The organism is Streptomyces acidiscabies (assembly GCF_020010905.1).
GTDB lineage: Bacteria > Actinomycetota > Actinomycetes > Streptomycetales > Streptomycetaceae > Streptomyces > Streptomyces acidiscabies.
Genome location: NZ_JAGJBY010000001.1, coordinates 2138790 through 2196460, shown reverse-complemented (window position 1 = coordinate 2196460; position 57671 = coordinate 2138790). Strand labels below are relative to the sequence as shown.

The following is a 57671-nucleotide window of genomic DNA, read 5'->3' as shown; positions in this document are numbered from 1 at the left end:
ACCGGGACTTCGGCCGCTCCGGCTTCTCCTCGATGGAGCGGGCGCGGCCGTCCTCGTCGAAGTCGACGACGCCGTACGCGGTCGGGTCGGAGACGGCGTGCGCGAAGACGACGCCGCCCTCGGGCTCGGCGTAGCGCACGAGCTGCCGGTCGAGGCCGACGCCGTGGAAGATGTTGTCGCCGAGGATGAGCGCGACGGACTCGTCACCGATGAAGTCCTCGGCGATGAGGAACGCCTCGGCGATGCCGTTCGGCTTCTCCTGCGTGGCGAACTCGATGTTGAGGCCCCAGTCGGAGCCGTCGCCGAGGAGCCGCTCGAACTGGGGTCGTTCGTCGGGGCCGGTGATGATCAGGATGTCCCGCAGGCCGGCCAGCACGAGGGTGGTCAGCGGGTAGTAGATCATCGGCTTGTCGAAGACCGGCATGAGCTGTTTCGACACCGCACGGGTGATCGGCCACAGTCGGGAACCGGTACCACCGGCGAGCAGGATTCCACGCATGGACAAGCACCCTACGGCAGGTGGGGACCCCCGATTGTCCCGGCGGTGGCCTCATCGGGCACAGTGCGCACAACAAACACGATGCCAACAGCCGTGGAACAGCGCCCGACCCCCACGGCCTAGAATGCGGGTTCTTATGAGGATTCTTGTCACCGGCGGCGCCGGCTTCATCGGCTCGCAGTTCGTGCGGGCCCTGCTTTCCAACGAGCTGCCCTCAGGTGAGGGCGCGCAGGTCACGGTCCTGGACAACCTGACCTACTCCGGCAACCAGGAGAACCTGGCCCCGGTCGCGGACGAGGCGGGCTACACGTTCGTCCACGGCGACATCCGGGACTACGCCACGGTCGACGACGTGATGCGCGGCCAGGACGCGGTCGTGCACTTCGCGGCCGAGTCCCACGTGGACCGCTCGATCGCGGACGCCTCCCCGTTCGTCACGACGAACGTGCTGGGCACGCAGGTCCTGCTGGACGCCGCCAAGCGGCACGGCGTGGCCCGCTTCGTGCACGTCTCCACCGACGAGGTGTACGGCTCGATCAGCGAGGGCTCCTGGACCGAGGACTGGCCGCTGGCCCCGAACTCGCCGTACTCGGCGTCGAAGGCGGGCTCCGACCTGCTGGCCCTGTCCTACCACCGCACGCACGGCATGGACGTCGTCGTCACCCGGTGCTCGAACAACTACGGGCAGTACCACTTCCCGGAGAAGATGATCCCGCTGTTCACGACGAACCTGCTGGACGGCAAGAAGGTCCCGCTGTACGGCGAGGGCCTGAACATCCGGGACTGGCTGCACGTCTCCGACCACTGCCGGGGCATCGAGATGGTCCTGCGCGGCGGCCGGCCGGGTGAGGTCTACCACATCGGCGGCGGCACCGAGGTGACCAACAAGGAGCTGACCGGTCTCCTCCTGGACGCCTGCGGCGCGGGCTGGGACATGGTCGAGCACGTCGAGGACCGCAAGGGCCACGACCTGCGCTACTCCCTGTCGATCGAGAAGATCCGCAGCGAGCTGGGCTACGAGCCGCTGGTGACCTTCGAGCAGGGTCTCGCCTCGACCGTCCAGTGGTACCGCGACAACCGCGCCTGGTGGGAGCCGCTCAAGGCGAAGGCGGCGCTTCCGGCATGACGCGCTGGCTGATCACCGGCGCGGGCGGGATGCTCGGCCGGGACCTCGTCGCCACCCTGAAGGGCGAGGTCACCGCGCTGACCCGCGCGGACCTGGACATCACCGACCCGGCGGCGGTCCGCGCGGCCGTCGAGGGCCACGACGTGGTGGTCAACGCGGCGGCGTGGACGGACGTGGACGGCGCCGAGACGGACGAGGCCGCCGCGACCCGCGTGAACGGCGAAGCCGTACGCGTCCTGGCCGAGGCCTGCGTGCCCGGCCGCACCAGGCTCATCCAGGTCTCCACGGACTACGTCTTCCCCGGCGACGCCACCGAGCCCTACCGCCACGACTCCCCCACCGCCCCGCTCAACGCCTACGGGCGCGGCAAGCTGGTGGGTGAGGATGCCGTGAAGATGCTGCTGCCGGATTCCGGATACGTCGTGCGGACCGCGTGGCTGTACGGCGCCCACGGCCGCAACTTCGTCTCGACGATGCTGAAGCTCGCCGAGTCCCGGGACACGGTCGAGGTCGTGGACGACCAGCGCGGCCAGCCGACGTGGACGGTGGCCCTGGCCGAGCAGATCGCGGCGCTGGGCGAGAGCCAGGCTCCGGCCGGCGTCTACCACGGCACCGCGTCCGGCACGGCGACCTGGTTCGACCTGGCGCGTGCCGCGTACGAGCTGTCGGGCCTGGACCCGGAGCGCGTACGGTCGACGACGTCCGAGAAGTTCGTCCGGCCGGCCCGCAGGCCGTCGTACAGCGTCCTCGCGCACGACCGGTGGGACGCCGTCGGGATCGCCCGACAGCCGCACTGGAAGGACCAGTTGGCCCAGGCGCTGAAGGTGCTCGCGTGAGTCTGCTGGACCGGATCACCACCGCCCTGCCGACGGGAACGGCGTTCGTCGGGGCGGGGACGGCGCTGCTCGGCATCGCCAGCTACGTGCATCTCGCGGCGGCCGGGCACACGCTCGACGTCGACGACATGGCGAGTTTCTCCGTGCTGTGGACGGTCGTGTCGTCGATCGGGCTCGGCCTGTTCTTCCCGGTCGAGCAGGAGATCACCCGCCTCGTGGCGTCCCGTGTCGTGCACGGCGACGGCGTGGCACCGGTGCTGCGGCGCGGCGCCGCGCTGTCGCTGGGGCTGCTCGCCCTGGTGCTGGTGCCGCTCGCGGTGTTCTCGGCGAAGGTCGCGGACGTCTTCTTCCACGGCGACGAAGCTCTCGTCCTGGCGCTGGGCGGCGCGTTCGCGGCGCTCGCGATCGCGTACGTCACGCGCGGCGTCCTCGCGGGCCTGGGCCGCTTCCAGGCGTACGGCACCCAGCTCGGCCTGGACGGGGCGCTGCGGATCATCCTGCCGGGGATCCTCGCGGTGGCCGGTGTGAAGTCGGTGTTCGCGTTCGCGGCCGTCCTCACGGTCGCCCCGCTGATCGCCGTGCTGCTGACGATCAAGCCGGTGCTGAGCGGCAGCCACCACGGCACCCCGGCGCACTGGCGGGACCTGATCGAGCACCTGGGCCTGCTGGTCGGCTCGACGCTGCTGGCCCAACTCCTCGTGAACATCGCGGTGATCAGCACCAAGCTGATCTCCACGAACGACGACGCCCTGGTCGCGGCCCTGCTGTCGGCGCTGGTGGTGGCCCGCGTCCCGCTGTTCGTGTTCGGGGCGTTCCAGGTGTCGCTGCTGGCCGGGCTCTCCTCGGCGGCGGCGGAGCAGGACTGGGCGGGCTACCGGCGGCTCCTGCTGCGGGCGGCGACGATCACCGGCGGCCTCGGGGTCGCGGGCGGGATCGGCGCGACCGCGCTGGGCCCGGCGCTGCTGCCCGCGCTGTTCGGGGCGCCGGACGTGCTGACGGCCGTCGACTTCGCGTGGCTGTCGCTCGGGACGACCCTGTACATGCTCGCGATGGTGCTCGGCCAGGCCCTGCTGACGAGCGGGGGCGCGCGCAAGCAGCTGCTGGCGTGGGTGGTCGGCACGGCGGTGCTGCTGGCGGTCACGTTCAGCTCGCTGGAGCTGCGGACGCGGGTGGAGGTGGCTTATGCGGCGGGGTCTTTCGCCGTCGTCGCCTTCATGTCACTCGTTGTTCGAGCTCGTGTAGGCTACCGTTCGCCGCACTGACGAGAGTGACCATCTTCCCCTCACTCTGGGTAGTCACCGTGACGGGCAGTGGATCACAGTCCGACGGTCCCCTTCTGTGGCCGTCCACCTTCCGGAAGAGTAGACAGGCCCTCTAGCCATGCAACTGTGGATGCTGACGTCGGTCACCGGCGTCTTCCTGGTGCTCTGCATCGTGGAACTCCTGCGCCGCCGCAAGCTCAAGGAGAAGTACGCGTTCCTGTGGGTGTTCACCGGCATGGTGATCATCCCGCTCGGCTTCTTCCCCTCCGGTCTGGACTGGGTGGCGCGGAACGTCGGGGTCCGCTCGGGTGTGAGCCTGATCCTCTTCCTCAGCGTCGCCTTCCTCTTCATCGTCTGCCTCCAGCTCAGCTGGGAGGTCGGGCACCTCGAAGAAGAGGGGCGGACGCTCTCCGAGGAGGTCGCGCTGCTGCGCGTCGACGTCCAGGAACTGCGCCAACAACTGTCCGAGGGCGATGCGACCGTCGCCTCGGGGGACTCGGGGAGGCTCAAGTGATCGACGGCAAGCGCGTCTTGATCATCATGCCCGCGTGGAACGAATCCGAGGGCGTCGCCGACGTCGTCAAGGAGGTCTACGCGACGCTGCCGGGGGTCGACATCCTGGTGGTCGACGACGGCTCGGGCGACGAGACCGCGAAGGTGGCGGGCGCCGCCGGAGCGACGGTCATGAAGCTGCCGTACAACCTCGGCGTGGGCGGCGCGATGCGCGCCGGCTACAAGTTCGCGCACGACCGGGGCTACGACATCGCCATCCAGGTCGACGCGGACGGCCAGCACGACCCGCGCAACGTCCCGGAGCTGATCGCGCGCCTGGACGCGGGCGCCGACCTCGTGATGGGCGCCCGGTTCGCCGGGACCGGCGAGTACGAGGCGCGCGGGCCGCGCCGCTGGGCGATGCTCGTCCTCGCGTTCTGGCTGTCGCGGATGGCCCGCACCAAGCTGACCGACGTGACCTCGGGCTTCAGGGCCTGCGGGCCCGATCTGATCGACGCGTTCGCGCGCTGGTACCCCGTGGAGTACCTGGGCGACACCGTCGAGTCGACGATCGCCGTGGTGCGCGCCGGGTACAAGGTCGAGCAGGTGCCGGTCGCGATGCGGGCGCGCACCACCGGCACGCCGAGCCAGTCGCCGTGGAAGGCGACGATGTACCTGGGCCGGATCGGGATGATCCTGCTGCTGGCGTTCAGCCGCCGTTCCGCACTGGGCCCGGCGCGCAAGCGGTCCCAGCAGAAGGCACTGGAGAAGCAGGCCTCGTGACCATCGACATCATGCTGCCGCACTACGGCGACACCGCCCTGATGCAGGCGGCCGTGCAGAGTGTGCTGGACCAGACCGACAAGGACTGGCGGCTGACCGTCGTCGACGACGGCCGCGAGCCGGACGTCCCCGAGTGGTTCGCCGCCCTCGGCGACGAGCGGGTGCGCTATCTGCGCAACGAGGTCAACCTCGGCATCACCCGCAACTTCCAGAAGTGCGTGGACCTCGTGGAGGCCACGCATTTCACGATGCTCGGCAGCGACGACCTGATGATGCCGACGTACGTCGAGACGCTGCGCGCGGCGATCGAGGCCGAGCCCGGCGCCGCGATCTACCAGCCCGGCGTCGAGGTCATCGACGAGCACGGCAAGCCGGTGACGACGCTCGGCGACGAGGTGAAGCGGCGGTTGTACGCGCCGAAGACCAGTGACGGCAAGCGCCTGGTGCTGTCCGGCGAGCCGCTGGCCGCGAATCTGCTGGGCGGGAACTGGCTGTACTTCCCGTCGATCTGCTGGCGTGCGGACGCGGTGAAGGCGATCGGGTTCCGCGAGGAGCTCTCCGTCATCCAGGACCTGGCGCTGATCATCGAGCTGATCCGGCGCGGCGAGTCCCTCGTCGTCGACCCGGCCCCGGCGTTCCGCTACCGCCGTCACTCGGCGTCCCTGTCCTCCTCGGAGGCGGCGACCGGGTCGCGGTTCGGGGAGGCGGTGCGGTTCTTCAACGAGGTCGCCGACGATCTGGACGCGCACGGCTGGCACAAGGCCGCCAAGGCCGCGCGCCGTCACCTGTCGATGCGGCTGCACGCGCTGACGATGCTGCCGGGCGCCCTGCGCCAGCGCCGCTCGGACGCGGTGCGCAGGCTGCTGGGGTACGCGCTGACCCGGGCCGAGTAACGGCTCGGCCGAAGAACCGCAAAGAAGCACCCGATGTCCGGGGACTCGTGGAACCCCACTCCGCCGGGTCCCGTCCTCCAGTGCGAGGCTCGCCCCTCCCCCCGTCGCGAAAGCTACTGACCCCATATGACTGCCACTGGCTCCGAAGACCGGTCCCCCCGTTTCAGCATCGTCGTGCCCGCGTACGGCGTGGAGGCATACCTGCGTGACTGCCTCGACTCCGTGCTGGAGCAGGCGTACGGGGACTTCGAGGTCATCGCGGTCAATGACGCGTCGCCGGACTCGTGCGGCGAGATCATGTCCGAATACGCGGCGGCCGACTCGCGCGTGATCGCCGTACAGCTCGCCGAGAACGTCGGTCTGGGCCGGGCGCGCAACGCCGGGATGGAGCGGGCGCGGGGCGAGTACCTGATCTTCCTGGACAGCGACGACGTGATGCTGCCGGGGTCGCTCCAGGCCATAGCGGGACGGCTTGAGGACACCGGCGACCCCGAGTTGCTGGTCTACGACTACGACCGTACGTACTGGGACGGGCGGGTCACGCCGAACGCCAAGCGCAAGGCGCTCACCGACGCCCCGTCCGGCGCGTTCGCGCTCGACGACCACCCGGTGCTGCTCGAACTGCTCCAGGTCGCCTGGAACAAGGCGTACCGGCGGGACTTCATCGAGCGGTGGGGGTTCGTGTACCCGACCGGGTACTACGAGGACACCCCGTGGACGTACCCGGTGCTGGTCGCCGCCGAGACGATCGCCGTGCTGGACCGGGTGTGCGTGCACTACCGGCAGCGGCGGCAGGGGTCGATCCTGTCGTCGGCGAGCCGTAAGCACTTCGAGGTGTTCGACCAGTACGACCTGGTCTTCGGGTTCCTCGCCGCGCACCCCGAGTTCGACCGCTGGCGCGGGCCCCTGTTCGAGCGGATGGCGTTCCACCTCGGTGTCATCGAGCGGATGCCGGGCCGCCTCCCGGCGGGCGCCCGCGCCGAGTTCCGGGGCCGGCGCCTGGAGGCCGAGCGCCGGTACCGTCCGGCGGGTTACCGGGACCCCGCGAAGAAGCCGGCCAAGTCGGGCGTACGGCGGGTCGCGAACCGGCTGCCGAACCGGCTGCGCAGGCCCGCGCGCAGTGCGTACCGGGCGGCGGCCAAGCTGAAGAAGCCGGTGCGGACGGCCGTCCTGATGGCGTACTACCGGGCGCAGCGGATGCTGCCGGTGAAGAAGGACACGGCGGTGTTCGCCGCGTACTGGAACGCCGACTACTCCTGCAACCCGGCGGCGATCGACCAGAAGCTGCGCGAGCTGGCGCCGAACGTGAAGCCGACGTGGGTGCTGAAGCCGAGCCCGCGCAACCGGCCGCCGGCCGGGACGCCGACCGTGCACCCGGGGTCGTTCGGGTTCTGGCGGGCGATGGCGCGCTCGCAGTACTTCGTCAACAACGTCAACTTCCCGACGCGCGTGGTGAAGCGGCGCGGTCAGGTCTTCGTGCAGACCCACCACGGCACGCCGCTCAAGCGGATGGGTGTCGACCAGGTCGAATACCCGCTGGGCGCCGCCCAGTTGGACATGCGGCTGCTGATGGACCGGGTCGACCGCTGGGACTACAGCGTCTCCTCCAACAGCTTCACCACCGCCGTCTGGGACCGCGCCTACCCCTCCACGGCGTACACGTCCCTCGACTACGGCTACCCGCGCAACGACGTCCTCGCGAACGCGACCGCCGAGGACCGCGCGCAGGCCCGCGCGAAGCTCGGTCTGGAGCCGGACGAGAAGGTCGTCCTGTACGCGCCGACCCACCGCGACTACCAGTCGACGCCCCAGCCCCTGCTGGACGTCGAGCACTTCGCGCACAGCATCGGCGCCGAGTTCACGGTCCTGGTGCGCGCCCACTACTTCAACCTCGACACCGGGCACGGCAACAGCGAGGGCGTCATCGACGTCAGCGGCCACCCGAACGTCGAGGAGCTGTACCTCGCCGCGGACTGTCTCCTCACGGACTACTCGTCCCTGATGTTCGACTACGCGCTCCTCGACCGGCCGATCGTCCTGTTCGCGAGCGACTGGGACGTCTACCGCGCCACGCGCGGCACCTACTTCGACATCCACTCCGTGTCACCCGGTCCGGTGGTGGCCACCCGCGACGACCTCATCGACGTCTTCCGCTCCGGCCGCTGGTCCGACGACACGTCCGCGAAGGCCCGCGGCGAGTTCCGGCGCCGGTTCTGCGAGTACGACGACGGGCGGGCGGCGGAGCGTGTCGTGCGCCGCGTCTTCCTGGGGCAGGAACCGGAGCCTCCCGTGCGAGGCTAGTGCCACGGTGTCCGGCGAGTCCGGTCATGTCCGTCATCGCCAGCCGCAGTTCCGAGAAAGGCGCAGTACCCCGATGCCTCCCCGTCTGTCAGTAGTCGTTCCCGTCTACAACGTGGAACTCTTCCTCGACGAATGTCTCCAGTCGATCGCGGACCAGACGTTCACCGACTGGGAGGCCGTCGTCGTGGACGACGGCTCGACGGACGGCAGCCTCGCGATCGCGGAGAGATGGGCGGCGAAGGACGACCGCTTCCGGGTCGTCCCGCAGAAGAACCAGGGTCTCGGGCCGGCGCGGAACACGGGGGTCGCGAACCTCACCGAGGGGACGGAGTTCGTCGCGTTCGTCGACAGCGACGACATCGTCCTGGCGGACGCGTACGAGCGGTTCATCACCAGCCTCGACAAGACCGGGTCGGATTTCGCCAGCGGGAACGTCAACCTGCTGAAGGCCGGCGAGATCCTCACCTCCCCGCTGCACCAGAAGCGGCTGCGCACCGACCGCGAGCGCACCCACATCACCCGCGACAAGGACCTCGTCTACGACCGCACGGCGTGGAACAAGGTCTTCCGCCGCTCCTTCTGGGACCAGCACCACTTCGAGTTCCCCGGCATCCTCTACGAGGACGCCCCGGTGACCCTCCCCGCGCACTTCCTCGCCAAGGCGGTCGACGTGCTGGGCGAGCCGGTCTACCTGTGGCGCCAGCGCACCGGCGGCGCCCCCTCGATCACCCAGCGGCGCACCGAGCCCGTCAACGTCCGTGACCGCATCCGGTCCTGCGACTCGGTGAGCCGCTTCCTCGGCTCCCAGCCCGGCGAGAAGTACGCGGCGCACAAGCGCTGGTACGACGAGATCTTCATCACCGACGAACTCCCCCTGTTCATGGGCGTCCTGGACGAGGCGGGGGACGAGTTCCGCGATCTGTTCATGACGGGCGCCGCCGGCTTCCTGGGCCGCGTCGACCCGGCGGTCTTCCCCCGGCTGCCCGTCTCGTTGCGCCTGAAGTGCCACCTCATCCAGGAGAAGCGCCTGGACGAGCTGATGGACCTCCTCGCCTACGAGCGGGAGACCGGCCGCGCGGTCCCCGTGGTCCGGCAGGGCCTCAAGCACTTCGCCGACTACCCGGTGCTGTCCGGCAAGGGCGCGGTGCCGCGCTCGGTGCTGCGCGTCGACTCCGACTTCTCGGCGCGGGCCCGCGCCGAGGAGGTCGTCTGGGACGGCGGCAAGCTGCGCATCACCGGCCACGCCTACATCCGCAACCTGGCCGCCGAGCGCCCCCAGCCGACGGCGCTGCGCGTCCTGATGCTGCGCGAGAACGGCAGCCGCCGCACGGTCCTGGTCCGCCCGAACCGCGTCCAGGCGGCCCGTGCCACGCAGACGTCCGGTCAGTCGCTGCACAACTACGACTGGTCCGGGTTCTCCCTCGACCTCGACCCGCGCAAGTTCAAGGCGCGCGGCGGCTGGCGGGACGGCGTGTGGCGGCTGACCGTCGCCACCGTCCAGCAGGGCATCGTGCGCCGCACCCGCCTGAAGGCCGGCGAGAGCGGCAGCGCCGAGAGCCCCGTGCCGTACTGGGTCGAGAAGGACGTACGGGTCGTCCCGTTCGTCACCGACGACCACATCTACCTGCGCGTCGAGCGCGTCCGCGCCAAGCTCACCGGCCACCGGGTCACCGACGGCGTCCTGGAGCTGACCGGCGCGCTGGGCCACGAGGCGGTCGGCGGCAAGCTCGGCCTGCGCCTCACGCACGGCTCGACGCAGGCGACGCTGGCGTACGACGTCGAGCGCGACGGCGCGACGTTCACCGCGCGGGTCCCGCTGGCCGACCTCGCCGTCGACGGCCGCGACCTCGGCAACTGGGACCTCACCGACAAGTGGACGGCCGAGCTGTCGGTGGACGGCCGCTTCCACCCGGTCGCCGTCGCGCCGAAGGAGGGCGGCCTCACCGGCCAGTACCCCGTCGACGGCGAACCCGTCTGGGGCGGGCGCGCGGTCTGTGTCGCCGACGACGGCGTGGGCCGCCTCGCGCTGCGCACGCAGGCCGCGCAGCCCGCGGTCACCGAGCTGTCCGTGGACCCCGAGGGGCGGATCACGCTCGCCGGGGCGCTGCCGGTGACGGTGGACGAGCCCGTCGAGATCGTCATGCGGCACAGCCGCCACTCCGAGGAGCACTCCGCCCCGGCGACCCTCGTCGACGGCGTCTTCCGCGCCGAGTTCCTGCCCGTCCCGGACAGCCTCAGCGAGGTACCGCTCCGGCAGGGCCGCTGGTACCTGACGGCGCGCGCCGCCGAGAGCCGTACGGAGGTGCCGCTGCGCGTCGCCCCGGCCGCGCTCGGCACGCTCCCGCTGCGGTTCGCCGTACGCGGCCGGGACTACGCGCTCACCCACCGCTTCTTCGACCGCCTCCTCATCGAGGCGGCGCCCGACCTGCTGCCCGACGAGTTCGGCTGGTTCCGCCAGCGCGAGCTGCGCACGGGCGTGTACGCCGACGCGCGCACCGCGCCGCTGCGGGACACCGTGCTGTACGCGTCGTTCTCCGGCCGCCAGTACTCCGACTCGCCGCGCGCGGTGTACGAGGAACTCGTGCGCCGGGGTGACGAGTTGGAGCACATCTGGGTCGTCGAGGACAAGCGGGCGCAGATCCCCGAGGGGGTCCGGGTGATCCGCCGGTGGAGCCGCGAGTGGTACGAGGCGCTGGGCCGCTCCCGGTACATCGTCACCAACACGCACCTGCCGCACTGGATCCGGCGCCGCGAGGGCCAGGTCATCGTGCAGACCTGGCACGGCACCCCCCTCAAGCGCATCGGCCACGACATCGACAGCGTCCAGTTCGCCGACCGCAAGTACCTGACCAAGGTCGCCGAGGAGACGCCGAGCTGGAGCTTCCTCGTCTCCCCGAACCGCTTCTCGACGCCGATCATGAAGCGGGCCTTCCAGTACGACGGGGAGATCCTGGAGTCGGGCTACCCGCGCAACGACCTCCTGCTCGCGCCGAAGACCGAGGACACCGCGCGCAAGGTGCGGGAGCGGATCGGGCTGCCGGAGGGCAAGAAGGTCGTGCTGTACGCGCCGACCTGGCGCGACGACCAGTTCTACCGGGCCGGCAACTACAAGTTCGACCTGCGGGTCGACGTGAAGAAGGCCCGCGAGCAGCTCGGCGAGGACCACGTCCTGCTGGTGCGCAAGCACTCCAACATCGTCGACGCGGTGCCCGGCGCCGGGGACGGCTTCGTCTTCGACGTCTCCAGCTACCCGGACATCGCCGAGCTGTACCTGATCACGGACATCCTGGTCACGGACTACTCGTCCCTGATGTTCGACTTCGCGAACACCGGCCGTCCGATGCTGTTCTTCACGTACGACCTCGAGTACTACCGCGACCAACTGCGGGGCTTCTACTTCGACTTCGAGCGGCAGGCCCCCGGCCCGCTGCTGCAGACCTCCGACGGACTCATCGAGGCGCTCGGCGACATCGAGCGCATCCACGCCTCCTACGCCGACGCGTACACCGAGTTCAGGAAGATGTTCTGCGACCTCGACGACGGCCACGCCGCCGAGCGGGTCATCACCCGGATGCTGGAGCTCGCGCACCCCGACCGACCTGCCACGGAGCGTTGAGAGTGCCCACAGTCTCCTCGATGAGGACCAGCCTGCACGAACGCTGGGAGCGGATCCCGCCCAAGCGCCGCATGCCCCTGACGGTGTACGCCGTCACGCAGTTCGTCTTCCTGCTGTGGTGGGCGGCCTTCTATCCGGGCGGGATGAGCTACGACTCCATCTCGTACGTCTGGCACGTCACCACCGGACACTGGATGTCCAACCACTCGGTGGCGTACGACGGGCTGGTCTGGCTCTCCATCAAGCTCACCGGTGACCTGGCGCTGCTGACGTTCGGCCAGTCCGTCGGCATGGCCGCCGCGCTCGCCTATGTCGCCGTCACGCTGCGGCACTTCGGGGTCCCCGGCAAGTGGAGCGCGCTCGCGGCGATCGCCTGCGCGGTGCTGCCGTCCATCGGCACGTTCACCATCTTCGTGTGGAAGGACGTCCCGTTCGTCATCGGCGCGCTCCTCGCGTTCGGGGCGGCGGGGCGGCTCACCGTACGGCGGATGCGGGAGCGGCAGGCGGTGCACGACACGGTGTTCCGCAACCAGGTGATCGTGCTGTTCGCCGGGTTCCTGATGATGGGGCTGTTCCGCAACAACGGGCTCCTCGTCGCCGTCATCGCCTGCCCCGTGCTGCTGCTGGTGCTGCCGAGGATGCGGCGCGCGATACTCGTCGCGACCGTCGTCCCGACGGTCATCTCCGCCGCGCTCCAGCTCGTCATCTATCCCGCGCTCGGCGTCCAGACGCCGACCAAGGACCAGGTGTACGCCCTCAACTACGCCGACATCGCCGTCGTGTACGGCAAGGCGCCGTGGACGTTCACTGCCGCCGACAAGAAGCTCATGGCCGAGGTCGCGCCGCTCTCCCACTGGGGCGGGCGCGCGGCGAACTGCTGGAACGCCGACTGGGCCATGAAGAAGCCCATGAACCGCCAGAAGGCAGCCGAGCTCAACACCGAGCTGCTCGACCTGTGGGGCCGCGTCCTCAAGCGCACCCCGGACCAGATGATCGGCGCGCGCCTGTGCCGCTCGCAGATCGCCTGGGGCATCTTCCCCGGCCCCGCCGACCTGGACGGCGAGACCCTCATCTCCGTCCCGTCCGTCCCCAAGAACCTGTACGGCTGGGCCGACTGGAACCCGGAGATGGCGAACAGCCCCTACCGGGACGAGCTGAAGATCCGCCCCCTCAGCGACACCCTCCACGACGCCGCGTTCTTCACGTGGAAGGCCAGCAAGACCCCGCAGCTCCAGTGGATCCTCTTCCGGGGCGCGTTCTGGTGCTACGCCGCGTACGCGGTCTTCTACGTCTTCTCCCGCCGCAACCGCTCCTGGGCACCGATCGGCATCCTGTCCATCCCGCTGGCCCTCCAGCTGACGGTGGTCGCCGCCAACCCGGCACCGCTGGCCCGCTACATGTTCGCGCCGATGTTCCTGGGCATCATGACGATCCCGCTGCTGGCGGCCCGGCCGAAGTGGGGGCGGGTGCCGGAGGCGGTGACGGCGGAACCGTCGACGAAGGCTTCGGCAAGGCCGGAGGCGACGAAGCAGAAGGAGCCCGAGGCTTCACCGGAACCGGTCGCCTGAGGCTCAGCCTCGGGGCATCCCTTATGCCGAGGGCCCGCCCACCTTCCCTACGGGGACGGTGGGCGGGCCCTTTTCAGCTACGTCGGTGACCGGCCTGTCAGAAGGGCTCGAAGCCCTCGAACTCCTGGGTCGCCTCGTCGCGTTCCGCCTGCTTGTCGCGGCGGCGTTGCGTCGCGGGGCGGGGTTCGTCGAGGCGGTGGTCCTCGCCTCGGCGGCCCAGCATCTCCGCGCCGGCCATGACCGTCGGCTCCCAGTCGAAGACGACCGCGTTGTCCTCGGGCCCGATCGCGACGCCGTCGCCCGCGCGGGCGCCCTTCTTCATCAACGCGTCCTCGACGCCGAGGCGGTTGAGGCGGTCGGCGAGGTAGCCGACGGCCTCGTCGTTGCTGAAGTCGGTCTGCCGCACCCAGCGTTCGGGCTTCTCGCCCCGGACGCGGAAGAGACCGTCCTCCTCCTGGACGACGGTGAAGCCCGCATCGTCCACGGCCTTGGGCCGGATCACGATCCGGGTGGCCTCCTCGAGCGGCTTCGCGGCCCGCGCCTGACCCACCAACTCGGCCAGCGCGAAGGAGAGTTCACGCAGGCCCAGGTGCGCGACGGCGGACACCTCGAAGACCTGGTAACCACGCGCCTCCAGATCGGGCCGGACCATCTCCGCGAGGTCCTTGCCGTCGGGGATGTCGGTCTTGTTCAGGACGACGATGCGCGGACGGCCACCCAGACCGCCGTACTGCCGCAGCTCCTCCTCGATGATGTCGAGGTCGGAGATCGGGTCGCGCTCGGACTCCAGCGTCGCCGTGTCGAGGACGTGCACGAGGACACTGCACCGCTCGACGTGCCGCAGGAACTCCAGGCCGAGCCCCTTGCCCTGGCTGGCTCCCGGGATCAGACCGGGAACGTCCGCGATGGTGTAGACGGTCGAACCGGCCGTCACCACACCCAGGTTGGGGACCAGGGTCGTGAACGGGTAGTCGGCGATCTTCGGCTTCGCGGCCGACAGCACCGAGATCAGCGAGGACTTCCCCGCACTCGGGTACCCGACCAGCGCGACGTCCGCGACCGTCTTCAGCTCCAGGACGATGTCCCCGAGATCCCCCGGCACCCCCAGCAGCGCGAACCCGGGCGCCTTGCGGCGGGCCGACGCCAGCGCCGCGTTCCCGAGCCCGCCCCGGCCGCCCTGCGCGGCGACGTACGAGGTGCCGTGGCCGACGAGGTCCGCGAGGACGTTGCCGTGCTTGTCGAGGACGACCGTGCCGTCCGGGACCGGGAGGACCAGGTCCTGGCCGTCCTTGCCGGAGCGGTTGCCGCCCTCGCCCGGCTTGCCGTTCGTGGCCTTGCGGTGCGGGGAGTGGTGGTAGTCGATGAGCGTGGTCACGGACTGGTCGACCGTGAGGATCACGTCGCCGCCGCGCCCGCCGTTGCCGCCGTCGGGCCCGCCGAGCGGCTTGAACTTCTCACGGTGGACGGAGGCACAGCCGTGGCCTCCGTTACCCGCGGCGACATGCAGTTCGACGCGGTCCACGAAGGTGGTCATGGTTAGTGCCTCCAAAAAGCTAAACAGGTGTTACCTATACCAACACGCGAAAGGCGGACCCGCCTTCCCGAACGGGAAGTGAGGTCCGCCTCGCGAAAGCTTCCGGATCAGGCTTTTCAGCCGACCGGAACGATGTTCACGACCTTACGGCCGCGGAACGTACCGAACTCCACCGCACCGGGCTGGAGCGCGAACAGCGTGTCGTCGCCGCCACGACCCACACCCGAACCCGGGTGGAAGTGCGTGCCGCGCTGACGGACCAGGATCTCACCAGCGTTGACGACCTGACCGCCGAAGCGCTTCACGCCGAGCCGCTGGGCATTGGAGTCGCGACCGTTCCGGGTGGACGATGCGCCCTTCTTGTGTGCCATTGCTCAGTCCCTCTTTACTTCGCGGCCGACGGGATGGACGTGACCTTGATCGCCGTGTACTGCTGACGGTGACCCTGGCGACGGCGGTAGCCGGTCTTGTTCTTGTAGCGCAGGATGTCGATCTTCACACCCTTGTGGTGGTCCACGATCTCAGCCTGGACCTTGATGCCGGCCAGCACCCACGGGTCGCTGGTGACAGCTTCGCCGTCGACAACGAGCAGGGTCGAGAGCTCGACCGTGTCGCCAACCTTGGCAGTGGGAATCTTGTCAACCTCAACGATGTCGCCGACAGCAACCTTGTGCTGGCGACCACCGCTGCGCACGATGGCGTACACGCGGATCTCACTCTCTCGCTCGGAACCGGCACCCCCGCAGTCCAGCCGACCGGTCATAAACACAGCCAGCCTCTCCCGGCCACGAGGCGCACCCGGAGGGAAGAAAGGTTTACGGGGATGTGACGCACTCATTAGCACGCCGACGCCCCAGGCTACGAGGTGTCCCCCGTACAGGTCAAACTGAGTCGAGTGCAACGCCCCACAACACAAAGCGGCCCTTCCTGCGAAGCACCACGCTCCGTAGGAAGGGCCGCTCAGCTCAACCCTCGACTCAGCTCTCGTCAGCCGCAGCAGACACGGACGGAGAAGAAGCCTGCTCAGCCGCAGCGGTCTTCTTGGCCGCAGCCTTCGTCGTCTTCTTGGCCGTCGTCTTCTTGGCCGCAGTCTTCTTGGCAGCCGTGGTCGTCTTCTTGGCCGCAGTCTTCTTCGCGGGAGCAGCCTTCTTGGCGGTCGCCTTCTTCGTGGCCGTCTTCCGAGCCGCCGTCTTCTTGGCAGGCGCAGGCGCCTCCTCCTCGACAACAGCCGGCACGACAACAACAGCCGCCTCATCGGAGGACGTAGGCGCCGCAACCTCCCGCACAGCCCGCCGCCGCGCCCGAGCCGGAGCCGGAGCGACCGTCTCCTCGACAACCGGCGCCTCGACCACAGCCTCCGCCACCGGAGCCGCAGCCTCGACAACCGTCACGACACCGGCCTCAGCCCCGGAAGGCGACCCCGCAGGCGCGGACGCCTTCCGAGTGGCCCGCCGACGCGGACGCCCCTCGACGACGGGCTCAGCAACAGCCTCGACGACCGGCGCCTCAACCACAGGCTCCTCGACGACAACCGGCGCCTCGACAACCGGCACCTCAGCAACCGGGTCCTCGATGGCAACCGGATCAGCGGCAACCTCAGCAGCCGAAGCCACCACATCCCGCCGGGCCGAAGCCCCCCCGGGAGAGGAAACCCGCCGACTGGCCCGCCGACGCCCCCGCCCCCGAGTAGCCGCAGCCTCGGCCTCAGCCACGCTGCTGTACAGCTCCTCATCGGGCTCAAACTCAGGCGCGGGCAGCGAAACAGGAGCCGCCACCTCAGCGGCGACCTCCTCCACGCTCTCCTCGACGGCGACCGGCGTCAGATCCTCGACGACGTGCTCGTGAGCACCGTGCTCATCCCCACCCCGCCCGCGCTTCTTCCGCTTCCCGCCCCCGCCGACAGCCGACGGCTGGTCGAGGTGAACGATCACACCCCGCCCGTTGCAGTGCACGCACGTCTCGGAGAACGACTCCAGCAGCCCCTGCCCGACCCGCTTACGCGTCATCTGCACGAGCCCGAGCGACGTCACCTCGGCGACCTGGTGCTTCGTCCGGTCCCGGCCGAGGCACTCCAGCAGCCGCCGCAGCACCAGATCCCGGTTCGACTCAAGGACCATGTCGATGAAGTCGATGACGATGATCCCGCCGAGGTCCCGCAGCCGCAGCTGCCGGACGATCTCCTCGGCCGCCTCCAGGTTGTTGCGCGTGACGGTCTCTTCGAGGTTCCCGCCCTGCCCGGTGAACTTCCCGGTGTTGACGTCGACGACGACCATCGCCTCGGTCCGGTCGATGACCAGCGACCCACCACTGGGCAGCCACACCTTCCGGTCCAGCGCCTTCGCGAGCTGCTCGTCGATCCGGTACGTCGCGAACACGTCCACCTCGGACGTCCACCGCGACAGCCGCCCGGCGAGGTCCGGCGCGACGTGCGCGACGTACCCGTGGATGGTCTGCCAGGCCTCGTCACCGCTGACGACGACCTTGGTGAAGTCCTCGTTGAAGATGTCGCGGACGACGCGGACCGTCATGTCCGGCTCGCCGTACAGCAGCGTCGGCGCGTTCCCGGTCTTCGCGTTCTTGCGGATCTCCTCCCACTGCCCCTGGAGCCGCTCGACGTCACGCCGCAGCTCGTCCTCGCTGGCGCCCTCGGCCGCCGTGCGCACGATGACGCCCGCGTCCTCGGGGACGATCTTCTTGAGGATCGTCTTCAGACGCGCCCGCTCGGTGTCGGGCAGCTTGCGGCTGATCCCGGTCATGGAGCCCTCGGGGACGTACACGAGGTAGCGCCCCGGCAGCGAGACCTGGCTGGTCAGACGCGCGCCCTTGTGCCCGATCGGGTCCTTGGTGACCTGCACCAGCACGGACTGCCCGGACTTCAGCGCGGACTCGATACGCCGGGGACCGCCCGACATCCCGAGCGCCTCGAAGTTGACCTCACCGGCGTACAGGACGGCGTTGCGCCCCTTGCCGATGTCGATGAACGCGGCCTCCATGGACGGCAGCACGTTCTGCACCTTGCCGAGGTACACGTTGCCGACGTACGAGGTCGACTGCTCCTTGTTGACGTAGTGCTCGACGAGCACCCCGTCCTCCAGAACGCCGATCTGCGTACGCTCGTGGCTCTGCCGTACGACCATGACGCGCTCGACGGCCTCGCGGCGCGCGAGGAACTCGGCCTCGGTGATGATCGGAACCCGGCGACGCCCCTGCTCGCGCCCCTCACGGCGGCGCTGCTTCTTGGCCTCAAGGCGCGTCGACCCCTTGATCGACTGCACCTCGTCGGACGGCTCGGCCTGCTTGCGCGGCTCACGGACCTTCACGACGGTCCGCTCGGGATCCCCGTCACTCTGCTCGGCCTCGCCACCGGAGTCCCCGGCCCGACGACGCCTACGACGCCGGCGACGGCTCCCGGCGGTGGAGCCGGCGGCCCCGTCCTCCGCGTCCTCTTCGTCCTGCTCGGCGCTGTCCTCGGCATCCTGCTCCGCCTGCTCGGCGGCCAGTTCCTCGGCGTCTGCCTCGTCCTCGGCGCTCTCGCCACGGCGACGGCGACGGCCACCGCGACGGCGGCGACGGCGCGAACCGGACTCCTCGGCGTCGTCGTCGGCGGAGTCCTCGGCGTCGACGGCGTCCTCGACGTCCTCCGGCTCCTCCTCGACAACGGGCTCGGGCTCCACGACCGTCTCGACGACGTCCTCGGCGGGCGCGGCTGCACCCCGGCGACGGCGGCGGCGACGCGAGCCCGCGGGCTCCTCGGCGACGGCCTCGGGGAGCGAGATGGGCTCGGTGGCCTCGATCTCCTCCTCGACCTCGGCGTCGACCTCCGCCGGTGCCTCGGCCTCCGCGGCAGCGGCCTCGGCCGCCGCCCGCTGGAGCGTCTGGAACTGGAACTTCGGCTCGGTGAACACCGGCGCCTGGAACACGGCCACGGCAGGCCGCCCGGCGCGCTTCGGCGACTCGTCCGCAGCGGGCGCGGGCTCGGAGAAGCCACCGGCGGCCTTGCTCACGACACGGCGGCGGGAGCGGCGGGGACCGCCCTCCTCCGGAGCCTCCGCGACGGGGGAGGGAGTCTTGGCGGGCGCCTTGGCCCGGGTCGCGCGCGTCTTCGTGGCCGGCGCCTCGTCCTGTGCGGGAGCCTCGGCGACGGCCTCGCTCTCCTCGGCGGGTGCGGTCACCTGGCGCGTGACACGGCGGCGACGGCGCGAGCCGGTCTCCTCCGCGACGGCCTCTTCAACGACCGGCGCCTCTACGGCGGCGGGGGCCTCGACAGCCACCGGAGCCTCGACGGGCGTCTCGACAACGGCCTCGGCCTCGGCGGCCTTGGGCGCCCCGGCAGGCGCGGACGCCCGACGGCTCGCCCGGCGACGGGTGGTACGCGGAGCGGGCGCCTCGTCCTCGACGGCGGGAGCCTCTTCCACGGCGGGCGCGGCCACGACGACCGCCTCTTCGGCGGCCTGCGGAGCCCCCGCCGGCGCGGACGCCCGACGGGTCACCCGGCGGCGGGCACGCGGAGCGGTCTCAACCGGCGCGTCGGCCGCCCGCTCCTCGGCTGCGACGGACGGCGCGGGCGTGGCCTCGGCCGGTGTTGTTGCGGTCTGTGCGGCCTCGTCGGCCTGTATGGCCGAGGTGTTCTCGGCGCCTCCCTCAGCGCCGGCGGGCGGACCGGCCGGGCGGGACGCGGCACGGCGCCGACGACGCGGCGGCAGGGTGTCGCTGGGAGTGTTCTGTTCGGAACCCTCGATGGGGTCGGTCGGTTCGAGCATGCGGGGGTATCTCCCGTTCGGGCTCCCGGGCGCCGCGCCTGGTCCGGCGCCGGCCATGAGGGCCGGTCACCGCTGACGTCCGCGGGGTACGCGATTCGCGTTCACCGCCGCCGGGGCGCGTGCGCCGCACGGGAGCTTTCCGTGTCCTGTCTCGCCGGTTCCGTACGCCGTGTTGCGTACGGCCTGGCGAAAGTCTTGTGGTGGGTGCGCTGCCCGACCCAGGTGGCTCCCGAGTACGAGGGCGGCGCTACGATGTCCGTCCTTCGCGGGACCTTCCCCCTGCCTACGCCTTCGCGGCGGCAGCCGGTTCGGCCGTTGAGAGGGCCTGAGCTGCCTCGCGGTCGGGCGCGAGCGGGTCGGTCACCGTGCCGGTCTCTTCATCGAGCAGCCCCTGCGCCAGCCTGGTCACCGCAGCGGGGACCGGCGGCGCCAGGTCGGCCACGGCGCGGAGACCGGACAGGACGTCGTCGGGTCGAACGGCAGGCGTCACGTGCCGAACAACCAGCCGCAGTATCGCACAGGGCTGGTCCGTCGGCCTATCAGCCGTTTCACTCTGTGTTGTTTCCAGGTGTACGACAGCGGCGCGCGCGTCGAAATTCCTGACGCCGTTCTTCGTGGTCCGCTGGACCTCGACGACCTCGGCGGCGTTGAACGCGGCCACGGCCTTCTCGGCGTCGCCCTGCTCCACACCGGCGAGCCGCAGCTCCCACACGGAAGCCGTCAGCCGGTCCGCGAGCCCCGAGGTCCTGGCCTCCACCGCGTCGGTGATGTCCAGGCCGTCCGGCAGCGACTCGTCGAGCAGTGCCCTCAGCCGCTGCGGGTCCCGCGCCGCCGTGAGCGCGATCTCCAGGTACTCCGCCTCGCTGCCCGTGCCGGTGGGTGCGGCATTGGCGTACGACACCTTCGGGTGCGGCGTGAACCCCGCCGAGTACGCCATCGGCACCTCGGCCCGGCGCAACGCCCGCTCGAAGGCGCGCTGGAAGTCACGGTGGCTGGTGAACCGAAGGCGACCACGCTTGGTGTACCGCAGTCGAATACGCTGCACCGCCGGAGCGGGCGGCGGGCCTTCGGGCTGTCGCTTACCCAGTGTTCTGTTCCTTAGTGAGAGCTGTCGTACCTCTACCAAGAGTACGTCCGTCGCCGCTCCCAGGTTCCCGACGAGCGACCTCTTCCCTCTCACGAGGTGCCCCGAACAGCGCTCTGCGCAGGTCGGCGCGGGTCTGTCGGGCCGTCTCGCGCGCGGACGCGAGGACCTGTCGGGTGACGCGGCCCACACTGCGTACGGCCTCGGCGGCGGGCCGCAGGACGGCGTCCCGTACGACATGGCCGACGGGAGTCAGCATCGCCGTATAGACCCACCGCACGGGCTCCACGAACACCCACCGGAACACCCCGACGAGGAACCGCCACACGGCGAGCGAGACCCACCCGGCGACCCGCCACGCATGCCCCAGCGCGTCCCCCACCTCCCGCGCGACCACCCCGAGCACCCGCCCCACCGGCGCGAGCACCCACCGCCACAGCGCCACCAGCGGCAGCACGAGCAGGATGCGGACCGTCCAGTAGAGGGCGAGCCACACGCCGGTGGCGACGAGCACGACCCCTCGCCACACCCCTTGCGCACACCACCCGATCCCCCTGCCGACCGGCGCGAGCACCCAGTCGTACAACCACCGCGCGGGCACGACGACCAGATACCGCGTCAGCCACGCGCCTCCGGCGCCGAGCGCCGCAATACCCGTACCGATCCCGCGCAGGACCCACATCACCCCGCGCCCGACAGGCGCGACCACCCACACGACGCCATGCCCGAGCGCGACCAGCACATTCCGGTAGACCCACACCACCGGCACCACGACGAGCACCCGCCCGAGCCACCCCAGCCCGACCCCCACGGGCACGACGACATACCGCCAGACCCCTACCAACGGCCAGACGAACACCGCCTTCCCCACCCACAACAGCCCTCGCCCCACAGGCCGCAGCACGGAATACCTCAGCACCCGCCCCACCACGACAAGCCCGTCCCACACCACCCGCACCGGCACGACCAGCACCAACACCACGATCCGCACCGGAATCCGGATCGCGACGACAAGACACCCCTCGGCATCCCGCCGGGGTACTGCCGACTGCGTCCCGCGCTTCTCCAGATCCATAACGGCATAGACGCTACGCCAGCCCACAAGGGTGCGGCCAAACTCCCGTCCTCAGTACCGAACCTGCAACAACCGCTCGGACCCCGCGAACCCGGCCCGCACGTACGCGGGCACGGCCCGCCCCGACGAATGCACGGTCAGCCGCTCGACGCCCAGCTCCCGGGCCCGCTCCACCACAGCCCCCAGCAGCCGCCCGCCCACCCCCGCCCCACGCTCCTCCGGCACCACGTACACGCACTGCACGTCCCCCGAGAGCCGCTCCGGCGCGGTGGGTGTGGGCACGCGCGACACGATGGCCACCCACGCCATGCCGACGACCCGCTCCCCCCGGACCACCACCGTGCACCCATGCGACCCGGCGTTCTCCTTCGCCCACGCCACGAACCCCCGCACGAACTCCTCCCGTTCGACGACCGCCGCCTTCCCGTCCTCCTCGAACCACCGCCACCGCAACCCGGCGACGGCGTCCAACTCCCGCTCTTCGGCGGCCCTGATGACGATCTCGTCCGGCATGGGCTCTTCCCCTATTCCACGTCGAGGCCGAAGTCGCGTACCAGTTCCTCCAGGCCGCCCCGGTAGCCCTTGCCGCCCAGGACGAAGTCCCAGTCGCCGGTGGTGCGGTGGCGGAAGGAGCCGAGGACCAGGGCGGTTTCGGAGGGGCGGCCGTCGGAGACCTCCAGGACGCCGAGTTCGGCCGCGTGGGCGTCGAGGAGGCGGATGCGGGCGTCGGTGAAGCCGGCCAGGTCCGCGTGCGGGTCGGTCTCGGGGTCGACGGCGGCGACCAGGACGAGGCGGTCGGCCGTCGCCGGGAGCGCGTCGAACGCGACCCGCAGGGAGGCCCGGTCGGGGGCGGTCGGCGGCAGGGCCCGTACCGAACCGTCCGGGGTCGCCGGGTTGTTGAAGAAGACGAAGTGGTCGTCGGAGAGGACCCGGTCGCCCTGGCAGACCAGCGCGCAGACGTCGAGCGCGACCGTGCCGGACCAGGACATGCCGAGGATGTTGTACCCGTCGTCGTCCAGGTCCGGCGGGGTGCCGTCGCCCAACCGTCCCCGCAGGCCGTGCTGGTGGAGGAGGTCGACGAGTTCGGGGCCGGAGATCAGCTCCAGCGGTTTCCCGGTGGCGAAGTCGCGCGAACCGGGTCCGAAGGACGACGTCGTCACGAGGACGCCTTTGTTGGCGCCCCGGTCGAGCACCGTGCCGTACAGGTCCCGGACTGCCGTGGGCGACACCGTGTTCCGGTACCGCTTCACCTGGACGACTATGGTCCCGCCCCGGACCGGCGTCGGATCGGTCGCGTCGACGTCCACCCCGCCGTCGCCGGACCGCTGCGTCGTCACCGCCTCCATCCCCATCGCCCGGAACAGCTCCGCGACGAGTTCCTCGAAGGCGAGCGGGTCCATCGCGTAAAGGTCGGGCTCGTCGTCGTCCCGGTGGGTGACGACCCGGTTGCCGACGTCCTGGGGGCGGCGGTCCGGGCGTACGGGGGTCAACTGGTCGGGGCGGGCGGAGAGTTGGCCGCGCAGCCCGTCCGTGAGGCAGCTGACCGCGTCGACCTGCGCGAGGTTGAAGGGCGTGAAGGCGGCGCGCTGGGCCAGGACGGTGACCAGGATGTGCTGGGCGCGCAGGCCGGTCACGGGGTCGGGGCCGTCGGCGAAGCCGTTGAGGACGACGGACTCCAGCGCGCCGGCGGTGTCGGCGGCGTACAGCTCGTGCAGGACGAGCAGCGCGGACTGCGCCAGCGTCTCCCGGTACAGCGCCCGGCGCTGGGTCAGCGGACGGGCGCTCTCCCGGTACTGGTCATCGCCCGGCGACCAGCGCACCGCCTTCGCCTCGGGGACGACGCCGTAGCCGGGGAGCTCCCAGTCCAGGACGAGTTGGCGGGCCGCCTGGTCGTAGGCCGCCGAGAGCTGCCGGGGGAACTCCTCCGGCCAGGACGGGGAGGCGTACAGCGCGGCGGTGAAGTACTCGACGACGGCGTCCGGTTCGCCCCGCTGGACGCCCCGGGCCGCTTCGGCGACGCCGGTGTTGTGGCGGCGTACCTCGGTCCGCAGGCCCTCGGCCCACTGCTCGTACTGCCGCTGCTGAACGGCGAGTTGCTCCAGGCGCTGGGCCTCGGCGGCCTGGGCCGCGTACCACGCCTGCTCGAAGCGGGCGCGGGCCTCGGCCTGGGCCTGGGCGCGTGCGTTCGCCGTCCAGCCGCCGCCGTGCACGGGGAACTGGCTCGGGTCGGGCATGAGCACGGGGTGGGCCAGTGCGCCGGGGTCGAACGGCGGGACCTGCTCGGCGCGCAGCAGCGCGTCCGGGTGGAACGGCGCCGCACTGCATCCGGTCGCCAACAGCCCCTGGAGCGCGGCCACTCGCGCCTCCAGCTCGGCGGTCCGCCGGGCGGCTTCCGCCTTGTGGTCCTGCGCGGCCTGCCGCTGGTACGCGCGCGCCTGCCGCTCCCGCTCCCTGAGCTGCCGGGCGGCGGCCTGCTCCTGTTGCTGCTGCCGGCGCTGCATCTCGGCCCAGGCGCCGACCGCTGCGGACCTACGACGACTCATCGGCCCGAGTCCCTCCCCCGCTGTGAACAGGACGACTCTATCCAGCGATCATGGAAATGGGCCCTCCCCCGGAGGGAAGGGCCCGGTAAGCGGCTCGCTACTTGTTCACGACGCTCAGCGGCAGCAACTTCTTGCCCGTGGGGCCGACTTGGATGCGGGTGTCCATCGCCGGGCACACCCCGCAGTCGAAGCACGGGGTCCAGCGACAGTCCTCGACCTCGGTCTCGTCGAGGGAGTCCTGCCAGTCCTCCCAGAGCCAGTCCTTGTCCAGGCCGGAGTCCAGGTGGTCCCAGGGGAGGACTTCCTCGTACGTGCGCTCGCGGGTCGTGTACCAGTCGACGTCCACGCCGAACAGGGCCAGGGACTTGTCCGCGCAGGTCATCCAGCGGTCGTAGGAGAAGTGCTCGCGCCAGCCGTCGAAACGGCCGCCGTCCTCGTAGACGGCGCGGATGACGGCGCCCACGCGGCGGTCGCCCCGGGAGAGCAGGCCCTCGACGATGCCGGGCTTGCCGTCGTGGTAGCGGAAGCCGATGGAGCGGCCGTACTTCTTGTCGCCGCGGATCTTGTCGCGGAGTTTGCCGAGGCGGGCGTCGGTCTCCTCGGCGGAGAGCTGGGGGGCCCACTGGAAGGGGGTGTGGGGCTTGGGGACGAAGCCGCCGATGGAGACGGTGCAGCGGATGTCGCCCGCGCCGGAGACCTCGCGGCCCTTGGCGATGACGTTCGCGGCCATGTCGGCGATCTGGAGGACGTCGTCGTCGGTCTCGGTGGGCAGGCCGCACATGAAGTACAGCTTCACCTGGCGCCAGCCGTTGCCGTACGCGGTGGCGACCGTACGGATCAGGTCGTCCTCGGAGACCATCTTGTTGATGACCTTACGCATCCGCTCGGAGCCGCCCTCGGGGGCGAAGGTGAGGCCGGAGCGGCGGCCGTTGCGGGTCAGCTCGTTCGCGAGGTCGACGTTGAAGGCGTCCACGCGGGTGGAGGGCAGGGAGAGGCCGATCTTGTCCTCGGTGTAGCGGTCGGCGAGGCCCTTGGCGATCTCGCCGATCTCGCTGTGGTCGGCGCTCGACAGCGACAGGAGGCCGACCTCCTCGAAGCCGGTCGCCTTCAGGCCCTTGTCGACCATCTCGCCGATGCCGGTGATCGACCGCTCGCGCACGGGCCGCGTGATCATCCCGGCCTGGCAGAAGCGGCAGCCGCGCGTGCAGCCGCGGAAGATCTCGACGGACATCCGCTCGTGGACGGTCTCCGCGAGCGGTACGAGCGGCTGCTTCGGGTACGGCCACTCGTCGAGGTCCATGACGGTGTGCTTCGACACGCGCCACGGGACGCCGCTGCGGTTGGGGACGACGCGGGCGATACGGCCGTCCGCGAGGTACTCGACGTCGTAGAACCGGGGGATGTACACGTTGCCGGTCCTGGAGAGGCGGAACAGCACCTCTTCCCGGCCGCCCGGACGGCCCTCCGCCTTCCACTGCCGGACGATGTCCGTGATGTCCAGCACCGCCTGCTCGCCGTCCCCGATGACCGCCGCGTCGATGAAGTCGGCGATCGGCTCGGGGTTGAACGCGGCGTGGCCGCCCGCGAGGACGATCGGGTCGTCCAGGCCACGGTCCTTGGCCTCCAGGGGGATGCCCGCGAGGTCGAGGGCCGTCAGCATGTTCGTGTAGCCCAGCTCCGTGGAGAAGGACAGGCCGAACACGTCGAACGCCTTCACCGGGCGGTGCGAGTCCACGGTGAACTGCGGGACGCCGTGCTCCCGCATCAGCGCCTCCAGGTCCGGCCACACGCTGTACGTGCGCTCGGCGAGGACGCCGTCCCGTTCGTTCAGCACCTCGTAGAGGATCATGACGCCCTGGTTGGGGAGTCCGACCTCGTAGGCGTCGGGGTACATGAGCGCCCAGCGGACGTCAGTACTGTCCCAAGGCTTGACGGTGGAGTTCAGCTCGCCGCCCACGTACTGGATCGGCTTCTGCACATGCGGGAGCAGAGCTTCGAGCTGCGGGAAGACCGACTCGACAGACATCGCGCGAACTTTCGTGAGCGGGGGTAACGACAGGGGTGACCACCCAGCCTAACGCGGCTGGGGGTCATCCCCGGCCGTTCAGATCCCCGTCCCGCCCTTCGCCTCCGCCCACAACCCCGGCAGCTCCGCCTCGTCCGTCGCCGAGCGGCGTTCCTCCCTGCCGTACAGCACGCCGTACGTGAAGCCGTTCTCGCCCGCCGCGTGGGCCTGGGCGGCGATCTCGCGGAGCGCGTCGCGGGCCATCACGCTGTCCTGGTGGTCGCCTAGGAGGTTCTGGAGGGACTTGGCGATCTTCACCAAGGCCGTCGCGGGAGCGCCCAGCGCGGGTTCCGCCGCCTCCGCCGAGTACCTGGTCCGCTTCGCCTTCTTCCGCGCCTCGTGCAGCGCGAAGTCCCGCTCCGGGCCGGACGAGGGCTGCGCGAGGGCGTCCTCCACGAGGGCGGCGACCTTCGCGAAGTCCTTGCGGACGGCTGCGGCGATGACCTTCTCGGGCGTCCCGGCCGCTTTTCCGGCGAGCGGGGGCTCCGCGATCAGCGCGTCCAGCTTGTCGAGCAGCGTCAGGTACCGCTTTCCGTCCAGTACGGCGATGAGGCGCCTGCGTGAGCCGCCCCGGCGGGCGTGCGACCAGGTCCGTACGCGGGTGCGGACGGGGCCGACGACCAGGTGGCGCGGGAGGTCGTCGAGGCCGGCGGCGATCCTCTCGGTGAGGACCTCCTGGTCACGGTCGACGCCGAGTTCTCCCGCGAGCCACTTCAGCTCCTCCCCGACGGGGTCGGTGACCGTACGGTCCAGCACCTTGCCGAAGGACCGGAACGCGCTGCGCATCCTGCGGGTGGCGACGCGCATCCTGTGCACGGAGTCGTACTCGTCCTGCCGGACGGCGGGGTCGAGGGCGACGATGGCGTCGCGCTGGGCACGGAGGTGGACGAGGACGTGGTCGGCGGCGGTTTGGGGGGCGGTGGGGGTGGTCTTGGCTGTACGGGGGGTGCTGGGGGTGTCCGGGGTCTTGGCGGTACGTCGGGTGGCGGGGTCGGTCGAGGTGTCGGCGGAGGGCTTCGCCGGCTTCTTGGACTTGGCCGGCTTTTCCTTCTTGCCGGACTTTTCGGGGGCCGGCTCATCCGCCTTGGCCTTACCGGCGGTTCCGGGGCTCGTCGCCGTCTCCGCCAAGGCTCGCGCCAGTTTCGACTCCGACTTCGAGCGGCGTACCCCCGCCTTGCGGAGGCGTTTCTCCACGTGGTCCAGGAAGGCGGGGTCCCCGCCGTCGGCGAGTTCCACCTCGATCTCCGACCACTGGGCCACGCCCTCGCCGCCGCTCAGCCGCTCCGCGCGGACCGCGTCCACGCTGACCTCCGCGAGGAGCTTGCCCTCTCCGTCCACCAGATCCCGTACGTCCCGCGCGGAGCGCAGTCTCACGACCGGTACGAGTTCGGCGTCCCTGACCCTCGACCTGACCAGCCCGGCGAGGCTCCGTGGCAGGGTCGGCGAGAGGGGTGCCTGTACCTCGTCCCGCACCCCCGGCCCCACCGGAAACTTCAGATGCCACCCCGCGTCCGACCCCCCGGTACGCCGCCGCAGCGTGATCGACGCCGCCGCCAGCCGCCCGTCCGGGGTGTCGTAGTACGTGGCGTCCAGCTCCGCCACACCCTTGTCCAGCACGGCCTCGATCCCGGCGACACCCGTCAGATCCGGAAGCCCGCTCTCGTCGGATTCGTACTTGCGCTCGATCTCGCGTTTCGTCTCCGCCATAGATTGAATCTAGTGGCACCCGGGCCAAAGCGGCAGAGGGAACCGGAGGGTGAATTCACGACGAACGTGCAGATAACCGGGTGCGGGGTGGTTGGGGGGCGGGGGTGTGCGGGGTGGGGACGCGAGGGGTTCCGGGAACAGCCGCCGCACGGACCGGCCTCCCTGTCGGACGGCGACGTCCCGTCGGACCCCGTTCCGGGGAGACCGGCGGGCCCCAGCCGCCCTGTCTCCCGCCCAACCGCCGGAGGCTTACGCCGACATCGGTCTCTGGACCTTGATCGACTGGAGCAGGCCCACCGCCACCCAGACCGCGAACATCGATGAACCTCCGTACGACACGAACGGCAGCGGGAGGCCGGTGACCGGCATGATGCCCAAGGTCATGCCGATGTTCTCGAACGCCTGGAAGGCGAACCACGCGACGATGCCGGCCGCGACGATCGTGCCGTAGAGCTCCGTCGTCTCGCGGGCGATCTTGCAGGCCCGCCAGAGGACGATGCCGAGGAGGAGGATGATCAGGCCCGCGCCCACGAAGCCCAGTTCCTCGCCGGCGACCGTGAAGACGAAGTCCGTCTGCTGTTCGGGGACGAACTGGCCCGTCGTCTGGGAGCCGTGGAAGAGGCCCGAGCCCGTGAGGCCGCCGGAGCCGATCGCGATGCGGGCCTGGTTCGTGTTGTAGCCGACGCCCGCCGGGTCCAGCTCGGGGTTGGCGAACGCGGCGAACCGTGCGATCTGGTACTCGTCGAGGATCCCGAGCTGCCACACCGCGAGCGCGCCGGACGCGCCCGCGCCGAGGAGGCCGAAGACCCAGCGGTTCGACGCGCCGGACGCGAGCAGTACGCCGAGCACGATCATCACCATCACCATGACCGAACCCAGGTCCGGCATCAGCATGACGACCAGCATCGGTACGGACGCGAGGCCCAGTGCCTGGAGCACCGTGCGGTGGTCGGGGTACGGCTTGTCACCCGCGTCCACCCTCGCCGCGAGCAGCATCGCCATGCCGAGGATGATCGTGATCTTCACGAACTCCGAGGGCTGGAGGGAGAAGCCGCCGCCGAGCACGATCCAGGAGTGTGCGCCGTTCACCGTGGAGCCCAGGGGGGTCAGCACCAGGAGGATGCCGAACACGGAGAGGCCGTACAGGATCGGGACCGCGTTGCGCAGGGTGCGGTGGCCCAGCCAGACCGTTGCCAGCATCAGGCAGAAGCCGATGCCGGTGTTCATGAGGTGGCGGAGGAGGAAGTAGTACTCGTCGCCCTGGTTGATCTCCGTGCGGTTTCGCGTCGCGGAGAAGACCAGGAGGGAGCCGATGAAGGAGAGGGACAGGGCCGAGAGGAGTATCGGCCAGTCCAGGCGCCTTGCTAGCGAGTCCCTCGCGAAGATCCTTGTCCAGCCTGCGCGGTCTGGGCCGTAGCCCGAGACGGAGAAGGTGTTGCCCGTCATTTGGCTTCCCTTCTAGGGCGGCGGAGGAGGGATCGCAGACCGGGGGTACCTCGTCTGGTGAGCTGGCGGGTGCGGCACCGTCGTGGCTGGTCGCGCAGTTCCCCGCGCCCCTGGGGGGCTGCGCCCCCTGGGACGCCAGCCCCAGGACCCGGCCTCCTACGCCTCGACTTTCGGCGCGTGTCCTGGTTGCCGCCCGTGTTCGTGGGGGCCGTTCCCGGCGGCAGCGTGTCGTCCTGCTTCGGCTTGTCCGTCTGGCTGGCCCTCTGGTCCTTTGCCGGGTCCTTCGCCACCTTCGGGGACGTGATCGTGCCGTCCGGCTGGACCTTCGGGAGGGTTTTCTGGGGGGTCGGGAGGAGCGCGTTCTTCGGGGTGATCGTGCCGTCGTCCGCGACGCCGTACAGGGCGTCGTAGATGTTGCGGACCGCCGGGCCCGACGCGCCGGAGCCCGTGCCGCCCTGGGAGATCGTCATCACGATCGCGTAGTCCTTGGTGTACGTCGCGAACCAGGACGTCGTCTGCTTGCCGTAGACCTCGGCGGTACCCGTCTTCGCGTGCATCGGGATCTTCGCCTGCGGCCAGCCGACCTGGGCGAACCGCCAGGCGGCGGTGCCTTCCGTGGCGACGCCGGCGAGGGCCTTGTCCATCTGGCCCAGCGTGGTCTGGCTTATGGGCAGCTTGCCGTGGGACTCGGGCTTGATCTCGGTGGTCGTCCGGCCGTCGGGGCTGATGACGGCCTTGCCGACGGTCGGGTTCCAGAGGGTGCCGCCGTTGGAGATCGCCGCGTAGATCGTGGCCATCTGGATCGGCGTGACCAGGGTGTCGCCCTGCCCGATGGAGTAGTTGATCTCGTCACCGGCGCGCATCTGGTTGCCTTCGAGGCAGTTCTCGTACGCGATCTGCTCGACGTACGTGCCGCCCTTCTTGCCCTGCTTGCACCAGGCGTCCTTGTTGGCCTTCCAGTAGCTCTGCTTCCACTGGCGGTCGGGGACGCGGCCGGTGACCTCGTTCGGCAGGTCGATGCCGGTCTCCTTGCCGAGGCCGAACTGGTGGGCGGCCTTGAAGAAGTAGTCGCCGGGGTTCTTCTTCGGCTTGATGCCGCCGTCCTTCTGCCACTCGTTGTGCGCCAGGCCGTAGAAGACGGTGTCGCAGGAGACTTCGAGGGCGCGGCCGAGGCTGATCGGGCCGAAGTTCTCCGACTCGAAGTTCTTGAAGACCTGCCCGCCCACCGAGTACGAACTCGTGCAGGGGTAGCGCCCGTTGAAGTCGTAGCCCGCCTCCACCGCCGCCGCCGTGGAGATCACCTTGAAGGTGGAGCCCGGTGCCGACTGACCCTGTATGGCCCGGTTCAGCAGCGGGTAGTTGGAGTCCTTGCCGGTGAGCGACTTGTAGTCCTTGGCGGAGATCCCGCCCACCCACGCGTTCGGGTCGTACGTCGGGTTCGAGGCCATCGCGACGATGCGGCCGGTCTTGGCCTCCATCACGACGACGGCGCCGGAGTCCGCCTTGTACCGCTCATTGGTGTTGCGGTCCCACTGCTTGCGGGCTTCCTTCATCGCGTCGTTCAGCTCGTACTCCGCGACGCGCTGCACCCGGGCGTCGATGCTGGTGACGAGGTTGGCGCCGGGCTGGGCCGGGGTCGCCTCGGCCTGGCCGATGACGCGGCCGAGGTTGTCGACCTCGTAGCGCGTGACGCCCGCCTTGCCGCGCAGCTCCTTGTCGTACTCCCGCTCGATCCCCGACCGGCCGACCTGGTCGGAGCGCAGGTACGGCGAGTCGCTGTCCTTGGCCTGCTGGATCTCGTCGTCCGTGACCGGCGAGAGGTAGCCGAGGACCTGCGCGGTGTTCGACTTGCCGGGGCCGGGGTAGCGGCGGACCGCTTCCGGCTCGGCCGTGATGCCGGGGAAGTCCTCGGCGCGCTCGCGGATCTGGAGGGCCTGCTTGGCGGTGGCCTCGTCGGTGATCGGGATCGGCTGGTAGGGCGAGCCGTTCCAGCAGGGCTGCGGGGTCTGCGCGTCGCAGAGGCGGACCTTCTGCTGGACCTCCTCGGGCGTCATGCCGAGCACGCCCGCGAGTTTGGCGAGGACCGCCTTGCCGTCGTCCTTCTGCTTCAGCAGGTCCGTACGCGACGCGGAGACCACGAGCCGGGTCTCGTTGTCCGCGAGGGGCACTCCCCGCGCGTCCAGGATCGAGCCGCGCACCGCCGGCTGGACGACCTGCTGGACGTGGTTGCCCGACGCCTGCTTCGCGTACTCGTCGCCCTCCCGGATCTGGAGGTACCACAGGCGCCCGCCGAGCGTCCCGAGCAGGGAGAGGACGAGGATCTGGATCACCACGAGCCGCGTCTGGACCCTTGGTGTCCGCCCGGTCTCCGGGATGTTCGTCACTGCCGCCCCCTCCCAACACTTGCCACGCCGTGAATCGAATGTCCGTACGCCTCATGAACGGCCGGGCCACCCGCCCGCGTTCCGCCACCGTTCACCCTCACGGGTGAATTCCACCCGGAAAATCCAGAAAAAGCCCCGCTCGACTCCCCCACCCTCACAGCCGCTTCACCCCTTTGATCCGCCCCGTCCGCGCGGCCGACCTCTTCGCCGCCTTCATCTTCAGCCCGCTCCCCCGCTGCCCCCCGATCCGCAGCCCGGTCCCGGACGACAGCCACCCGGTGGACACGTCCCGCGCCGAGGAACCCGAACCGGCCTCCGCGAGCGGGTCGTTGTCGGCGCGGCGGGCCAGGAACATCACGGCGGGCACGACGAACGGCGCGAGCAGCAGGTCGTACAGGGCGGCGCTGAACAGCAGCCCCCCGATCCCGACATGCCGGGCGGACGTGTCCCCGACGAGCCCCCCGACCGCCGCGTACAGCAGCGTCGAGCCGATCGCGGAGGCGACGACGACCAGCATCGGAGCGGTGGCCGACTTCAGCCGGCCCGTCTCGGGTTTGATCAGCCCCGCCGCGTACCCGATGACGCTGAGGACAAGGGCGTACCGCCCCGCAGCATGGTCGGCCGGCGGCGCGAGGTCCGCGAGGAGACCGGCGCCGAACCCGATGAGGGCGCCGCTCGTGTGGCCGTACACCATCGCGAGCCCGAGGACCGTGAGGAGCAGCAGGTCGGGGACCGCGCCGGGGAGGTGGAGCCGGGCCAGGACGCTGACCTGGACGACTAGGGCCACGACGACGAGGGTCGTGGAGAGCAGGATGCGGTTCACACGCATGGGGGGTTTCAGCTCCTACTGCTCTTGCTGGTCGTTGGTCCGGCCCTGGCCCGGCGCCGCGGCTCCCGGCGTCACCGTGACGGTGACCGTCGGCGTGGGGACCGGCTTCGGCTTGGCCGGCAGGACCGTGTCACGCGGGTCCTTCTTCGGCGCCTCGACGACGACCCCCACGATGTCCAGCTTGGTGAAGCTGACGTACGGCGTGACGTACAGCGTCCGCGTCAGGTCGCCCCCCGAGGGGTCGACCCGGGACACGATCCCGACCGGTACGCCCGGCACGAACGGCTTGTCGGCCTGGGAGCCGAAGGTGACCAGCCGGTCGCCCTTCTTCACCTCGGCCTTGCCGTTGAGCAGTTCGACGCGCAGCGGCCGGTCGCCCTGGCCGGACGCGAACCCGAGTTCGTCGGACGACTCCATGCGCGTACCGACCGTGAAGTCGGGGTCGTTGGCGAGGAGCACGGTCGACGCGTTGGGGCCGACGGTCGTGACGCGGCCGACCAGTCCGTCCCCGTTGAGTACGGTCATGTCGCGCTGGATGCCGTCGTTCGCGCCGACGTCGATGGTGATCGTCCAGGAGAAGCCCTGGGCCGCCCCTATGGCGATGACCTGCGCGCCCTTGATGCCGTACTGGCCCTCGCCCGCGATCTTCAGCATCCGGTCGAGCTGGGTGAGGCGGCTGCGGTTGCGGTCGTCGCTGCCGAGCTTCGCCTTGAGGGCCGCGTTCTCCTTCTCCAGGCCCGCGAGCCGGTCGTGGCGCTTGCCGGAGTCGCGTACGGCGGAGACCGCGTTGCCGACGGGGTCGACGGCCGAGGCCATGCCGTTCTCGATGGGTCCGAAGACCGTCGCGGCGGCCTGCCGGGCGCCGTCGACCGGAGAGTCCTCACCTCCCCTGATATCGACCGTGATCAGCGCGAACGAGACGGCGACCAGCAGTACCAGGAGCAGCCGGCTCTCTCGTGTGTCCCTCACGTGCGGCGGCCGTGCCTTCCTCATAGAAAATCGGGAAAACCAGAAAAATCAGGGGGCTTGTGCCTCTATATCAACGATCCGCCGCACGAGAGGAGATCGTCTCGTACGGCGGAATCGAAGCGTCACGTCATCTGCGCGGCGCGGCGTCCAGGACCTGCTGGAGCGCCTCGAACTCCTCGACGCACTTGCCGGAGCCGAGCGCGACGCTGTCGAGCGGGTCCTCGGCGATGTGGATCGGCATGCCGGTCTCCCGACGCAGCCGCTCGTCGAGGCCGCGCAGCAGGGCGCCGCCGCCGGTGAGGACGATGCCGCGGTCCATGATGTCGCCGGACAGCTCGGGCGGGCACTTGTCGAGGGTCGTCTTCACCGCGTCGACGATCGCGTTGACGGGTTCCTCGATCGCCTTGCGGACCTCGGCGGCCGAGATGACGACGGTCTTGGGGAGGCCGGAGACGAGGTCCCGGCCGCGGATCTCGGTGTGCTCGTCGTCGTCGAGGTCGTACGCCGAACCGATCGTGATCTTGATCTGCTCGGCCGTGCGCTCACCGAGGAGGAGGGAGTACTCCTTCTTGATGTGCTGGATGATCGCGTTGTCCAGCTCGTCGCCCGCGACGCGGATGGACTGGGCGGTGACGATTCCGCCGAGGGAGATGACCGCGACCTCCGTGGTGCCGCCGCCGATGTCCACCACCATGTTGCCCGTGGCCTCGTGGACCGGCAGACCCGAGCCGATGGCCGCGGCCATGGGCTCCTCGATGATGTGCACCTGGCGGGCGCCGGCCTGCGTCGACGCCTCGATGACGGCGCGGCGCTCGACGCCGGTGATGCCGCTGGGCACGCACACGACGACGCGCGGGCGGGCGAGGTAGCGGCGCTTGTGGATCTTCAGGATGAAGTAGCGCAGCATCCGCTCGGTGATCTCGAAGTCCGCGATCACGCCGTCCTTGAGCGGACGTACGGCGACGATGTTGCCGGGGGTGCGTCCGATCATCTTCTTCGCCTCGGAGCCGACCGCGAGGATCCCACCGGTGTTGGTGTTGATCGCCACCACGGACGGCTCGTTGAGGACGATCCCGCGACCCCTGACGTACACCAGCGTGTTGGCGGTCCCGAGGTCGACAGCCATGTCACGGCCGATGAACGACATTGAGTTCCCCATCAGGATTCGTCTGGCCTTCCCACGAGCTTTTGAGGGCTTATCAGGACGGCGAAGTGGGTGCGGTGACGTGAAGGATTACATCGTAGACGCGCCTTCACGGACACCGCGCGAGGGTCTTCGCCATTGTCAGCACGTGCCGACCCGCCTCGCTTGTGGAGACGGTCCATCGGGGGCACGCGTTCCCCCGATCGGCACCGCATATGCCGAAGGACGGCCGAAAATGTACGGCCGTCCCCAGGCTGACGAACAGACGATCTGACCCGGCGTCAGAAACGTCCACGAAAACTCCCTGAGTGTTCATGAACGCCGTTGTAGGAAGGTCAGGCGCGACCCGGGAAGAACAGCTTGACCTCGCGCTCCGCCGACTCCTCCGAGTCCGAGGCGTGGATCAGGTTCTCCCGGACGATGACCCCGAAGTCGCCCCGGATCGAGCCCGGCGCGGCGGCGATCGGGTCCGTCGGACCGGCCAGCTGGCGCACGCCCTCGATGACCCGCTCGCCCTCGGCGATCAGCGCGACGACCGGACCGGACGCCATGAACTCCACCAGCGGCTCGTAGAACGGCCGTCCGACGTGCTCCGCGTAGTGCTGCTCCAGGATCGCCCGGTCCAGCGTCCGCAGCTCCAGCGCGGTGATCCGCCAGTCCGCCTTGCGCTCGATACGGCCGATGATCTCGCCGGTCAGGCCACGACGAACGGCGTCGGGCTTGAGGAGGACGAGGGTGCGCTGGCTCACGGAGTAGCTCCTTCGCTGCTGATGTGCGGTGTCACGAGGCTACAGGGCGTGTCGGTGCCGCCGTCACGCAGCGTCAGGTGTAGTGGAGGCGGCCTGCGCGGCGAACCTCGCCCTCGCCTCGTCGACCTTGCGGCCGTAGTGGACCGAGGCACCCCACAGGGCCGCGAAGACCGCGCCCATGAAGAACATCAGCGGGACGAAGACGCCGGACACGATCAGGGCGATCTGGAGCGCCCAGCCCAGCGCGATGCCGCCGGGCCGGGTGACCACGCCGCACAGCAGGACGCTCAGGAACATCAGCGTTCCGCAGACCGTCCAGACCGTGCCCATCGACAGGTCCGGGTCCTTCATCGCGACCAGGCCGGCGAAACCGATCAAGAAGAATTCGCCGATCAGCGTCGACGAACAGAGCGTGCGCATCCTCAGCGCCTTCCCAGGAGCAGGCGGGCCTCGCCCACCGTGATGACCGAACCGGTGACCAGGACGCCCGCGCCGGAGAACTCGCCGTCCTCCTCGGCCAGGGTGATCGCGGCCTCCAGGGCGTCGGGGAGGCGGGGCTCGACCTGGACCCTGTCCTCGCCGAAGACCTCGACAGCGACCGAGGCGAGCGCATCCGCGTCCATCGCCCTCGCCGTCGAGTTCTGCGTCACCACGATCTCCGCGAAGATCGGCTCGAACGCCTCCAGCAGGCCCCGTACGTCCTTGTCGCCCGCCGCGCCGACCACGCCGATCAGCTTGCTGAAGTCGAAGACCTCGCTGATCGCTTCCGCGGTCACGCGCGCGCCCGCCGGGTTGTGCGCGGCGTCCAGGACGACCGTCGGGGAGCGGCGCACGATCTCCAGGCGGCCCGGGGACGTGACCTTCGCGAACGCCTTGCGGACCACGTCGAGGTCCAGGGGTTCCGCGCGGGCCGCGCCGACGCCGAAGAACGCCTCCACCGCAGCCAGGGCCACCGCCGCGTTGTGCGCCTGGTGGGCGCCGTGCAGCGGGAGGAAGACCTCGGGGTACTCGCCGCCGAGTCCGCGCAGGGTCATGAGCTGGCCGCCCACCGCGACCTGCCGCTCGACGACGCCGAACTCCAGGCCCTCCCGCGCGACCGTCGCGTCCACCTCGACCGCGCGCTTCAGCAGCACCTGGGCCGCGTCCACCGGCTGCTGGGACAGGATCACCGTCGCGTCCTGCTTGATGACGCCGCCCTTCTCGCCCGCGATCTCCGCCGGGGTCGAGCCGAGGCGGTCCGTGTGGTCCAGGGAGATGGGGGTGATCACCGCTACGTCCGCGTCGATCACGTTCGTCGCGTCCCAGGTGCCGCCCATGCCGACCTCTACGACCGCGACGTCCACCGGCGCGTCCGCGAACGCCGCGTACGCCATGCCCGTCAGCACCTCGAAGAAGGAGAGGCGGTACTGCTCCTTCGCGTCCACCATCTCCACGTACGGCTTGATGTCCTCGTACGTCTCGATGAACCGCTCCGCCGACATGGGGGCGCCGTCCAGGCTGATGCGCTCGGTGATCGACTGGACGTGCGGTGACGTGTACCGGCCCGTCCTCAGCTCGAACGCGCCGAGCAGGGCCTCGATCATGCGGGCCGTGGAGGTCTTGCCGTTCGTTCCGGTGATGTGGATCGACGGGTACGCGTTCTGGGGTTCCCCCAGGACGTCCATCAGCGCGGCGATCCTCTTGACCGAGGGCTCCAGCTTGGTCTCGCCCCAGCGGGTCGCCAGTTCCGTCTCTACGCCGCGCAGCGCCTTGTCGACCTCGGGGTCGGTGGGGCGGGTCGGTACGTCGCCCTCCGGGTGGGCGCCCTGGGTACGCAGCGTGCGGCTCCCCGCTTCGATGACCGCGAGGTCGGGGTCTCGGTCGGTCTCGGCGGCGATGATCTCGTCGAACGGGTCGCTTTGTGTCACGGGTCCAGTCTACGGAGGAGGTATGACAGTGCGCCTAAGGAGTGGGGGGTACAGCGAGAACGGCGGGTGCGGGATGCGTTGTGGCTGGTCGCGCAGTTCCCCGCGCCCCTAACGGCGAAAAGGTCCCCCGGCGCTGAAAAGCAACCGGAGGACCTGTCCACGAAAACTACGCCTTCGGCAAGTTCTCCAGCTGTGTCGTGATCCTCGCGATGTCCGTCTCCGCCTTCGTCAGGCGGCCCTTGATCTTGTCGACCACCTGGTCCGGGGCCTTCGCGAGGAACGCCTCGTTGCCCAGCTTCTTCTCGGCGTCGCTCTTTTCCTTCTCCGCCGCGACCAAGTCCTTCGTGAGGCGCTTGCGCTCCGCCTCCACGTCGATCGTGCCGGAGAGGTCCAACGCCACCGTCGCTCCTGCCACCGGCAGCGTCGCCGTTGCCGCGAACTCTTCCGTTTCCGGCTGGAGTCGGAGGAGTTGGCGGATCGCGGCCTCGTGGGCCGAGAGGGGCGTGCCGGTCAGGGACAGGCGGGCCGGGACCTTCTGGCCGTCCTTCAGGCCCTGGTCCTTGCGGAAGCGGCGGACCTCGGTGACGACCTGCTGGACCAGGGCGATCTCCTGCTCGGCGGCGTCGTCGCGGAAGCCCGAGTCGGACGGCCACGGCGCCGTGACCAGCGTTTCGCCGCCCGTCAGCGTCGTCCACAGGGTGTCCGTGACGAACGGGATCACCGGGTGCAGGATGCGCAGCATGACGTCCAGGACCTCGCCCAGGACGCGCGCCGAGACCTTCGCCTGGGCGCCGCCCGCGAAGAACGTCGGCTTGGAGAGTTCGACGTACCAGTCGAAGACCTCGTCCCACGCGAAGTGGTAGAGGGCCTCGCTGAGCTTGGCGAACTGGAAGTCGTCGTAGAGGGCGTCGACTTCGGCGACGGTCTTGTTGAGGCGGGAGAGGATCCAGCGGTCGGTGGCGGAGAGCTGCTCGGCCGGCGGGAGGTCGCCCTCGACGGTCGCGCCGTTCATCAGAGCGAACCGCGTCGCGTTCCACACCTTGTTGGTGAAGTTGCGGGACGCCTGGACCCAGTCCTCGCCGATCGGCACGTCCGCGCCCGGGTTCGCGCCCTTGGCGAGGGTGAAGCGGACGGCGTCGGAGCCGTACTTGTCCATCCAGACCAGGGGGTCGACGGCGTTGGGGTTCGACTTGGACATCTTCTTGCCGAACTCGTCCCGGACGAGGCCGGTGAGCGCGATCGTCTTGAAGGGAGCCTCGCCGTCCATGGCGTACAGGCCGAACATCATCATCCGGGCGACCCAGAAGAAGATGATGTCGTGGCCGGTGAGCAGGACGTCGGTCGAGTAGAACTTCTCCAGGTCGGGCGTCTTCTCGGGCCAGCCGAGGGTGGAGAAGGGCCACAGGCCGGAGGAGAACCAGGTGTCGAGGACGTCGGCGTCCTGGGTCCAGCCCTCGCCGGTCGGCGGCTCCTCGTCGGGGCCGACGCAGACGACCTCGCCCTCGGGGCCGTACCAGATCGGGATCCGGTGCCCCCACCACAGCTGGCGCGAGATGCACCAGTCGTGCATGTTGTCGACCCAGTCGAAGTACCGCTTCGACATGTCCTCGGGGTGGATGGCGACGCGCCCGTCCCGGACGGCGTCCCCGGCGGCCTTGGCGAGCGGCGCGACCTTGACCCACCACTGCATGGACAGCCGGGGCTCGACGGTCGTCTTGCAGCGCGAGCAGTGGCCCACGGAGTGCATGTACGGCCGCTTCTCGGCGACGATCCGCCCCTGCTCCTTGAGCGCGCCGACGACGGCCGAGCGCGCCTCGAAGCGGTCGAGGCCGAGGAAGGGGCCGTGGACGGTGATGATCCCGCGCTCGTCCATGATCGTCAGGTTCGGCAGGTCGTGCCGCCGCCCGATCTCGAAGTCGTTCGGGTCGTGCGCCGGGGTCACCTTGACGGCGCCGGTGCCGAACTCGGGGTCGACGTGCGTGTCCGCGACGACCGGGATCGTGCGGTCGGTCAGCGGGAGCTTGATGCGCTTGCCGACGAGGTGCTTGTACCGCTCGTCGTCGGGGTGGACGGCGACGGCCGTGTCCCCGAGCATCGTCTCCGCGCGGGTCGTCGCGACGACGAGGCTGTCCTCGCCCTCGCCGTACCGGATGGAGACCAGCTCGCCGGCGTCCTCCTGGTACTCGACCTCGATGTCCGAGATGGCCGTCAGACAGCGCGGGCACCAGTTGATGATGCGCTCGGCCCGGTAGATCAGCTCGTCGTCGTACAGGCGCTTGAAGATGGTCTGGACGGCCTTGGAGAGGCCCTCGTCCATGGTGAAGCGCTCGCGGGACCAGTCGACGCCGTCGCCGAGGCGGCGCATCTGGCCGAGGATCCTGCCGCCGTACTCGTCCTTCCACTGCCACACGCGCGCGGTGAATTCCTCGCGCCCGAGGTCGTGGCGGGACTTGCCCTCCTCGGCGAGCTGCTGCTCGACCTTGTTCTGGGTGGCGATGCCCGCGTGGTCCATGCCGGGCAGCCACAGGGACTCGAAGCCCTGCATGCGCTTGCGGCGGGTGAGCGCGTCCATCAGCGTGTGCTGGAAGGCGTGGCCCAGGTGCAGGGAGCCGGTGACGTTCGGCGGGGGGATGACGATCGTGTACGGCGGCTTGTCGCTGTCCGCGTGCGCCGCGAAGTAACCGCGCTCTACCCAGCGCTCGTACAACGGCCCTTCTACCTCGGCCGGCGCGTACTGCGTCGGCAGGTCGGTGGTGGGCGCTGTGTGCTGCTGAGGGTTCTCGGTCACGCAGCCAGTTTAAAGGGGTCGCGGGACTGTCCAGAACTCGATTGTTCTGTAACGGGGCAGACCCCGATGCCGGGAGTTCCCCGTGCCTGGGCCAGGATGACAGGAGCACCTAAAAGCATCTGGAGGGGAACCCAGGGATGAGCAACAACCAGCCGGGTCCGTACGGCGGTCCGCCGCAGCAGTCCGGTCCGTACGGGGGCCAGCCCGGCCCGTACGGCCAGCCGCAGGCGCCGCAGCCCGGCTACGGGTACCCCCAGGGTGGTGTTCCGCCGCAGGCCAACCCGTACAACCAGCCCACGCAGCCGATGGGCCAGGCTCCCTACGGCCAGCAGCCGCCGTACGGCCAGCAGCCTCCCTACGGCGGTCCGCCCGTGCAGCAACCCCCCGTCCCCGCCGGGAAGAAGAAGCGTGCCGGGCTGATCGTCGGGGTCGCCGCAGTCGTCGTGGCTCTCGCGGTCGGGGCGTACGTCGTGACGCAGGGCGGCGGCGGTGGCGGGCTGGAGAACGACGGGGCGCACCGGCTCGACACCCCCGCGACGGTCGTCTCCGAGTACAAGCGGGTCGGCAAGGGCGGCGAGACGTCCGACGCGGACACCGTCAAGTACCTCCGGACCAGCGGCGTCCAGGGCGGCAAGGCCGTCCTCGGGCAGTGGTCGACGGCGGACTTCGGCGACTACGACCCGAAGAACCCCGACCCGGCCGATCTCCCGTCCCAGGCCGAGCTGTTGACCGCGCGCGGGGTGACGCTGCTGGGCGGTTACGGCGAGATAGCCGACCCGCAGTCGACCCTCGACAGGTACTTCCTCGCGATCACCGCGCAGATCGACGCGAACAACAAGAAGATCGAGGCGGGTGGCACGTCGTCCGGCGGCGCCTCGAAGACGACGCTGGAGGGCCAGCCGGAGAAGGTCGACATCGACGGCGCGGTGGCCAAGTGCCAGGCGGCGTCGAGCGTCAACGCCCTGACGAAGAAGGTCTCCACGGACTGGTTCTGCGTCTGGGCCGACTACAGCACGGTCGGCATGGTCTCCCCCGGCGACAACACGAAGAGTATCGACAAGGCGACGGCCGTGGACGTGACGACCAAGCTGCGCAAGGAAGTTCGGGTCAAGGTCTGACGGTTACGACGATGAGGGGCCCCCAACTCGCTGTTGGGGGCCCCTCATCGTCGTAACTGTCCAAGCTCTACGCGGACTTCTGCTCCCCCGGACCCCGGCCGCCGCGCGAATCGCGCGGGATCAGCGTCGGGTTGACGTTGGAGAGGACCACGTCGGCGGTGATGACGACACGTGCCACGTCCTTGCGGGACGGGACCTCGTACATCACGCCCTGGAGGACTTCCTCCATGATGGCGCGCAGGCCGCGGGCGCCGGTCTGGCGGAGGATCGCCTGGTCGGCGATGGCTTCGAGGGCCTCGCGCTCGAAGTCCAGCTCCACGCCGTCGAGTTCGAAGAGGCGCTGGTACTGCTTGACCAGGGCGTTGCGCGGCTCGATGAGGATCTGGAGGAGGGCCTCGCGGTCCAGGTTGTGGACCGAGGTGATGACGGGGAGGCGGCCGATGAACTCGGGGATCATGCCGAACTTGACCAGGTCCTCCGGCATGACCGCCTCGAACTGGTCCTTCGACTGGAGTTCGAGCTTGGAGCGGATCGTCGCGCCGAAGCCGATGCCCTTCGCGCCCGCGCGGGACTCGATGATCTTCTCCAGCCCGGCGAAGGCGCCGCCCACGATGAACAGGACGTTCGTCGTGTCGATCTGGATGAACTCCTGGTGCGGGTGTTTACGGCCGCCCTGCGGGGGCACCGACGCGGTGGTCCCCTCCAGGATCTTCAGCAGGGCCTGCTGGACGCCCTCACCGGAGACGTCACGCGTGATCGACGGGTTCTCGCTCTTGCGGGCGACCTTGTCGATCTCGTCGATGTAGATGATCCCGGTCTCGGCCTTCTTGACGTCGTAGTCGGCCGCCTGGATCAGCTTCAGGAGGATGTTCTCGACGTCCTCGCCGACGTACCCGGCCTCGGTCAGCGCCGTCGCGTCCGCGATCGCGAACGGGACGTTCAGCATGCGCGCGAGGGTCTGGGCGAGGAGGGTCTTGCCCGAGCCGGTGGGGCCGAGCAGGAGGATGTTGGACTTCGCGAGCTCGATGGCGTCCTCGCGGCTCTGGCCGCCGCCGTTCTCACCGGCCTGGACGCGCTTGTAGTGGTTGTACACCGCTACCGAGAGGGCCTTCTTCGCGGCCTCCTGGCCGACGACGTACCCCTCCAGGAACTCGTAGATCTCGCGGGGCTTGGGGAGTTCCTCCCAGCGCACCTCGCTCGTCTCCGCGAGTTCCTCCTCGATGATCTCGTTGCAGAGATCGATGCACTCGTCGCAGATGTACACACCAGGCCCTGCGATGAGCTTCTTGACCTGCTTCTGGCTCTTGCCGCAGAACGAGCACTTGAGCAGATCGCCGCCGTCACCGATGCGTGCCACGGTGTGCTTCCCCTTCGCCATGGGAGACGCCTGGACGATACGAGTCCAGCGGCTCCTGGTGCTGCCTTATGTCGACGGTACCTTGCCTGACCCCCCGTTCGGGTCCCCCTTGGCACGGTTCACTTTGACGTGGAACGTGTCAAACCGTGCCAAGGGGCGGCAGACGGATTCGCCCGCGCGTCAACGGATGGACGCGTTGTTCATCTTCCGGGTGGAGATGATCTGGTCGACCAGGCCGTACGCGAGCGCGTCCTCGGCGGTCAGGATCTTGTCGCGCTCGATGTCCTCGCGGATCTTCTCGATCGGCGTGGTCGAGTGCCTGGCCAGCATGTCCTCCAGCTGCGCGCGCATGCGGAGGATCTCATTGGCCGCGATCTCCAGGTCCGAGACCTGACCCCGGCCCGTCTCGCTGTAGGGCTGGTGGATCAGGACGCGGGCGTTCGGCAGGGCCATCCGCTTGCCGGGGGTGCCGGCGGCCAGCAGGATCGCGGCGGCGGAGGCCGCCTGGCCCATGCAGACCGTCTGGATGTCCGGCTTCACGAACTGCATCGTGTCGTAGATCGCGGTGAGCGCGGTGAACGAGCCGCCGGGGCTGTTGATGTAGACCGAGATGTCCCGGTCCGGGTCCATCGACTCCAGGCACAGGAGCTGCGCCATGACGTCGTTGGCGGACGCGTCGTCGATCTGCACGCCGAGGAAGATGACGCGCTCCTCGAAGAGCTTCGCGTACGGGTCGTACTCACGGACGCCCTGCGAGGTGCGCTCGACGAAGCGCGGGATCACGTAGCGGGACTCGGCCTGCGGGCCGGTGTACTCGGCCTGGGCGCTCTCGTACAGGCCGTTGCCGGGAAAGGTGTTCACGGGTTTCTCCTGAGAAGGCTGTGCTGGGCGGTGGCTGGTGGGGGTGGAGGGGCTGACGGGGTGGGGCCGGGGCCGTACGGGCCCTGAGGCCCTCCAGGGCCTTCGAGGGGCCCTGCCGGGTCGGGGACCCGCCGGGACCCCTCCAGGAGCTTCAGCGGGCTCCGGAGGTCCCATACGGACCTCCCGGACCGGTCCCTCCCGGCTTCCGGACCGGATCCGGACCCTGGGTGCCCCTCCCGGGGGCTACACCCCGGTGCCGCCGCCGCCCGGCATGCCGGCGGCCGTGGCGATGACGTCGTCGATGAGGCCGTATTCCTTGGCCTCTTCCGGGTCGAACCAGCGGTCGCGGTCCGAGTCGCGGGTGATCTGCTCGACGGACTGGCCGGTGTGGAGGGACGTCAGCTCGGCCATGCGCTTCTTCGTGTGGAGGAGACGCTCGGCGTGGATCTTGATGTCCGAGGCCGAACCGGCGAGGCCGGCGGACGGCTGGTGGATCAGGATCTCGGCGTTCGGGAGCGCGAAGCGCTTGCCCGGGGTGCCCGCACTGAGGAGGAACTGTCCCATGGAGGCGGCCAGGCCCATCGCGATGGTCATCACGTCGTTCTTGATGAACTGCATCGTGTCGTAGATCGCCATGCCGGCCGTGATCGAGCCGCCGGGGCTGTTGATGTAGAGGTTGATGTCCTTCTCGGGGTCCGCGGCTGCGAGAAGCAGCAGCTGCGCGGTGATCCGGTTCGCGATGTCGTCGTCCACCGGCTGGCCGAGGAAGATGATCCGCTCGTTGAGCAGTCGGTTGTAGACATGGTCGCCGAGGCCACCACCGATGGAGGGCTCACCGGCGGCGGAGGGCATCAGATTCGTCACGTATCCACCTGCTCGTCTTACGACGGCGCCGGGCCGTCTCGCGTTTCCCTGCGGGGCCTCCGGCGGTTCAGCCGATAACGCAGGCCCTGTTCATGGACCCTAACGCGCGGGTCCCTCCAGGGAATCCCGCAAAGGTTGGTGTTCGCCGGGGGCGTAGACCCGCGCCCCTCAAAGACCGGAAACGAACGAACGAGCCCCGGGTTCGCAAGAACCCGGGGCCCGTCGTCAGTCTGCTACCGATCAGGCGTCGGCCTTCTCCTCGGAAGCGGCCTCGACGGCAGCGTCCTCGGTGGCCTCTTCCTCATCCTCTTCGTCGTCGAGGTCGATGACCTCGCCGTTGGTGTCCTTGACCGTCGCGGACTCGACGACGAGCGCGAGGGCCTTGCCGCGGGCGACCTCGCCGACGAGCAGCTGGACCTGGTTGCCCTCGACGACGGCCTGCGCGAACTGGTCCGGGGACATGCCGGAGGAGGCGGCGCGGCGCATCAGGTGCTCGGTCAGCTCTTCCTGGTTCACGGAGAGCTTCTCGCGCTTGGTCAGCTCGTCGAGGACGAACTGGGTCTTGATGCCCTTGACCGCGGCGTCACGGGTCTCGGTGTCGAACTCCTCGGCGGTCTTGCCCTGGAGCTCCAGGTACTTGTCGAGCTCGAGACCCATCTGGGGCAGCTGGTGGTGCTCCAGGTTGTGCTTGCGGGTGTTGATCTCCTCTTCGAGGAGCTTCTCGGGCACCGGCACCTCGACGATGTCGAGGAGCTTCTCCAGGACGCGCTCCTGGGCCTGCGTGGCCTGGTCGTACTGCTTCATGTTCTCCAGGCGCTTGCGGCTGTCCGCCTTCAGCTCCTCCAGCGTGTCGAACTCCGAGGCGAGCTGCGCGAACTCGTCGTCCAGCTCGGGGAGTTCACGGGCGGCGACCTGGGTGACCTTGACGGTGACCTCGGCCTCCTTGCCCGCGCCGGTGCCGCCCTTCAGCTCGGAGGCGAAGGTGGCCTCGCCACCGGCCTCCAGGCCCTTGACGGCGTCGTCGATGCCTTCCAGCAGCTCGCCGGAGCCGATGGTGTAGGAGACGCCGTTGGCGATGCCGTCCTCCAGCACCTCGCCGTCGACCTTGGCCTCCAGGTCGACGGTCACGACGTCGCCGTCCTCGGCGGCGCGCTCCACCGGGGAGGTGGAGGCGAAGCGCTCACGCAGCTGCTCGACCGACTTCTCGATGTCCTCGTCGGTGACCTCGACCGCGTCGACCTCGACCTCGATGGAGGAGAAGTCCGCGGGGAGTTCGAGGGCGGGACGGACGTCGACCTCGGCGGTGAAGTTCAGCGTCTCGCCGTCCTTCAGCTCCGTGATGTCGACCTCGGGCTGGCCCAGGACGCTCAGCTCGGCCTCGTTCACGGCTTCGGTGTAGAACTTCGGGAGGGCGTCGTTGACGGCCTCCTCCAGCACCGCACCGCGGCCGAAGCGCTGGTCGATGATCCGGGCCGGGATCTTGCCCTTGCGGAAGCCCTTGACCGTGACCTGCTGGTTGATCTTCTTGTACGCCGCGTCGAGGCTGTCCTTGAGCTCCTCGAAGGGCACCTCGATGCTGAGCCGAACCCGAGTCGGGTTCAGGGTCTCCACGGCGCTCTTCACGGTTCGGTCTCCTTGGGGGCTGACTTCTTGGGTTCCGCCGGGACCTCGATTGGTCCGGCCGATCGCCGCCCGGAGACTTCCAGAGAGTGAGAGACACGGGCGTGCAGCCTGCATAGTAACCGCAGCCGCCGAGGCCCCCCAAAGCCGATCACCGAGGTGATCGCGTAAATGGTCGGGGTAGCGGGATTTGAACCCACGGCCTTCCGCTCCCAAAGCGGACGCGCTACCAAGCTGCGCCATACCCCGTGCCGGTGCGACACGTAGGGTACATGCCCGGACGCGGTCCGGCTGCCGCATTCGCCGCAGGCCCTGGAAGGGGTGTGCGGTGGAGGGGGATCAGCCGCTACGATGCTCCTGTGTCGCGGGCTTCTCTGACCTGCGGCGCGCTCTGTGCGGGCGTAGCTCAATGGTAGAGCCCCAGTCTTCCAAACTGGCTACGCGGGTTCGATTCCCGTCGCCCGCTCTCTTCAACGGCCCGAGCCGGACCGGAGGTTGACCCTCCTGGTCCGGCTTTTGTCTTGCCAGAAGCCGGTGTCCGCTCAGAAGTTGATGTCCGCGATCGCCTTCGTGATCGAGTTCATGAGGTCGTTTATCGTCGGCGCCAGGCCGGTCGAGGCGAGGAAGAAGCCGAAGAGGACGGCGACGACCGCCGGACCGCCCTTGATGCTTCCGCTGCGGATCATGACCACCAGGACGATCGCCAACAACAGCACCACTGACAGAGAAATGGCCATGACTGATCACACGCCCTAGGTCGGTTCGCTCTCCCGAGAGCATCGTGCCACCAACAGGCGCATGTCATGCGGGGTGTTGGTCACAAATCCGTTCTGTACAGCCTTGTCCGTGCCGTCCGCCGCCCTGGCTCAAAAGCGCGCCGACGACGCCGTGGGGCCCTCGCGGCAGACCAGGAGGAGGGCCCGGTCGTCGTTGACGTCCTTCGCCACCGCCTCGATCAAGTGCCAGGCGGCGCCCTGGAAGCCGCCCGCGACGTAGCGGTCGGCCTCGCCGGTGAGGCGGTCTATGCCTTCGACGATGTCGCGGTCGGAGGTCTCCACCAGGCCGTCCGTGAAGAGCATCAGGACGTCGCCGGGGCGCAGGGAGCCCTTCACCGGGTCGAACTGGGCGCCCTCGTAGACGCCGAGGAGGGGGCCTTCCGCCGCCTTCTCCTCCCAGCGTCCGCTGCCCGCGCTGAGCTGGAGGCCCGGCGGGTGGCCCGCCGAGTACAGCTCGTAGTCGCCCGAGTCGAGGTCCAGGACCAGGTGGATGGAGGTCGCGAAGCCCTCGTCCCAGTCCTGGCGCAGGAGGTAGCCGTTCGCGGCCGGGAGGAAGGCGTGCGGGGGCAGGGAGCCGAGGAGGCCGCCGAACGCGCCGGACAGGAGGAGGGCCCTCGATCCCGCGTCCATGCCCTTGCCGGACACGTCCGTGAGGACGACCTCCATCGTCCGGCCGCCGTTGGTGCGCGCGGCCACCACGAAGTCGCCCGAGAAGGACTGGCCGCCCGCCGGGCGCAGCGCCATCTCGCGGTGCCAGCCCGGGGGGAGCTTCGGGAGCTTGCTCTGTACGCGGATGCGTTCGCGCAGGTCGAACAGCATCGTGCCGCCCCGCCGCCACGGGACGCCGACCCTGCTGCGGAACTGGGCGATCAGCAGGCCGAAGAAGCCGCACGCCGCGACCACCAGGACCACGCCGGGGGTCACCCGCGACGGGCCCTCCGTGTACGGGCCGAGGCGCACCGACTCGATGATCAGGGCCGTCGCCGCCGCCGCGTACAGGGCCAGCAGGCTGGAGGGGCGCAGCAGGAGGCCGCCGGCCACGATCGGGAGGACCAGGGCCGCCGGGGAGAACCACACCGAGTTCGCCAGGGTCGCCATCATGATGACCGGGACCGTGAGCAGGAGGCCGGCCAGCGCTATCCAGTCCGAGCCGTCGCCCCTGAAGTAGTCCACCGCGCTTCTGCGCAGGCCGGTGCGGACCCGGTGCATCAGATGCCTCAACCGGGCCGTGAACGTCTCGGCTTCCGCGCGCCGCTGTCGTCCTGCTGCCATTAGTTCGGGACCCTATCCATCCAACCCGCCGCTTGGCACGGGAGGTCCCACTTGTCCCCCGTCCGAGGTTTGACCTCCCAGTGAACTTCATGGAGAGCGGTTCGTGGGCGGGGAGGGCGAAATTCGATCTGTCGTCCCGGGTTGGGGTGGTTCGGGGTGGAGTGGCTCGGTGTGGTCACGCCTGTTGGCAAGTCGGGCACCAGAAGAGGTTGCGGTTCGAGAGGTCCGCTGTGCGGATCTTCGTGCCGCAGAGGTGGCACGGCTGGTTCGTGCGGCGGTAGACGTAGACCTCGCCGCCGTGGTCGTCCACCCTCGGGGGGCGGTTCATCGCCTCGGGGGTGTGCTGGGGGCGGACCGTGTCGATGCGGTTGTTCTTCACGCCCTCCCGCATCAGGTCCACCAGGTCCGTCCAGATGCCGTCCCACTCCGGCTTCGTGAGGTCCTTGCCCTGGCGGTACGGGTCGATGTTGTGGCGGAACAGGACTTCCGCCCGGTACACGTTGCCGACTCCCGCGATGATCTTCTGGTCCAGGAGGAGGGCCGCGATCGTCGTCCGGCTGCGGTGGATTCTGTCGTACGCCGTGTCCGGGGTCGCGTCGTCCCTGAGGGGGTCCGGGCCCAGGCGGTCGTGTATCGCCGCCTTCTCCTCCGGGGTGATCAGGGCGCAGGTCGTCGGGCCCTTCAGGTCCACGTACGACGTCCTGTTCGCCAGGCGGAGGCGGGTGGTGTCCGTGGGTGGGGGTGCGGGGGTGTCTCCGAAGGTGACCTTGCCGAAGAGGCCCAGGTGGATGTGGATCCAGTGCGCATGCCGGAAGGCCAGGAAGAGGTGTTTGCCGTGGGCCTCGGTGGAGGTCAGTTCCGTACGCGTGAGGAGGGGGGCGGCGTCGGAGAACTTGCCCTGGGGGCTGGTCACTTCGGGGGTGGTGCCTTGGAAGCGGGCTGCGTAGTCCTGTGCCAGGCGGTGGATCGTGTGACCTTCTGGCACAGCGCTTCCTCTTCTTGTTCGAAGGTGCGGACCGGCGTCGAGAGGGGGCCGTCCGGCCCCCTGCTCTCCCTACTGCTGCGGGTGGTGTGCGGGGATCTCCGGGAGGTCGCCCGTCGTTTCGTACTCGCTCAGCATGTCGATTCGGCGGATGTGGCGTTCGTCACTCGAGAAAGGGGTCGCCAGGAAGGTTTCGACGAAGGTCGTGGCCTCGTCCTGCGTGTGCATGCGGGCGCCTACCGCGATGACGTTCGCGTTGTTGTGCTGGCGGCCGAGGGACGCCGTTTCCGCGCTCCAGGCCAGGGCCGCCCTTACGCCCTTCACCTTGTTCGCGGCGATCTGTTCGCCGTTGCCCGAGCCGCCGATGACGATGCCCAGGGAGTCCGGGTCGGACGCGGTGCGTTCGGCTGCCCGGAGGCAGAACGGGGGGTAGTCGTCCTGGGCGTCGTAGATGTGGGGGCCGCAGTCGACGGGGTCGTGGCCGGCTGCCTTGAGCCAGTCGACGAGGTGGTTCTTGAGTTCGTAGCCGGCATGGTCGGAGCCTAGGTACACACGCATGGGACGAGTGTGACATGCGGGTTGCTGGGGAGGGTCAGGGGTGGGCGTCGGGCGGCACACACCGGTAATTCGACGAAACGTCCAGATCACAGTTGTCGCCGATCCTTAATGGCAGGTACACCCCGTGCCCCGCCTCCGTTTCACTGGCCGCCAGCACCCGCACCCCTCTCCCCTCCCCCACGCCGCGCAAAGGACGTCCCCATGACTTCGCCCCCGACTCTCTCCAAGGCTCCCGAGAACCCCCAGGAACCCGGCCCCGGTCTCCAGGCGGGACTGAAGAACCGGCACCTGTCGATGATCGCGATCGGCGGGGTGATCGGCGCCGGTCTGTTCGTCGGGTCGAGCACCGGCATCGCGACAGCGGGGCCCGGCATCCTCCTGTCGTACGCGCTCGTCGGCACGCTCGTGGTGTTGGTGATGCGGATGCTGGGTGAGATGTCCGTGGCGAACCCGACGTCGGGTTCGTTCTCGGCGCACGCGGACCGCGCGCTCGGTCCGTGGGCGGGGTTCACGATCGGCTGGCTGTACTGGTTCTTCTGGGTCGTGGTGCTGGCGGTGGAGGCGACGGCCGGGGCGAAGATCCTGGAGTCGTGGATCCCCGCCGTGCCCCAGTGGGGCTGGGCGCTGATCGTGATGATCGTGCTGACCGCCACGAACCTGGTCTCGGTCGGCTCGTACGGCGAGTTCGAGTTCTGGTTCGCCGGGATCAAGGTCGTCGCGATCGGCGCGTTCATCGTGGTCGGCGGGCTCGCGGTGTTCGGGGTGCTGCCGGGTGTGGACAGCGACAAGGCGGGGCTCGGGAACCTCACGGACCACGGCGGCTTCCTGCCGAACGGCGCCGGGGCGATCCTCACCGGCGTACTGCTCGTCGTCTTCTCCTTCATGGGGAGTGAGATCCCGACGCTGGCGGCGGGTGAGTCGGAGAACCCGCAGCAGGCGGTGACGAAGGCGACGAACAGTGTGATCTGGCGGATCGCGGTGTTCTACCTGGGGTCGATCTTCGTGGTGGTGACGCTGCTGCCGTGGAACGACCCGTCGATCAAGGAGGAGGGGTCGTACGTCGCGGCGCTCGACTCCCTCGGCATCGCGCACGCCGGGCAGATCATGAACTTCATCGTGCTGACGTCGGTGCTGTCGTGTCTCAACTCCGGTCTGTACACGGCGTCCAGGATGGCGTTCTCGCTCGGCCAGCGCGGGGACGCGCCGAAGGCGTTCGCGCGGACCACCTCGCGGGGTGTGCCGCTGGCGGCGATCCTGTCGTCCGTGGTGTTCGGGTTCGTCGCGGTGTTCTTCAACTACGCGTACCCGGACTCGGTGTTCCTGTTCCTGGTCAACTCCTCCGGCGCCGTCGCCCTGTTCGTGTGGCTGGTCATCTGCCTCTCGCAGCTGCGGATGCGGAAGATCATCCAGGCCGAGGCGCCGGAGAAGCTCGTCGTGAAGATGTGGCTGTACCCGTATCTGACGTGGGCGACGGTCGGGTTGATCGTGTTCGTGCTCGGTTACATGCTGACCGATACGGAGCACGACGGGCGTACGACGGTGCTGTTGTCGCTGCTCGTCGCGGCCGGGGTGCTCGCCGTGGCCGTCGTGAAGTCGCGGCTGCGCGCGCGGGACGGCGTCACAGCACGGTGAAGCTCGTCTTCACCTCCTCGTAGACCTTGAGGGCACTCTCCTCCACGCCCGGCTGGTACCACGTGTTGACCTGGAACGACTTTCCGTCCTGGTCGAACCCGAGGAGCCGGGCGTGCCAGGGGGTGCCCTTCAGGGTGAACGTGTACTCCCACACGACCGCCGGGTTGCCTCTGAACTCCGTCTCCTCCAGGCGGAGTTTGCGGTAGTTCTGGCCACGGTGCGCGTCCTGCTCGGACTTGCGCCAGGAGTCGATCAACGTGCCGCGTGCGAGGGCGGACTTGGCGAGGAGTTCCTGGGTGCCGTCGGGGGACGTGTAGTGGACCTCGGCGCCGGTCTTCACGTCCCGCCGCCAGCCGGCGGGGGTCTTCCAGGCGTAGCCGCCGGCTTCTTCGTGGGTGCCGGGGGGTGGGGTGCGGGGGTGGGTGGTTCCCTCGACTGTGGGGGTGGGGGCGGGGGTTGTCGTGGCGCCGGTCGCTTCGTTGTCGGCGCCGCCGCCGGAGGTGAGGAGGACGGCGGTGACGATGATCGCGGCCACCGCGGCTACTCCGGCTGCGGCGAAGGCTGTTGTGCGGCGGTGGCGGGGTGGGTCTTGGGGGGTGGTGGGGGGTGGGGGGAAGGGGGAGGGGGGTGTCCTGGGCGGACGGGAGAACGGCGTGGTGGTGAGGTCGGGTGGGGGTGGGGGTGTGGTGGCGAGGTCGGGGTGGGGTGACGGCGGGGGTGGCAACTCGGCCTGGGCGGGCTCGGCTTGGGCGAGTTGTGACGCGTAGGGGAGCTGAGTCGGCTGGGGCGGCTGAGGTACTTGCGGTGCCTGTGCTGCTTGCGGTGCCTGCATTGCCTGCGGTGGCTGTATTGCCTGCGGCGTATGTGTTGCCTGCGGCGCCTCCCCGTACCCCGGCTCGAACCCCACCCGTACCGTCGGCGTCGGTTCCGGGAACGCCACTCTGCGCAGCTCCGTCTCCAACTCGGCGAGGTCCGGGCGTCCTTCGGGTTCCTTCGCCAGCAGCCGTTCCAGTACCCCGCCCAACTCCCCCGCGCCGTCCGGGAGTCGAGGCTCCTCGTACAGGACCGCGTGCAGCGTCGCCATCGTCGTGTCGCGCGCGAAGGGTGAGTGACCGGCGAGTGCCGCGCACAGCGTCGCTCCCACCGACCAGATGTCGGACGGCGGGCCCTGCGGGCGGCCGGAGATACGCTCGGGGGCCATGTAGTCGGGGGAGCCGACGAGCATGCCGACCATCGTGAGCGCCTTGGCGTCCTGGATCGCGGCGATGCCGAAGTCGGTGAGGACGACCCGGTCGCCGTCGCCCTCGACCAGGACGTTCCCGGGTTTGATGTCCCGGTGCAGGACGCCCCGCGCGTGGACCCGCTGGAGCGCGGCGACGAGTCCGAGGCCGACCCTGGCGGCGGCGACGGGGCCGAGGGGGCCGTCCTCCACGGTGATCCGCTCCAGGGAGCGGCCCCGCACCAACTCCATGACGATCCACAGGAGTTCGCCCTCGTCGACGACGTCGTAGACACGGACCACGTTGGGGTGGTCGATGCGGGCGGTCGCGCGGGCCTCGCGCAGGGTGCGTTCGCGGCGGGTCCTGGTGTCCTCCGCGTCGGTGCCGTCGATGCGTATTTCCTTCACCGCGACCAGGCGGTCGAGGATTTCGTCGGCGGCCCGCCACACCCGCCCCATTCCCCCCTGCCCAATACTCTCGACCAATCGATATCGCCCGGCCACCAAAAGCCCGGGAACACCGCCGCTGCTGCTGTTCCTCGGCAATCCACTGCTCCCTTTCACCGGCCGTACCACCAGAAACACAATGGTCACACTTCAGGCCGTACCAGCATAGTGGCGGGAAATCTTGTGGTACCTCTTCAAGTACCGCGAATTCAGGTGCGGTATCAGGGGGAGCGAAAGAGGGGGACGGACATGAGTTCTCGACACGGTACGGCTGCCGCCGGTGCGGCCGTCGTGGCCGGGCTGGCCGCGTTGCTGGTCCTGGCGCCGCAGGCGGGCGCGGACGAGGGGCCCGGCAGCGGCATGGGCGGCAAGGCGGTCGATCCCGCGCCGGCCGGCGTCAAACTGACCACGACACTTCCCGAGCGCATCTCGGTCGACAACAGCACCAGCAAAACCACCCTCACCGCGACCGTGAAAAACGAGGGCACGAAGGAGAGCGGCGCGATCAGGCTCCTGGTCGTCGGTTTCGAGGGCCTTTCGATCAACAGCGTAGAAGGCTGCACGCAACTCCCGAAAGAAAACCTCCCCGAGGGCTCGAACAGCGGTTTCAATTGCCCGATAGACACCCTAGCGGCGGGCGCAACCAAGTCGTACAAAGTCAACGCGACATACGACCTCAAAAAGCAGGGCAAGATCTGCCTCCCCGTCCAATCGGCGGACGGCAAAAAGACGTACTGGCAACAGGGCCCGGTCCCCTTCGGCGCATCCAACCCGGCCCCCAACGCCCCCGCAACCCCCCTCCTCCTGGGCACGGACAACAAGCCGGTAACCCCGGGAGGAGACCAACTCCCCAACACGGGCCCGGCAGATGAGTTGTTGCCCTTGGGAGCAGCGGGAGCCGCACTCCTGACGGCAGGAGCAGCGGGCCTGTGGTGGTCGCAACGCCGCCGCGGGGAGCAACTCCGGTAGGAGAGCGGGGAGTATCTCCGGCAGGAGAAACGCCAAAGAGGCTCGCGAGCGAAACTCGCGAGCCTCTCAGTGCCGGGCAACAGTCGGTCTTTTAGGAGCGCAACCAGCCCCCGCCGCACTCACAACGAACGGCCACCGTCGATCTTTTAGGGGCGCGGGGAACTGCGCGAACAACCCCCACCGGCCCGCACCCGACCAACTACCGCCGTTCGAGCAACTTCCACACCCCCGGCACCAACCCCATCGCCAACGCCGCCTTCAACGCATCGCCGAGCAAGTACGGCGTAAGCCCAGCGGCAACCGCCTGAGACGCCGACATGTCCGCCGCGTACGCGAGATACGGCACACCGACCGCGTAGATCAACGCCTCCCCCAACACCACAGCCCCGGCCATCCGCCACACGTTCCGATCAGCCCCCCGCCGAGCCAACGCCCCGACAACCGTCGACGCCAGCAGCAACCCAAGGACGTACCCGAACGACACCATCCCCGCCCCGGACGCCCCCTGCGCGAACCACGGCACGCCGGCCACCCCGGCAACGGCGTACAGCGCAAGCGCGAGGAACCCCCGCCCCGCACCCAGCGACGTACCAACGAGCAACGCGGCGAAGGTCTGACCAGTGACCGGCACCGGAGAACCGGGCACCGGAACCGCGATCTGGGCCGCGAGCCCGGTGAGAGCCGCGCCGCTCATGACGAGCGAGGCGTCGCGGACGCGACCGGCAGGGAGGAGGTCGGCGAGGACCCGCCCGGGGGCGGACGTGGCGGCGAGGATGCTCATGCAGGACTCCGCGAGGACGGTGAGTAAAGGGGACCTAAGGACGCTATCCCAGCCCCCCACCCCCGCGAACCGTCAGGCGTCGACAAACGGCAGGTCAACGCATTGGTGGGCTCTACACAAACCGCTCCCCCACACGTGATCCCGGTCACGGATCGAACGTGACCGGCGTCGATAGGGTGAACGTTTTGCCCACCTAGCCGCATTGGACGAGCCGCGCCCATGCCCATACGCACCACCTCGGAGACCCCCGCCACCGCGCCCGGTCTCACGCACGCCCTCAAACAACGCCACCTCTCGATGATCGCCCTCGGCGGAGTCATCGGCGCCGGCCTGTTCGTCGGCTCCGGTTCCGGCATCGCCGCCGCCGGCCCCTCGATCGTCCTCGCCTACGCCCTGTCCGGCGCCCTCGTGATGCTGGTGATGCGGATGCTGGGCGAGATGTCGGCGGCGTACCCGTCGTCGGGCTCGTTCTCCGCGCACGCCGAGCGCGCGATCGGCCCGTGGGCCGGGTTCACGGTCGGGTGGGCGTTCTGGATCCTGCTCTGCACGGTCGTCGGACTGGAGGGCATCGGCGCCGCGAAGATCGTGACGGGGTGGCTGCCGGGGACGCCGGAGTGGCTGTGGGTCGCCCTGTTCATGGTTGTGTTCTGCGGAATGAATCTCGCGGCCGTGAAGAACTTCGGCGAGTTCGAGTTCTGGTTCGCGGCGCTGAAGGTCGGGGCGATCTCCCTGTTCCTGGTCCTCGGCGTGCTGGCGATCGCGGGCCTGCTCCCCGGCACGGACGCGCCGGGCACCGCGAACCTCACGGACTTCCTCCCGAACGGCGGCGAGGGTTTCGTGATCGGCCTGCTCGCGACGGTTTTCGCGTACGGCGGTCTGGAGACCGTCACGATCGCGGCGGCCGAGTCGGAGGACCCCGTACGGGGTGTGGCGAGCGCGGTCCGCACCGCGATGTGGCGCATCGCGCTGTTCTACGTCGGCTCGATGGCCGTCATCGTGACGCTGGTCCCGTGGAACGCGAAGGAGGTCACCGCGAAGGGCCCGTACGTCGCCGCGCTCGACCACCTCGACATCCCGGGCGCCGGTCAGCTGATGAACGTCATCGTCCTGGTCGCGCTGCTCTCCGCGATGAACGCGAACATCTACGGCGCCTCGCGCATGGCGTACTCGCTGGTGGAGCGGGGGCAGGCGCCGCGTGCGCTGGGCGCCGTGTCCGGTGGGGTGCCGCGGGTCGCCGTACTCGTCTCGTCGGTCGTCGGGTTCGGGTGCGTGCTGCTGAGTTACTGGCGGCCGGACGACGTCTTCATGTGGCTGCTGAACATGATCGGCGCGGTCATCCTCGTCGTCTGGATCTTCATCGCCGTCTCGCAGTTGCGGCTGCGGGGGCGTACGGCGCCGGAGCGGCTGGCCGTGCGGATGTGGGGGTTTCCGTGGCTGACGTGGGTTGCGCTGGCGGGGATGGTCGCGGTGTTCGTGCTGATGGCGCGGGAGGGGGATACGCGGACGCAGCTCGTGTGGACGGGGGCGATGACTGTGGTGCTGGCGGGGGTTGGGTACGGGTGGCAGCGGGCGCGGAAGGGGTGACGCGGGGGGGGGTCTGCCGGGGCTGGGGTTCTTGCTGTGATCCTCTAACTGCAAGTATCTTGCAACAAGAAGCTGTGCGCAGGAAAGGTTCTGAGAGGACCCCCCATGCCCGTCTACACGCTGCCTGAACTCCCGTACGACTACTCCGCGCTCGCCCCCGTCATCAGCCCGGAGATCATCGAGCTGCACCACGACAAGCACCACGCGGCGTACGTGAAGGGTGCCAACGACACGCTGGAGCAGCTCGCGGAGGCGCGGGACAAGGAGGTGTGGGGGGCGGTCAACGGGCTGGAGAAGAACCTCGCGTTCCATCTCTCCGGGCATGTCCTGCACTCCATCTACTGGCACAACATGACCGGCGACGGGGGTGGCGAGCCCCTCGCGGCCGACGGGGTCGGGGAGTTGGCCGACGCGATCGCCGAATCCTTCGGGTCCTACGCGGGGTTCAAGGCGCAGCTCACCAAAGCCGCTGCCACGACGCAGGGTTCGGGGTGGGGGGTGCTCGCGTACGAGCCGCTGAGCGGGCACCTGATCGTCGAGCAGGTCTACGACCATCAGGGGAACGTGGGGCAGGGGTCGACGCCGATCCTCGTCTTCGACGCGTGGGAGCACGCGTTCTATCTCCAGTACCGGAACCAGAAGGTCGACTTCATCGACGCGATGTGGGCGGTCGTCAACTGGCAGGACGTGGCGCGGCGTTATGCGGCGGCGAAGTCCCGTACGGATGTGTTGCTGCTGAACCCCTGAGGTTCTGATGCTCTTTTAGGCGTCCTGCCTCGTGATCGTCTTCTCAACTGTCACCGGGGCAGGCGGATTGAGGGAGACCCCCGTGAGGACGTGACTCACGGGGGTTTCCTGTATGGGGAGTTACGGCTTACGCCCGAGGCCTCCGTGCTGGCCGATCGGCGTCGTGCTCGCGCCGGGTTCCGGGCGCCACAGCGGTACGGAGACGACTCCCGGCTCGACGAGGTCCAGGCCCTCGAAGTAGCCCTCGATCTCGGGGATCGGGCGCAGGAAGTAGGGGACGGCGCCGGTCTCGTTGTAGCCGTCCTGGGCGTGCTCGTACGCCGGGTCCGTGCCCCGGGAGCCCTCGTTGAGGGAGAGGTAGCTGCCCGAGGGGAGCCCGGCGAGGAACCCGCGGACCAGGTCGCGGGCGCGGTCGTAGCCGTCGACGTGGCCGAGGATGCCGCTGAGGATCAGGGCGACGGGCTGGTCCAGGTCGAGGGTCCGGCCGGCGGCCTCGATGATGCGCTCGGGGTCGTACAGGTCCA

45 protein-coding genes and 2 tRNA genes (2 of these 47 cut by a window edge) are annotated in these 57671 nt (G+C 69.6%); 15 read left to right on the top strand and 32 right to left on the bottom strand.

The window, feature by feature from the left end; genetic code table 11:
• Nucleotides 1-499 carry the 5' portion of a glucose-1-phosphate thymidylyltransferase RfbA gene (gene rfbA / locus J8M50_RS10300; RefSeq protein ID WP_010355347.1) on the bottom strand. It extends 371 nt beyond the left edge of the window, so 499 of the gene's 870 nt are visible here — the first part of the coding sequence; its start codon is at nucleotides 497-499; its stop codon lies beyond the left edge, outside the window.
• Between the two features lie 136 nt (nucleotides 500-635).
• On the opposite strand from rfbA, the gene rfbB reads away from it, so the two are divergent.
• The 9 genes from rfbB (at nucleotide 636) to J8M50_RS10255 (ending at nucleotide 13376) form a co-directional block, all read left to right on the top strand.
• Nucleotides 636-1625, top strand: coding sequence for a dTDP-glucose 4,6-dehydratase (rfbB, locus tag J8M50_RS10295; RefSeq protein WP_010355346.1), 990 nt, complete (start codon nucleotides 636-638; stop codon nucleotides 1623-1625).
• A complete protein-coding gene (gene rfbD, locus J8M50_RS10290) occupies nucleotides 1622-2461 on the top strand; it encodes a dTDP-4-dehydrorhamnose reductase (RefSeq protein ID WP_010355345.1) in 840 nt (279 codons plus the stop codon). Before rfbB ends, rfbD begins: the two co-directional genes overlap by 4 nt.
• On the top strand, nucleotides 2458-3723 hold the full coding sequence (locus J8M50_RS10285) for a polysaccharide biosynthesis protein (RefSeq protein WP_010355344.1): 1266 nt from the start codon (nucleotides 2458-2460) through the stop codon (nucleotides 3721-3723). The genes rfbD and J8M50_RS10285 overlap by 4 nt, the downstream gene beginning before the upstream one ends.
• Nucleotides 3724-3853: 130 nt before the next feature.
• Entirely contained in the window at nucleotides 3854-4237 is a 384-nt protein-coding gene (locus J8M50_RS10280; RefSeq protein ID WP_223786188.1) for a DUF2304 domain-containing protein, read from the top strand.
• A complete protein-coding gene (locus tag J8M50_RS10275) occupies nucleotides 4234-4998 on the top strand; it encodes a glycosyltransferase family 2 protein (protein ID WP_010355342.1) in 765 nt (254 codons plus the stop codon). Before J8M50_RS10280 ends, J8M50_RS10275 begins: the two co-directional genes overlap by 4 nt.
• Complete coding sequence (locus J8M50_RS10270; protein WP_010355341.1) at nucleotides 4995-5891, top strand: glycosyltransferase family 2 protein; 897 nt, start codon at nucleotides 4995-4997, stop codon at nucleotides 5889-5891. Before J8M50_RS10275 ends, J8M50_RS10270 begins: the two co-directional genes overlap by 4 nt.
• 126 nt (nucleotides 5892-6017) lie before the next feature.
• Nucleotides 6018-8192, top strand: coding sequence for a bifunctional glycosyltransferase/CDP-glycerol:glycerophosphate glycerophosphotransferase (locus J8M50_RS10265; RefSeq protein ID WP_010355340.1), 2175 nt, complete (start codon nucleotides 6018-6020; stop codon nucleotides 8190-8192).
• Between the two features lie 73 nt (nucleotides 8193-8265).
• Nucleotides 8266-11808 carry a bifunctional glycosyltransferase/CDP-glycerol:glycerophosphate glycerophosphotransferase gene (locus J8M50_RS10260; protein ID WP_010355339.1) on the top strand — a complete coding sequence of 1181 codons (3543 nt, stop codon included), beginning with the start codon at nucleotides 8266-8268 and terminating at the stop codon, nucleotides 11806-11808.
• Between the two features lie 20 nt (nucleotides 11809-11828).
• Complete coding sequence (locus J8M50_RS10255; protein WP_010355338.1) at nucleotides 11829-13376, top strand: DUF6020 family protein; 1548 nt, start codon at nucleotides 11829-11831, stop codon at nucleotides 13374-13376.
• 97 nt (nucleotides 13377-13473) lie between these two features.
• Here the strand turns inward: J8M50_RS10255 and obgE are convergent, their stop codons facing one another.
• From obgE to J8M50_RS10160, 19 genes are all read right to left on the bottom strand, one after another.
• The gene (gene obgE / locus J8M50_RS10250) at nucleotides 13474-14910 is read right to left on the bottom strand and encodes a GTPase ObgE (RefSeq protein WP_010355337.1); all 1437 of its coding nucleotides are present in this window, start codon (nucleotides 14908-14910) and stop codon (nucleotides 13474-13476) included.
• Between the two features lie 116 nt (nucleotides 14911-15026).
• Entirely contained in the window at nucleotides 15027-15281 is a 255-nt protein-coding gene (gene rpmA, locus J8M50_RS10245) for a 50S ribosomal protein L27 (protein WP_010355336.1), read from the bottom strand.
• A gap of 14 nt (nucleotides 15282-15295) precedes the next feature.
• Complete coding sequence (rplU, locus tag J8M50_RS10240; protein WP_010355335.1) at nucleotides 15296-15616, bottom strand: 50S ribosomal protein L21; 321 nt, start codon at nucleotides 15614-15616, stop codon at nucleotides 15296-15298.
• Nucleotides 15617-15887: 271 nt separating this feature from the next.
• Nucleotides 15888-19670 (bottom strand): Rne/Rng family ribonuclease, encoded by a 3783-nt coding sequence (locus J8M50_RS10235; protein WP_010355334.1) that lies wholly within the window; start codon nucleotides 19668-19670, stop codon nucleotides 15888-15890.
• Between the two features lie 283 nt (nucleotides 19671-19953).
• Nucleotides 19954-20715 (bottom strand): TIGR03936 family radical SAM-associated protein, encoded by a 762-nt coding sequence (locus tag J8M50_RS10230; protein WP_029184086.1) that lies wholly within the window; start codon nucleotides 20713-20715, stop codon nucleotides 19954-19956.
• 34 nt (nucleotides 20716-20749) lie between these two features.
• The gene (locus tag J8M50_RS10225) at nucleotides 20750-21829 is read right to left on the bottom strand and encodes a hypothetical protein (RefSeq protein ID WP_029184085.1); all 1080 of its coding nucleotides are present in this window, start codon (nucleotides 21827-21829) and stop codon (nucleotides 20750-20752) included.
• Between the two features lie 51 nt (nucleotides 21830-21880).
• On the bottom strand, nucleotides 21881-22342 hold the full coding sequence (locus tag J8M50_RS10220; protein ID WP_010355331.1) for a GNAT family N-acetyltransferase: 462 nt from the start codon (nucleotides 22340-22342) through the stop codon (nucleotides 21881-21883).
• 11 nt (nucleotides 22343-22353) lie between these two features.
• Nucleotides 22354-24372: a restriction endonuclease gene (locus J8M50_RS10215; RefSeq protein ID WP_010355330.1), complete on the bottom strand. Its 2019-nt coding sequence runs from the start codon at nucleotides 24370-24372 to the stop codon at nucleotides 22354-22356.
• A gap of 97 nt (nucleotides 24373-24469) precedes the next feature.
• A complete protein-coding gene (locus J8M50_RS10210) occupies nucleotides 24470-26398 on the bottom strand; it encodes a TIGR03960 family B12-binding radical SAM protein (RefSeq protein WP_010355329.1) in 1929 nt (642 codons plus the stop codon).
• A 78-nt stretch (nucleotides 26399-26476) separates the two neighbouring features.
• A complete protein-coding gene (locus tag J8M50_RS10205; protein ID WP_010355328.1) occupies nucleotides 26477-28144 on the bottom strand; it encodes a CYTH and CHAD domain-containing protein in 1668 nt (555 codons plus the stop codon).
• Nucleotides 28145-28393: 249 nt separating this feature from the next.
• Nucleotides 28394-29590, bottom strand: a complete 1197-nt coding sequence (gene rodA, locus J8M50_RS10200) for a rod shape-determining protein RodA (protein WP_010355327.1) — start codon at nucleotides 29588-29590, stop codon at nucleotides 28394-28396.
• Entirely contained in the window at nucleotides 29587-31974 is a 2388-nt protein-coding gene (mrdA, locus tag J8M50_RS10195) for a penicillin-binding protein 2 (RefSeq protein WP_010355325.1), read from the bottom strand. The genes rodA and mrdA overlap by 4 nt, the downstream gene beginning before the upstream one ends.
• A gap of 154 nt (nucleotides 31975-32128) precedes the next feature.
• A complete protein-coding gene (mreD, locus tag J8M50_RS10190; RefSeq protein ID WP_010355324.1) occupies nucleotides 32129-32803 on the bottom strand; it encodes a rod shape-determining protein MreD in 675 nt (224 codons plus the stop codon).
• Nucleotides 32804-32818: 15 nt separating this feature from the next.
• Nucleotides 32819-33772: a rod shape-determining protein MreC gene (mreC, locus tag J8M50_RS10185; RefSeq protein ID WP_010355321.1), complete on the bottom strand. Its 954-nt coding sequence runs from the start codon at nucleotides 33770-33772 to the stop codon at nucleotides 32819-32821.
• A gap of 127 nt (nucleotides 33773-33899) precedes the next feature.
• Nucleotides 33900-34919, bottom strand: a complete 1020-nt coding sequence (locus tag J8M50_RS10180; protein WP_010355320.1) for a rod shape-determining protein — start codon at nucleotides 34917-34919, stop codon at nucleotides 33900-33902.
• Nucleotides 34920-35251: 332 nt separating this feature from the next.
• Nucleotides 35252-35665, bottom strand: coding sequence for a nucleoside-diphosphate kinase (ndk, locus tag J8M50_RS10175; RefSeq protein ID WP_010355319.1), 414 nt, complete (start codon nucleotides 35663-35665; stop codon nucleotides 35252-35254).
• 63 nt (nucleotides 35666-35728) lie between these two features.
• Complete coding sequence (locus J8M50_RS10170) at nucleotides 35729-36085, bottom strand: DUF4233 domain-containing protein (RefSeq protein ID WP_010355318.1); 357 nt, start codon at nucleotides 36083-36085, stop codon at nucleotides 35729-35731.
• Between the two features lie 2 nt (nucleotides 36086-36087).
• Nucleotides 36088-37572 (bottom strand): bifunctional tetrahydrofolate synthase/dihydrofolate synthase, encoded by a 1485-nt coding sequence (folC, locus tag J8M50_RS10165; protein WP_010355317.1) that lies wholly within the window; start codon nucleotides 37570-37572, stop codon nucleotides 36088-36090.
• 166 nt (nucleotides 37573-37738) lie between these two features.
• Nucleotides 37739-40360 (bottom strand): valine--tRNA ligase, encoded by a 2622-nt coding sequence (locus tag J8M50_RS10160; protein WP_010355316.1) that lies wholly within the window; start codon nucleotides 40358-40360, stop codon nucleotides 37739-37741.
• A 137-nt stretch (nucleotides 40361-40497) separates the two neighbouring features.
• Here J8M50_RS10160 and J8M50_RS10155 point away from each other — a divergent pair, with 137 nt between their 5' ends.
• Nucleotides 40498-41478: a membrane protein gene (locus tag J8M50_RS10155; protein ID WP_010355315.1), complete on the top strand. Its 981-nt coding sequence runs from the start codon at nucleotides 40498-40500 to the stop codon at nucleotides 41476-41478.
• Between the two features lie 67 nt (nucleotides 41479-41545).
• On the opposite strand, the gene clpX is transcribed toward J8M50_RS10155, so the two are convergent.
• The 5 genes from clpX to J8M50_RS10130 form a co-directional block, all read right to left on the bottom strand.
• On the bottom strand, nucleotides 41546-42835 hold the full coding sequence (gene clpX, locus J8M50_RS10150) for an ATP-dependent Clp protease ATP-binding subunit ClpX (protein ID WP_010355314.1): 1290 nt from the start codon (nucleotides 42833-42835) through the stop codon (nucleotides 41546-41548).
• 180 nt (nucleotides 42836-43015) lie between these two features.
• The gene (locus tag J8M50_RS10145) at nucleotides 43016-43696 is read right to left on the bottom strand and encodes an ATP-dependent Clp protease proteolytic subunit (RefSeq protein WP_010355313.1); all 681 of its coding nucleotides are present in this window, start codon (nucleotides 43694-43696) and stop codon (nucleotides 43016-43018) included.
• A 243-nt stretch (nucleotides 43697-43939) separates the two neighbouring features.
• Nucleotides 43940-44560: an ATP-dependent Clp protease proteolytic subunit gene (locus J8M50_RS10140; RefSeq protein WP_029184084.1), complete on the bottom strand. Its 621-nt coding sequence runs from the start codon at nucleotides 44558-44560 to the stop codon at nucleotides 43940-43942.
• 240 nt (nucleotides 44561-44800) lie between these two features.
• The gene (gene tig, locus J8M50_RS10135; protein ID WP_010355311.1) at nucleotides 44801-46183 is read right to left on the bottom strand and encodes a trigger factor; all 1383 of its coding nucleotides are present in this window, start codon (nucleotides 46181-46183) and stop codon (nucleotides 44801-44803) included.
• A 169-nt stretch (nucleotides 46184-46352) separates the two neighbouring features.
• A tRNA-Pro gene (locus J8M50_RS10130) sits at nucleotides 46353-46429 on the bottom strand.
• 146 nt (nucleotides 46430-46575) lie between these two features.
• On the opposite strand from J8M50_RS10130, the gene J8M50_RS10125 reads away from it, so the two are divergent.
• A tRNA-Gly gene (locus J8M50_RS10125) sits at nucleotides 46576-46646 on the top strand.
• Nucleotides 46647-46722: 76 nt separating this feature from the next.
• On the opposite strand, the gene J8M50_RS10120 is transcribed toward J8M50_RS10125, so the two are convergent.
• The 4 genes from J8M50_RS10120 to J8M50_RS10105 all read right to left on the bottom strand — a co-directional run bounded on the left by J8M50_RS10120 (nucleotide 46723) and on the right by J8M50_RS10105 (nucleotide 49768).
• Nucleotides 46723-46917: a hypothetical protein gene (locus J8M50_RS10120; RefSeq protein ID WP_010355309.1), complete on the bottom strand. Its 195-nt coding sequence runs from the start codon at nucleotides 46915-46917 to the stop codon at nucleotides 46723-46725.
• 129 nt (nucleotides 46918-47046) lie between these two features.
• On the bottom strand, nucleotides 47047-48228 hold the full coding sequence (locus J8M50_RS10115; protein ID WP_029184083.1) for a PP2C family protein-serine/threonine phosphatase: 1182 nt from the start codon (nucleotides 48226-48228) through the stop codon (nucleotides 47047-47049).
• A 175-nt stretch (nucleotides 48229-48403) separates the two neighbouring features.
• Entirely contained in the window at nucleotides 48404-49213 is an 810-nt protein-coding gene (locus tag J8M50_RS10110; RefSeq protein ID WP_010355307.1) for an Fpg/Nei family DNA glycosylase, read from the bottom strand.
• Between the two features lie 69 nt (nucleotides 49214-49282).
• Nucleotides 49283-49768: a ribose-5-phosphate isomerase gene (locus tag J8M50_RS10105; RefSeq protein WP_010355305.1), complete on the bottom strand. Its 486-nt coding sequence runs from the start codon at nucleotides 49766-49768 to the stop codon at nucleotides 49283-49285.
• A gap of 201 nt (nucleotides 49769-49969) precedes the next feature.
• Here J8M50_RS10105 and J8M50_RS10100 point away from each other — a divergent pair, with 201 nt between their 5' ends.
• On the top strand, nucleotides 49970-51400 hold the full coding sequence (locus J8M50_RS10100) for an amino acid permease (RefSeq protein WP_010355304.1): 1431 nt from the start codon (nucleotides 49970-49972) through the stop codon (nucleotides 51398-51400).
• Here the strand turns inward: J8M50_RS10100 and J8M50_RS10095 are convergent.
• Nucleotides 51387-53078, bottom strand: a complete 1692-nt coding sequence (locus J8M50_RS10095; protein WP_050987278.1) for a serine/threonine-protein kinase — start codon at nucleotides 53076-53078, stop codon at nucleotides 51387-51389. The genes J8M50_RS10100 and J8M50_RS10095 overlap by 14 nt on opposite strands.
• Nucleotides 53079-53315: 237 nt before the next feature.
• On the opposite strand from J8M50_RS10095, the gene J8M50_RS10090 reads away from it, so the two are divergent.
• A complete protein-coding gene (locus tag J8M50_RS10090) occupies nucleotides 53316-54035 on the top strand; it encodes an LPXTG cell wall anchor domain-containing protein (RefSeq protein WP_010355302.1) in 720 nt (239 codons plus the stop codon).
• A 199-nt stretch (nucleotides 54036-54234) separates the two neighbouring features.
• Here J8M50_RS10090 and J8M50_RS10085 read toward each other — a convergent pair whose 3' ends face one another.
• Nucleotides 54235-54816 carry a biotin transporter BioY gene (locus tag J8M50_RS10085; RefSeq protein WP_029184082.1) on the bottom strand — a complete coding sequence of 194 codons (582 nt, stop codon included), beginning with the start codon at nucleotides 54814-54816 and terminating at the stop codon, nucleotides 54235-54237.
• Between the two features lie 219 nt (nucleotides 54817-55035).
• Here J8M50_RS10085 and J8M50_RS10080 point away from each other — a divergent pair, with 219 nt between their 5' ends.
• A complete protein-coding gene (locus J8M50_RS10080; protein WP_010355300.1) occupies nucleotides 55036-56400 on the top strand; it encodes an amino acid permease in 1365 nt (454 codons plus the stop codon).
• A 105-nt stretch (nucleotides 56401-56505) separates the two neighbouring features.
• Nucleotides 56506-57147 carry a superoxide dismutase gene (locus tag J8M50_RS10075; protein ID WP_010355299.1) on the top strand — a complete coding sequence of 214 codons (642 nt, stop codon included), beginning with the start codon at nucleotides 56506-56508 and terminating at the stop codon, nucleotides 57145-57147.
• A gap of 120 nt (nucleotides 57148-57267) precedes the next feature.
• On the opposite strand, the gene J8M50_RS10070 is transcribed toward J8M50_RS10075, so the two are convergent.
• Nucleotides 57268-57671, bottom strand: partial view of an SAM-dependent methyltransferase gene (locus J8M50_RS10070; RefSeq protein WP_029184081.1) — the 3' portion only. Its footprint extends 373 nt past the window's final position; the window shows 404 of its 777 coding nt (coding positions 374-777); its start codon lies beyond the right edge, outside the window — the gene reads right to left on this strand; its stop codon occupies nucleotides 57268-57270.

What these genes read in the sequence shown, in the direction of transcription:
- J8M50_RS10210 (WP_010355329.1), bottom strand. Translation starts at nt 26,398, where the DNA reads ATGTCTGTCGAGTCGGTCTTCCCGCAGCTCGAAGCTCTGCTCCCGCAT.
- J8M50_RS10170 (WP_010355318.1), bottom strand. Translation starts at nt 36,085, where the DNA reads ATGCGCACGCTCTGTTCGTCGACGCTGATCGGCGAATTCTTCTTGATC.
- J8M50_RS10155 (WP_010355315.1), top strand. Translation starts at nt 40,498, where the DNA reads ATGAGCAACAACCAGCCGGGTCCGTACGGCGGTCCGCCGCAGCAGTCC.
- J8M50_RS10180 (WP_010355320.1), bottom strand. Translation starts at nt 34,919, where the DNA reads ATGTCGTTCATCGGCCGTGACATGGCTGTCGACCTCGGGACCGCCAAC.
- J8M50_RS10220 (WP_010355331.1), bottom strand. Translation starts at nt 22,342, where the DNA reads ATGCCGGACGAGATCGTCATCAGGGCCGCCGAAGAGCGGGAGTTGGAC.
- rfbB (WP_010355346.1), top strand. Translation starts at nt 636, where the DNA reads ATGAGGATTCTTGTCACCGGCGGCGCCGGCTTCATCGGCTCGCAGTTC.
- J8M50_RS10080 (WP_010355300.1), top strand. Translation starts at nt 55,036, where the DNA reads ATGCCCATACGCACCACCTCGGAGACCCCCGCCACCGCGCCCGGTCTC.
- J8M50_RS10095 (WP_050987278.1), bottom strand. Translation starts at nt 53,078, where the DNA reads ATGGGGCGGGTGTGGCGGGCCGCCGACGAAATCCTCGACCGCCTGGTC.
- J8M50_RS10085 (WP_029184082.1), bottom strand. Translation starts at nt 54,816, where the DNA reads ATGAGCATCCTCGCCGCCACGTCCGCCCCCGGGCGGGTCCTCGCCGAC.
- J8M50_RS10225 (WP_029184085.1), bottom strand. Translation starts at nt 21,829, where the DNA reads ATGGATCTGGAGAAGCGCGGGACGCAGTCGGCAGTACCCCGGCGGGAT.
- J8M50_RS10120 (WP_010355309.1), bottom strand. Translation starts at nt 46,917, where the DNA reads ATGGCCATTTCTCTGTCAGTGGTGCTGTTGTTGGCGATCGTCCTGGTG.
- rpmA (WP_010355336.1), bottom strand. Translation starts at nt 15,281, where the DNA reads ATGGCACACAAGAAGGGCGCATCGTCCACCCGGAACGGTCGCGACTCC.
- J8M50_RS10215 (WP_010355330.1), bottom strand. Translation starts at nt 24,372, where the DNA reads ATGAGTCGTCGTAGGTCCGCAGCGGTCGGCGCCTGGGCCGAGATGCAG.
- J8M50_RS10235 (WP_010355334.1), bottom strand. Translation starts at nt 19,670, where the DNA reads ATGCTCGAACCGACCGACCCCATCGAGGGTTCCGAACAGAACACTCCC.
- J8M50_RS10260 (WP_010355339.1), top strand. Translation starts at nt 8,266, where the DNA reads ATGCCTCCCCGTCTGTCAGTAGTCGTTCCCGTCTACAACGTGGAACTC.
- J8M50_RS10280 (WP_223786188.1), top strand. Translation starts at nt 3,854, where the DNA reads ATGCTGACGTCGGTCACCGGCGTCTTCCTGGTGCTCTGCATCGTGGAA.
- mreD (WP_010355324.1), bottom strand. Translation starts at nt 32,803, where the DNA reads ATGCGTGTGAACCGCATCCTGCTCTCCACGACCCTCGTCGTCGTGGCC.
- J8M50_RS10205 (WP_010355328.1), bottom strand. Translation starts at nt 28,144, where the DNA reads ATGGCGGAGACGAAACGCGAGATCGAGCGCAAGTACGAATCCGACGAG.
- J8M50_RS10090 (WP_010355302.1), top strand. Translation starts at nt 53,316, where the DNA reads ATGAGTTCTCGACACGGTACGGCTGCCGCCGGTGCGGCCGTCGTGGCC.
- obgE (WP_010355337.1), bottom strand. Translation starts at nt 14,910, where the DNA reads ATGACCACCTTCGTGGACCGCGTCGAACTGCATGTCGCCGCGGGTAAC.
- J8M50_RS10100 (WP_010355304.1), top strand. Translation starts at nt 49,970, where the DNA reads ATGACTTCGCCCCCGACTCTCTCCAAGGCTCCCGAGAACCCCCAGGAA.
- rodA (WP_010355327.1), bottom strand. Translation starts at nt 29,590, where the DNA reads ATGACGGGCAACACCTTCTCCGTCTCGGGCTACGGCCCAGACCGCGCA.
- J8M50_RS10075 (WP_010355299.1), top strand. Translation starts at nt 56,506, where the DNA reads ATGCCCGTCTACACGCTGCCTGAACTCCCGTACGACTACTCCGCGCTC.
- J8M50_RS10265 (WP_010355340.1), top strand. Translation starts at nt 6,018, where the DNA reads ATGACTGCCACTGGCTCCGAAGACCGGTCCCCCCGTTTCAGCATCGTC.
- J8M50_RS10115 (WP_029184083.1), bottom strand. Translation starts at nt 48,228, where the DNA reads ATGGCAGCAGGACGACAGCGGCGCGCGGAAGCCGAGACGTTCACGGCC.
- J8M50_RS10255 (WP_010355338.1), top strand. Translation starts at nt 11,829, where the DNA reads ATGAGGACCAGCCTGCACGAACGCTGGGAGCGGATCCCGCCCAAGCGC.
- rfbD (WP_010355345.1), top strand. Translation starts at nt 1,622, where the DNA reads ATGACGCGCTGGCTGATCACCGGCGCGGGCGGGATGCTCGGCCGGGAC.
- J8M50_RS10105 (WP_010355305.1), bottom strand. Translation starts at nt 49,768, where the DNA reads ATGCGTGTGTACCTAGGCTCCGACCATGCCGGCTACGAACTCAAGAAC.